55 protein-coding genes (1 of these 55 only partly in view) are annotated in these 55,835 nt (G+C 72.7%); 26 read left to right on the top strand and 29 right to left on the bottom strand.

The genetic code is table 11. From position 1 onward, the window contains the following. A protein-coding gene (locus ACZ6RT_RS09060; protein WP_399187857.1) for an alpha/beta fold hydrolase crosses the window boundary here: on the bottom strand, positions 1–591 show its 5' portion. 321 nt of this gene lie to the left of the window's left edge; only the first 591 of its 912 coding nucleotides appear in the window; the start codon lies at positions 589–591; the stop codon falls past the left edge of the window. Positions 592–1,090: 499 nt separating this feature from the next. On the opposite strand from ACZ6RT_RS09060, the gene ACZ6RT_RS09055 reads away from it, so the two are divergent. From ACZ6RT_RS09055 to ACZ6RT_RS09040, 4 genes are all read left to right on the top strand, one after another. Then, the gene (locus tag ACZ6RT_RS09055; RefSeq protein WP_470152716.1) at positions 1,091–1,411 is read left to right on the top strand and encodes a hypothetical protein; all 321 of its coding nucleotides are present in this window, start codon (positions 1,091–1,093) and stop codon (positions 1,409–1,411) included. 498 nt (positions 1,412–1,909) lie between these two features. Then, the gene (locus ACZ6RT_RS09050) at positions 1,910–2,212 is read left to right on the top strand and encodes a hypothetical protein (protein WP_399187861.1); all 303 of its coding nucleotides are present in this window, start codon (positions 1,910–1,912) and stop codon (positions 2,210–2,212) included. 61 nt (positions 2,213–2,273) lie between these two features. After that, on the top strand, positions 2,274–2,903 hold the full coding sequence (locus tag ACZ6RT_RS09045; protein ID WP_344902306.1) for a TetR/AcrR family transcriptional regulator: 630 nt from the start codon (positions 2,274–2,276) through the stop codon (positions 2,901–2,903). Between the two features lie 255 nt (positions 2,904–3,158). Further along, positions 3,159–3,389, top strand: coding sequence for a DUF3107 domain-containing protein (locus ACZ6RT_RS09040; RefSeq protein ID WP_344902309.1), 231 nt, complete (start codon positions 3,159–3,161; stop codon positions 3,387–3,389). A 73-nt stretch (positions 3,390–3,462) separates the two neighbouring features. Here ACZ6RT_RS09040 and ACZ6RT_RS09035 read toward each other — a convergent pair whose 3' ends face one another. Then, complete coding sequence (locus tag ACZ6RT_RS09035; protein ID WP_399187865.1) at positions 3,463–3,621, bottom strand: hypothetical protein; 159 nt, start codon at positions 3,619–3,621, stop codon at positions 3,463–3,465. Between the two features lie 186 nt (positions 3,622–3,807). Then, positions 3,808–4,473 carry a ferritin-like fold-containing protein gene (locus ACZ6RT_RS09030; protein ID WP_470152715.1) on the bottom strand — a complete coding sequence of 222 codons (666 nt, stop codon included), beginning with the start codon at positions 4,471–4,473 and terminating at the stop codon, positions 3,808–3,810. Positions 4,474–4,736: 263 nt separating this feature from the next. Here ACZ6RT_RS09030 and ACZ6RT_RS09025 point away from each other — a divergent pair, with 263 nt between their 5' ends. Then, positions 4,737–6,803 carry a DEAD/DEAH box helicase gene (locus ACZ6RT_RS09025; protein WP_470152714.1) on the top strand — a complete coding sequence of 689 codons (2,067 nt, stop codon included), beginning with the start codon at positions 4,737–4,739 and terminating at the stop codon, positions 6,801–6,803. 102 nt (positions 6,804–6,905) lie between these two features. Beyond that, the gene (locus tag ACZ6RT_RS09020; protein WP_399187871.1) at positions 6,906–7,778 is read left to right on the top strand and encodes an alpha/beta fold hydrolase; all 873 of its coding nucleotides are present in this window, start codon (positions 6,906–6,908) and stop codon (positions 7,776–7,778) included. A gap of 121 nt (positions 7,779–7,899) precedes the next feature. Here the strand turns inward: ACZ6RT_RS09020 and ACZ6RT_RS09015 are convergent, their stop codons facing one another. The 3 genes from ACZ6RT_RS09015 to ACZ6RT_RS09005 are packed head-to-tail and all read right to left on the bottom strand — an operon-like array spanning position 7,900 to position 10,430. Beyond that, complete coding sequence (locus ACZ6RT_RS09015) at positions 7,900–8,808, bottom strand: RecB family exonuclease (RefSeq protein WP_470152713.1); 909 nt, start codon at positions 8,806–8,808, stop codon at positions 7,900–7,902. Positions 8,809–8,814: 6 nt separating this feature from the next. After that, positions 8,815–9,531 (bottom strand): MBL fold metallo-hydrolase, encoded by a 717-nt coding sequence (locus ACZ6RT_RS09010; RefSeq protein WP_399187875.1) that lies wholly within the window; start codon positions 9,529–9,531, stop codon positions 8,815–8,817. A gap of 11 nt (positions 9,532–9,542) precedes the next feature. Further along, the gene (locus ACZ6RT_RS09005; RefSeq protein ID WP_470152712.1) at positions 9,543–10,430 is read right to left on the bottom strand and encodes a TetR/AcrR family transcriptional regulator; all 888 of its coding nucleotides are present in this window, start codon (positions 10,428–10,430) and stop codon (positions 9,543–9,545) included. Positions 10,431–10,510: 80 nt separating this feature from the next. Here ACZ6RT_RS09005 and ACZ6RT_RS09000 point away from each other — a divergent pair, with 80 nt between their 5' ends. Further along, entirely contained in the window at positions 10,511–12,313 is a 1,803-nt protein-coding gene (locus ACZ6RT_RS09000; protein WP_470152711.1) for a right-handed parallel beta-helix repeat-containing protein, read from the top strand. Between the two features lie 106 nt (positions 12,314–12,419). Here the strand turns inward: ACZ6RT_RS09000 and ACZ6RT_RS08995 are convergent, their stop codons facing one another. Further along, positions 12,420–13,070, bottom strand: a complete 651-nt coding sequence (locus tag ACZ6RT_RS08995) for a DUF6758 family protein (RefSeq protein ID WP_399187881.1) — start codon at positions 13,068–13,070, stop codon at positions 12,420–12,422. Positions 13,071–13,143: 73 nt separating this feature from the next. On the opposite strand from ACZ6RT_RS08995, the gene ACZ6RT_RS08990 reads away from it, so the two are divergent. Next, entirely contained in the window at positions 13,144–13,542 is a 399-nt protein-coding gene (locus ACZ6RT_RS08990) for an NUDIX hydrolase (RefSeq protein ID WP_399187883.1), read from the top strand. Here ACZ6RT_RS08990 and ACZ6RT_RS08985 read toward each other — a convergent pair. Then, the gene (locus tag ACZ6RT_RS08985; protein ID WP_470152710.1) at positions 13,526–17,209 is read right to left on the bottom strand and encodes a WD40/YVTN/BNR-like repeat-containing protein; all 3,684 of its coding nucleotides are present in this window, start codon (positions 17,207–17,209) and stop codon (positions 13,526–13,528) included. The two genes, ACZ6RT_RS08990 and ACZ6RT_RS08985, sit on opposite strands and share 17 nt — an antisense overlap. A 375-nt stretch (positions 17,210–17,584) precedes the next feature. On the opposite strand from ACZ6RT_RS08985, the gene ACZ6RT_RS08980 reads away from it, so the two are divergent. Next, on the top strand, positions 17,585–18,253 hold the full coding sequence (locus ACZ6RT_RS08980) for a hypothetical protein (protein ID WP_470152709.1): 669 nt from the start codon (positions 17,585–17,587) through the stop codon (positions 18,251–18,253). Continuing rightward, a complete protein-coding gene (locus tag ACZ6RT_RS08975) occupies positions 18,253–18,813 on the top strand; it encodes a DUF6529 family protein (RefSeq protein WP_470152708.1) in 561 nt (186 codons plus the stop codon). The genes ACZ6RT_RS08980 and ACZ6RT_RS08975 overlap by 1 nt, the downstream gene beginning before the upstream one ends. Here the strand turns inward: ACZ6RT_RS08975 and ACZ6RT_RS08970 are convergent. Beyond that, on the bottom strand, positions 18,803–19,744 hold the full coding sequence (locus ACZ6RT_RS08970; RefSeq protein ID WP_470152707.1) for an HpcH/HpaI aldolase/citrate lyase family protein: 942 nt from the start codon (positions 19,742–19,744) through the stop codon (positions 18,803–18,805). The two genes, ACZ6RT_RS08975 and ACZ6RT_RS08970, sit on opposite strands and share 11 nt — an antisense overlap. Positions 19,745–19,944: 200 nt before the next feature. Here ACZ6RT_RS08970 and ACZ6RT_RS08965 point away from each other — a divergent pair, with 200 nt between their 5' ends. Both ACZ6RT_RS08965 and ACZ6RT_RS08960 read left to right on the top strand, forming a co-directional pair. Next, positions 19,945–20,520 carry a biotin transporter BioY gene (locus ACZ6RT_RS08965; protein WP_399187891.1) on the top strand — a complete coding sequence of 192 codons (576 nt, stop codon included), beginning with the start codon at positions 19,945–19,947 and terminating at the stop codon, positions 20,518–20,520. Between the two features lie 60 nt (positions 20,521–20,580). Continuing rightward, positions 20,581–20,949: a hypothetical protein gene (locus tag ACZ6RT_RS08960; protein ID WP_344902352.1), complete on the top strand. Its 369-nt coding sequence runs from the start codon at positions 20,581–20,583 to the stop codon at positions 20,947–20,949. 104 nt (positions 20,950–21,053) lie between these two features. Here the strand turns inward: ACZ6RT_RS08960 and ACZ6RT_RS08955 are convergent, their stop codons facing one another. Next, entirely contained in the window at positions 21,054–22,058 is a 1,005-nt protein-coding gene (locus tag ACZ6RT_RS08955; RefSeq protein ID WP_399187894.1) for an EamA family transporter, read from the bottom strand. Between the two features lie 139 nt (positions 22,059–22,197). Between ACZ6RT_RS08955 and ACZ6RT_RS08950 the strand changes: the two genes are divergently transcribed. Together ACZ6RT_RS08950 and ACZ6RT_RS08945 are read left to right on the top strand one after the other, a co-directional pair. Next, on the top strand, positions 22,198–23,442 hold the full coding sequence (locus ACZ6RT_RS08950) for a magnesium transporter MgtE N-terminal domain-containing protein (protein ID WP_399187897.1): 1,245 nt from the start codon (positions 22,198–22,200) through the stop codon (positions 23,440–23,442). After that, a complete protein-coding gene (locus ACZ6RT_RS08945; protein ID WP_399187899.1) occupies positions 23,435–23,926 on the top strand; it encodes a DUF1003 domain-containing protein in 492 nt (163 codons plus the stop codon). The genes ACZ6RT_RS08950 and ACZ6RT_RS08945 overlap by 8 nt, the downstream gene beginning before the upstream one ends. Before the next feature lie 84 nt (positions 23,927–24,010). Here ACZ6RT_RS08945 and ACZ6RT_RS08940 read toward each other — a convergent pair whose 3' ends face one another. The 3 genes from ACZ6RT_RS08940 to ACZ6RT_RS08930 all read right to left on the bottom strand — a co-directional run bounded on the left by ACZ6RT_RS08940 (position 24,011) and on the right by ACZ6RT_RS08930 (position 26,684). Then, on the bottom strand, positions 24,011–25,933 hold the full coding sequence (locus ACZ6RT_RS08940; protein WP_470152706.1) for a Xaa-Pro dipeptidyl-peptidase: 1,923 nt from the start codon (positions 25,931–25,933) through the stop codon (positions 24,011–24,013). A gap of 83 nt (positions 25,934–26,016) precedes the next feature. Beyond that, on the bottom strand, positions 26,017–26,493 hold the full coding sequence (locus ACZ6RT_RS08935) for a MarR family winged helix-turn-helix transcriptional regulator (protein ID WP_470152705.1): 477 nt from the start codon (positions 26,491–26,493) through the stop codon (positions 26,017–26,019). 2 nt (positions 26,494–26,495) lie between these two features. Beyond that, on the bottom strand, positions 26,496–26,684 hold the full coding sequence (locus ACZ6RT_RS08930) for a hypothetical protein (protein ID WP_470152704.1): 189 nt from the start codon (positions 26,682–26,684) through the stop codon (positions 26,496–26,498). 263 nt (positions 26,685–26,947) lie between these two features. On the opposite strand from ACZ6RT_RS08930, the gene ACZ6RT_RS08925 reads away from it, so the two are divergent. Then, positions 26,948–28,090, top strand: coding sequence for an Mrp/NBP35 family ATP-binding protein (locus tag ACZ6RT_RS08925; RefSeq protein WP_399187905.1), 1,143 nt, complete (start codon positions 26,948–26,950; stop codon positions 28,088–28,090). Positions 28,091–28,215: 125 nt separating this feature from the next. On the opposite strand, the gene ACZ6RT_RS08920 is transcribed toward ACZ6RT_RS08925, so the two are convergent. The 5 genes from ACZ6RT_RS08920 to sigE all read right to left on the bottom strand — a co-directional run bounded on the left by ACZ6RT_RS08920 (position 28,216) and on the right by sigE (position 32,711). Beyond that, entirely contained in the window at positions 28,216–28,569 is a 354-nt protein-coding gene (locus ACZ6RT_RS08920) for a sec-independent translocase (RefSeq protein WP_344902368.1), read from the bottom strand. A 114-nt stretch (positions 28,570–28,683) separates the two neighbouring features. Beyond that, the gene (locus ACZ6RT_RS08915) at positions 28,684–30,363 is read right to left on the bottom strand and encodes a S1C family serine protease (RefSeq protein ID WP_470152703.1); all 1,680 of its coding nucleotides are present in this window, start codon (positions 30,361–30,363) and stop codon (positions 28,684–28,686) included. Positions 30,364–30,458: 95 nt separating this feature from the next. Then, complete coding sequence (locus ACZ6RT_RS08910) at positions 30,459–31,496, bottom strand: sigma-E factor regulatory protein RseB domain-containing protein (RefSeq protein WP_399187910.1); 1,038 nt, start codon at positions 31,494–31,496, stop codon at positions 30,459–30,461. Then, entirely contained in the window at positions 31,493–32,026 is a 534-nt protein-coding gene (locus ACZ6RT_RS08905) for an anti-sigma factor family protein (protein ID WP_399187912.1), read from the bottom strand. Before ACZ6RT_RS08905 ends, ACZ6RT_RS08910 begins: the two co-directional genes overlap by 4 nt. Positions 32,027–32,078: 52 nt before the next feature. Further along, a complete protein-coding gene (gene sigE / locus ACZ6RT_RS08900; protein ID WP_344902381.1) occupies positions 32,079–32,711 on the bottom strand; it encodes an RNA polymerase sigma factor SigE in 633 nt (210 codons plus the stop codon). Positions 32,712–32,882: 171 nt separating this feature from the next. Here sigE and ACZ6RT_RS08895 point away from each other — a divergent pair, with 171 nt between their 5' ends. Further along, positions 32,883–33,533, top strand: coding sequence for an O-methyltransferase (locus tag ACZ6RT_RS08895; RefSeq protein WP_399187914.1), 651 nt, complete (start codon positions 32,883–32,885; stop codon positions 33,531–33,533). Between the two features lie 99 nt (positions 33,534–33,632). On the opposite strand, the gene ACZ6RT_RS08890 is transcribed toward ACZ6RT_RS08895, so the two are convergent. Together ACZ6RT_RS08890 and ACZ6RT_RS08885 are read right to left on the bottom strand one after the other, a co-directional pair. Continuing rightward, positions 33,633–35,132, bottom strand: a complete 1,500-nt coding sequence (locus ACZ6RT_RS08890) for a leucyl aminopeptidase (RefSeq protein WP_470152702.1) — start codon at positions 35,130–35,132, stop codon at positions 33,633–33,635. 261 nt (positions 35,133–35,393) lie between these two features. Beyond that, a complete protein-coding gene (locus ACZ6RT_RS08885; protein ID WP_084195322.1) occupies positions 35,394–35,561 on the bottom strand; it encodes a DUF3117 domain-containing protein in 168 nt (55 codons plus the stop codon). A 189-nt stretch (positions 35,562–35,750) separates the two neighbouring features. On the opposite strand from ACZ6RT_RS08885, the gene ACZ6RT_RS08880 reads away from it, so the two are divergent. Together ACZ6RT_RS08880 and ACZ6RT_RS08875 are read left to right on the top strand one after the other, a co-directional pair. After that, positions 35,751–36,596 carry a PaaX family transcriptional regulator gene (locus ACZ6RT_RS08880; RefSeq protein WP_470152701.1) on the top strand — a complete coding sequence of 282 codons (846 nt, stop codon included), beginning with the start codon at positions 35,751–35,753 and terminating at the stop codon, positions 36,594–36,596. 155 nt (positions 36,597–36,751) lie between these two features. Beyond that, positions 36,752–37,534, top strand: coding sequence for an enoyl-CoA hydratase-related protein (locus ACZ6RT_RS08875; RefSeq protein ID WP_470152700.1), 783 nt, complete (start codon positions 36,752–36,754; stop codon positions 37,532–37,534). 142 nt (positions 37,535–37,676) lie between these two features. On the opposite strand, the gene ACZ6RT_RS08870 is transcribed toward ACZ6RT_RS08875, so the two are convergent. Next, a complete protein-coding gene (locus ACZ6RT_RS08870) occupies positions 37,677–38,282 on the bottom strand; it encodes a DNA-3-methyladenine glycosylase I (RefSeq protein WP_470152699.1) in 606 nt (201 codons plus the stop codon). Continuing rightward, a complete protein-coding gene (locus tag ACZ6RT_RS08865; RefSeq protein WP_470152698.1) occupies positions 38,279–39,220 on the bottom strand; it encodes a hypothetical protein in 942 nt (313 codons plus the stop codon). The genes ACZ6RT_RS08870 and ACZ6RT_RS08865 overlap by 4 nt, the downstream gene beginning before the upstream one ends. Positions 39,221–39,348: 128 nt before the next feature. On the opposite strand from ACZ6RT_RS08865, the gene ACZ6RT_RS08860 reads away from it, so the two are divergent. After that, entirely contained in the window at positions 39,349–39,651 is a 303-nt protein-coding gene (locus ACZ6RT_RS08860) for a hypothetical protein (RefSeq protein WP_470152697.1), read from the top strand. Here ACZ6RT_RS08860 and ACZ6RT_RS08855 read toward each other — a convergent pair. From ACZ6RT_RS08855 to ACZ6RT_RS08840, 4 genes are all read right to left on the bottom strand, one after another. Then, entirely contained in the window at positions 39,628–40,215 is a 588-nt protein-coding gene (locus ACZ6RT_RS08855; protein WP_470152696.1) for an LOG family protein, read from the bottom strand. The two genes, ACZ6RT_RS08860 and ACZ6RT_RS08855, sit on opposite strands and share 24 nt — an antisense overlap. Before the next feature lie 9 nt (positions 40,216–40,224). Then, a complete protein-coding gene (locus ACZ6RT_RS08850; protein ID WP_399187930.1) occupies positions 40,225–41,019 on the bottom strand; it encodes an LOG family protein in 795 nt (264 codons plus the stop codon). Between the two features lie 323 nt (positions 41,020–41,342). Then, positions 41,343–42,404: a succinyl-diaminopimelate desuccinylase gene (dapE, locus tag ACZ6RT_RS08845; protein WP_470152695.1), complete on the bottom strand. Its 1,062-nt coding sequence runs from the start codon at positions 42,402–42,404 to the stop codon at positions 41,343–41,345. 10 nt (positions 42,405–42,414) lie between these two features. Then, positions 42,415–43,281 (bottom strand): 2,3,4,5-tetrahydropyridine-2,6-dicarboxylate N-succinyltransferase, encoded by an 867-nt coding sequence (locus tag ACZ6RT_RS08840; RefSeq protein WP_399187934.1) that lies wholly within the window; start codon positions 43,279–43,281, stop codon positions 42,415–42,417. 70 nt (positions 43,282–43,351) lie between these two features. Between ACZ6RT_RS08840 and ACZ6RT_RS08835 the strand changes: the two genes are divergently transcribed. Continuing rightward, positions 43,352–44,176 (top strand): hypothetical protein, encoded by an 825-nt coding sequence (locus ACZ6RT_RS08835; protein WP_470152694.1) that lies wholly within the window; start codon positions 43,352–43,354, stop codon positions 44,174–44,176. A gap of 73 nt (positions 44,177–44,249) precedes the next feature. On the opposite strand, the gene ACZ6RT_RS08830 is transcribed toward ACZ6RT_RS08835, so the two are convergent. The 3 genes from ACZ6RT_RS08830 to fdxA all read right to left on the bottom strand — a co-directional run bounded on the left by ACZ6RT_RS08830 (position 44,250) and on the right by fdxA (position 46,565). Continuing rightward, positions 44,250–44,924 (bottom strand): DUF4178 domain-containing protein, encoded by a 675-nt coding sequence (locus ACZ6RT_RS08830; RefSeq protein ID WP_399187938.1) that lies wholly within the window; start codon positions 44,922–44,924, stop codon positions 44,250–44,252. Positions 44,925–44,935: 11 nt separating this feature from the next. After that, complete coding sequence (gene dapC, locus ACZ6RT_RS08825) at positions 44,936–46,015, bottom strand: succinyldiaminopimelate transaminase (RefSeq protein WP_470152693.1); 1,080 nt, start codon at positions 46,013–46,015, stop codon at positions 44,936–44,938. A gap of 223 nt (positions 46,016–46,238) precedes the next feature. Further along, positions 46,239–46,565 carry a ferredoxin gene (gene fdxA, locus ACZ6RT_RS08820; protein WP_344902423.1) on the bottom strand — a complete coding sequence of 109 codons (327 nt, stop codon included), beginning with the start codon at positions 46,563–46,565 and terminating at the stop codon, positions 46,239–46,241. Between the two features lie 160 nt (positions 46,566–46,725). Here fdxA and ACZ6RT_RS08815 point away from each other — a divergent pair, with 160 nt between their 5' ends. From ACZ6RT_RS08815 to ACZ6RT_RS08790, 6 genes are all read left to right on the top strand, one after another. Then, on the top strand, positions 46,726–46,929 hold the full coding sequence (locus ACZ6RT_RS08815; RefSeq protein WP_344902426.1) for a putative acetyltransferase: 204 nt from the start codon (positions 46,726–46,728) through the stop codon (positions 46,927–46,929). An 87-nt stretch (positions 46,930–47,016) separates the two neighbouring features. Beyond that, positions 47,017–48,084 carry an ABC transporter substrate-binding protein gene (locus tag ACZ6RT_RS08810; RefSeq protein ID WP_399187942.1) on the top strand — a complete coding sequence of 356 codons (1,068 nt, stop codon included), beginning with the start codon at positions 47,017–47,019 and terminating at the stop codon, positions 48,082–48,084. Between the two features lie 127 nt (positions 48,085–48,211). Next, positions 48,212–48,964 (top strand): class I SAM-dependent methyltransferase, encoded by a 753-nt coding sequence (locus ACZ6RT_RS08805; protein ID WP_399187944.1) that lies wholly within the window; start codon positions 48,212–48,214, stop codon positions 48,962–48,964. Between the two features lie 111 nt (positions 48,965–49,075). Beyond that, complete coding sequence (locus ACZ6RT_RS08800; protein WP_470152692.1) at positions 49,076–51,736, top strand: hypothetical protein; 2,661 nt, start codon at positions 49,076–49,078, stop codon at positions 51,734–51,736. Positions 51,737–51,739: 3 nt separating this feature from the next. Beyond that, entirely contained in the window at positions 51,740–53,797 is a 2,058-nt protein-coding gene (locus tag ACZ6RT_RS08795) for a UvrD-helicase domain-containing protein (RefSeq protein WP_399187948.1), read from the top strand. A gap of 51 nt (positions 53,798–53,848) precedes the next feature. Then, entirely contained in the window at positions 53,849–55,690 is a 1,842-nt protein-coding gene (locus ACZ6RT_RS08790) for a sigma factor-like helix-turn-helix DNA-binding protein (protein WP_470152691.1), read from the top strand. The last annotated feature ends 145 nt before the right edge of the window (positions 55,691–55,835 follow it).

Raw genomic sequence — 55,835 nt, 5'->3', positions numbered from 1 at the left:
CCGCAGTTCCTCGGCCGCCTCCCGCAGGCGGTCCGGGTGGATCCGCCCGACGTCGGCGTAGCACATGGCCATGGTGGCGCCGAGCCTGCGCTCGGCGGGCAGCATGGTCAGCCGGTCCGCGGCCCACTCGCCGAGCCGGGGCACCGTGGTCAGCGCCACCCGCGCCGGCCCGTACCGGGGGACGAGGTCGGGCATGGCCGGTGAGATCAGGGTGAGCGAGCGGACCAGGTCGGGCCGGGTGGCGGCGACCCGGACCGAGACGGCCCCGCCCAGGGAGTTGCCGAACAGGTGGACGGGCGCGGCCGAGACCCGCTCGATCAGCGCGACGACGATCCGGGCGTGGGCGTCGACGGAGTAGTCGCCGTCCGGCGGCTCCGGCGAGTACCCGGCGCCGGGCAGGTCGAGGGCGTGGCCGGTCACCAGGTCGGAGAGCTCGCCCATCAGGTCGGTCCAGTTGGTCGCCGAACCCGCCAGCCCGTGCACGTAGACGGCGGTCTCCGCCGCGTCCCGGGGCGTGGACCGTACGTGGACCCGCTGCTCGCCGAGGTCGACCATCTCCCCCGGCCAGTGGGGGATCGGGATACGCGCCACTGTTCCTCCTACTCGTCCGGCCTCCTTCCACGATAGTTCGGCCCGCGGCGGTTCGGCCGGGGAGCCGCCGGAAGTCCGCGCTCACGGCCGGACCGAGACGCCTTCCCGCGGCCCGCGAGAGCGCCCCCCGGGACCGACAAAAGCCACATAAGGCCATTTTCATCTAATGCCTTTTATTACAGCATCTATCGCCATTAGGTGGACGGCCTCCCCGGATTCTCGCCCGGACGGCGGACGGTCGACAACCTCCTTCTCACGCCAGAACCCCAGAACAAATGCGACATTAAAGACATTTCATAATATAAGTTACGTTTATTATCTAAGTTCGATAATAGCCAGCCAAGGAAAGGGCAAAAGGCCGCGATCTTCGTTTGTCGTAAGAGATGCGAGGAAACCATGACAAGCAGGGATGGCTGATTGCTGGTCGTCTCCGACAATTTCTGGCTTGACCAGAAAATGCCGAAAATCGGGTAACCGAACCTTTCAAGGGGGAAACGCAATGCCCAAGTTCAACAGTGTCATCGCAGGGCTCGCGATCAGCACGGCGCTGACCGGTGGAGTCGTCGGTATGGGCGCAGCGACCACCGTCACGTCCGCCGCCGCCTCGGTCACCACGGTGACCGCCGCCGCCTTCCCGACCCACGGCTGCGGCTACGGCTGGGGTCACCGTCGCCACTGCTGTGGTGACCGGTACCGTCACCACCACAAGCGCTTCAAGCTGATCATCAACAACAACAACGACAACAACAACGAGCTGGAGAACCGCACCGACCGCGTGGTGCCGCTCGTCGCCACCGACCCGGTCGTGCCGGTTCGCTAGTCGCCGAATCGCGGCCACATCCTGATCCGGTGTGACGCGACCTCGGAACGTCGTGAAAATCACGGAAGGATCCGCGGCTCTCCGCGATCCGGACCGTGACGGAGGGACAGGAATTCCGCATCCGCCCAGATCGCTTTCTTCCAGAGGGACGCGACCCGGACGGTGAAGGCGGGAATCCGGGAGCGACTTTCCCGGAGTCCTGACTCTCGACACAGTGCGAGTTCTCATTTCTCACGAACACGGGCGGGGGCAGCGCGGTTCTCGGACCGCGGTGTCCTCGCCCCGCGCCGTCCGCCTTCTTCTCCCGCTTCCCCTTCTTCACGGCCGCCCCCCGCCCCCGTCCCCTTCACGACCCCCGCCACCCCGCCGCTCCGGTGCCGCGTCCTTCCCGGCGTGCGGCACCGGAGGTCGTACGCTGGGCCGTGTCCGACGTTTGCGGGAACCGGCACGGGAGATGGAAGGTGCCGTAGCCCGGATGACGACAGGGGATGTCAGATCATGGACGTGCACGGCAAGACCCAGCGCGACGGAACGGCCGATCACCGTGCCGAGGAGCTGCCGGTCGAGACGCCCGAGGCCGACGCCGCCGAGCAGCACCGGCCGGTGCGCGAAGGCGGTTCCGCCTCGCCCCTGAGCCCGTCCGCCGACGGTGAGGCCGACCCCTCCGACGTCGTGGAGCAGAGCCGCGCGCCGCGCGAGGACGACCCGGAGTGGCCCGAGGTCATCCCCCTGGAGGCCGACCCGGCCGACGCCTTCGAGCAGCGCCGCACGGTCGAACTCGACGAGGACGACTATCGCTGACGCGCATTACCCACGCGTAGGATGACCCCAGACGCCAGGAGCATCACCCGAGGAGACCCACGTGACCGCTACCCCGGACGCCAAGCCCCGGGGCACCCGGCTGCCCCGGACGGCCCGCCGCCGCCAGCTGCTCAGCGCGGCGCAGGAGGTGTTCGTGGAGAACGGTTACCACGCGGCCGCGATGGACGAGATCGCCGAGCGGGCCGGGGTCAGCAAGCCGGTCCTGTACCAGCACTTCCCCGGCAAGCAGGAGCTCTACCTGGCCCTGCTCGACCTGCACGTGGACGACATGATCACCCGCTGCCGGGACGCGCTCGCCTCCACCACGGACAACAAGCAGCGCGTCCAGGCCGCGATCGGCGCCTTCTTCGACTTCGTCTCCAGCCAGGGTGAGGCGTTCCGGCTGGTGTTCGAGTCCGACCTGCGCAACGTCGCCCCGGTCCGCCAGCGGATGGAGCGCAACCTCCGCGAGAGCGCCGAGATGATCAGCCAGGTCATCCAGGAGGACACCGGCTGCTCCAGCGACGAGGCGCGCCTGCTGGGGGTCGGCCTCGTCGGCATGGCCGAGGTCAGCGCCCGCTACTGGATCACCAGCAACGGCTCCATCCCCAAGGACGCGGCCACCCATCTCATCGCGCGGCTGTCCTGGCGCGGCATCTCCGGCTTCCCCCGCACCGTCGCCGACCACTGAGGAACGGCCCCGCGTCCTTTCGAGGGCGCCGTCGTGCCGTCCTGAAGCGTCCCGGAGCGACGGAACCGTCCCTCACCGGCGCGATCTCTCCTACGACCGTCCGCCCCCCGAAGCCCCCGAAGCCCCCGGACCCCCGGGACCGGCCCGTCCCCGTTCACCCGCCGCGATCACTGTTCGCTTGACGCGATCAGACGGCGCGTCGGATCCCCGATGGGGCGACCATGGGACGAGCAACCCTCATCGAAAGGGAGCAGGATGGAAATCAAGATCGGCGTACGTTCCGTGCACCGTGAACTCGTGGTGGAGACCGACCTCACGGCCGAACAGGTCGAGAACGAGCTGAGCGCGGCCCTCGCGTCCAGCGGCGGCGTTTTCACCATCACCGACGTCAACGGCCGCAAGGTCATCGTCCCCGTCGCCTCGCTCGGCTTCATCGAGATCGGCGAGGAGGAGGCGCGTCCCGTCGGTTTCGGCGGCACGCTCTGACGGATCCCGGGCTCGCGCCAGGTCGTCGCCCCTCACCGGCGTGGCGCGGTCCGCGGATCCGGCACGACGGCCCTCAGGTGCCCGGGCACTCGTCCCGTTCGCCGAACCCGCAGCAGCGCGGGCGCCGGACGCGGCGCAGATGCTCCCGGCCCCGGCCGACGGCCGGGCAGGTCGCGCCCTCCCTGCGCAGCACCGGACGCGAGGTCCAGCGGTTCGGTCCACATCTCGTCAAGGAACTGCCATAGCGGCGCGAGGCCCTCATGCCTGGCACGCTACAGCGGTTCGTCGCCGGACGCTCCCCGATCCACGGACCGGCCCGCCGGTCCGCCTCTCGCGGTCCGCCGACGGCCCTGAGGCCCCCGGCCCACGACGCCCTCGCGCGGCTCCCACGAGGCCCTGAGGGCTCCCGGGGCGGTGCTCAGGGACCCGGGGTCAGGCCCAGGGCGGCCATCCGCTCGCCGTGCTCCTCGGTCAGCCGGGTGACCATCTTGCCGATCTCCCCTCCGGCCGCCTCGGCCAGCAGCTCCGCCAGCGCGGGCCTGGCCTCGGCCACGTACCGGCCCTGGCTGAGCGCCTCCCCCACCAGCCGCCGGGACCACAGCGCCAGCCGCCCGGCCAGCTTCGGGTCCTCCTCCAGCGCCGCGCGGACCCGCTCGACCGCGAACTGCGAGCGCTCCTCGTCGGCGAGGACCTCGTCGACCAGGCTGCGCGTCTCCTCGCCCATCCCGGCCGCGGCCTCGCGGTAGAACGCCTCGCGGTAGAAGTCGAGCGCGATGCCGGTGCCCACGTACGCCTTGACCAGGGCCTCCAGCCAGTCGCCCGGCGTGGTCCTGGCGTGCCAGGCGTCCAGCGGCCCGACGAACGGCGCCATCGCCTCCTCCGGGTCCACGCCCAGGGAGGAGATCCGGTCGCGCAGAAGCTCGAAGTGCGCGTACTCGACCGCGGCGAGGCCGCCGAGGGCGGCCCGATCCGTCAGCGAGGGGGCGTGGCGGGTGGCGTCCTCGGCGAGTCTGAGGAAGGCTGTCAGCTCGGCGTACGCGAGGACACCGAGCAGGTGGGCGATGCCCGGAGGGGAGTCACTCATGAGGGCAGCCTACGAGCTCTCCGACCTCACGATTCACCGGGAATACGAAGAAATCGGTTCTCCGTTGTGGTATCGAGTACACTGCTCTTGAAAGTGCGACCGCACCGTGTTAATCCGGGATATCCACTCCCGTACGCCCCCAACAGTCGGCGTGACGCCGCAGCGGTCGCTGATGACATGAGAGGGCTGGACCTTCCGCGAGGACCCGGCACGGGGAACACGTTTTCTGCCCGTGGTCCCGGCAGGCCTGCCTTCAACGGAGAATGAGGCAGGCCAAGCTGACGACGTTCCGAGACCTCGGAGTCACCCCAGAGATCGCCGATGCCCTTGAGACCGAGGGCATCATCGCGCCGTTCCCTATCCAGGAGATGGCACTCCCCCTGGCCCTCAACGGCCAGGACATCATCGGCCAGGCGCGTACCGGCACCGGCAAGACCTACGCCTTCGGCGTGGCCATGCTGCAGCGTGTCGGCAAGCCCAGGAAGAACCGCAAGAAGCCCCGCGGGCTGGTCGTCGTGCCGACCCGCGAGCTCGCCGTCCAGGTCACCGAGGACCTCGTGACGGCGGCCGGCAAGCTCGGCTCGCGGATCCTGACCGTCTACGGCGGGCGGGCCTACGAACCCCAGATCGAGGCGCTCAAGCAGGGCGTCGACGTCATCGTCGGCACCCCGGGCCGTCTGCTCGACCTGGTCAAGCAGAAGCACCTCGACCTCAGCCAGATCGGGACCCTCGTCCTGGACGAGGCCGACCGGATGCTCGACCTGGGCTTCCTGCCCGACATCGAGCGGATCATCAAGCTGATCCCGGCGGAGCGGCAGACGATGCTGTTCTCCGCGACCCTGCCGGGCGAGATCGTCGCCCTGTCCCGGCGTTACCTCACCCGTCCCACCCACGTGCGGGCCGAGAACAACGACATCGAGGCCGAGGCGACCCCGCAGACGACCCAGTTCGTCTGGCGCACGCACCGGATGGACAAGATCGAGATCGTCGGCCGCCTGCTGCAGTGCGAGGGCCGCGGGCTGACGATGATCTTCTGTGAGACCAAGCGCGCCTGCGACATGGTCGTCGAGCAGCTCAAGGAGCGCGGCTTCGCGGCCGCGGCCGTCCACGGCGACCTCGGGCAGGGCCAGCGCGAGCAGGCCCTGCGGGCCTTCCGCAACGGGAAGATCGACGTGCTGGTCGCGACCGACGTGGCCGCGCGCGGCATCGACGTCGACGACGTCACCCACGTCGTCAACTACGACTGCCCGCAGGACGAGAAGGCGTACGTCCACCGGATCGGCCGCACCGGCCGGGCCGGCAAGACGGGCATCGCGGTGACCTTCGTCGAGTGGGAGGACATGACCCGCTGGAAGGTCATCAACAACGCGCTGTCGCTCTCCTTCCCGGAGCCGGTCGAGACCTACTCGACCTCCCCGCACGTCTTCAGCGACCTGAACATCCCCCCGGGCACCAAGGGCGTGCTGCCGCGCGCCAACCGGTCCCGCGCGGGCCTGGCCGCCGAGGAGGTCGAGGACCTCGGCGAGACCGGGCGGATCCGTTCCCGCTCCCCCCGCAAGGGACGCGAGGACGACTCCCCCCGGGGACGCGACGACTCCCGCAGGGGACGCGACGACGAGCGTGAGGAGCGCCGCGAGCGCCCCGCGCGCACGTCCCGCGAGCGCCGTCGTACCCGTGGCGGCCGGACCGGCGAGGAGACCCCCGCGCCGATCACGTCCGAGGAGCCCCGGCAGGTCCGGGACGTCCAGCCGGTGCAGGACGCCCTGCCGGCCCAGGACGTCCTGGCGGTCCGTGAGGTTCAGCCCCCTGTCGTCGAGATCGCCGAGGTGGAGACGGACGTGGCACGCCGCAAGGACATCCGTGACGACATCCGTGACGACCGGCACGCCGAGTCCGGGCCCCGCCGGGGCCGGGCCCGCAAGGCCGGCCTGAACCCGGAGGTGAGCCTCGTCGGCACACCCGAGACGCAGGCCCACGCCGAGCCGGCCGAGGACGAGACGGCCCCGCGCCGGCGCCGCGGCAGGCGCGAGCAGGTGGCCGAGACGGCCCAGGCCCCCTCGTGGGCCGAGGAGCCGGTGACGGATCTGAGAGAGGACGACGACACCATGGCCGAGCGCTGGGACGACGAGCCCGTGGCGGAGGCCCCCGCGCCCCGGCCGCAGCCCGAGAAGATCATTCCCCCGAGCCCGTTCTCGGTGATCTTCAAGTCGCCCGACCTGGCCTCGGAGGACGACGAGATCGCCCCTTCGGCGGCCTCCGAGCGTGTGCAGAGCCGTCGCCGGCCGCAGGTGCGCGGCCAGCAGCAGCGGGGACCGCGCCGTCCGAGCTGACGGTGCCGGTGCCGGAAAGGGGCGCGACCGTACCGGTGGCGCCCCTTTTCGCGTTCCCGCACGCACGGAGCGATCCCAACAAGAGAGGTATCGTGGGGCCACGTGAGTACGCCGCGTTTTCTGACCCTGCCTCCAGGCGTCCGCTCCCGCCGGATCGAGACGGCCGTCGGCGCCTTCGCCGCGCTTGAGGCCGTACCCGTCAGCGGCATCCCCGAGCGCCGGCCCGCACTCCTGGTCCCCGGCCTGACGGGCAGCAAGGAGGACTTCATCGCGGTCCTGCAGACGCTCGCCCAGTCGGGGCGCCAGGTCGTCGCGATCGACATGCGGGGCCAGTTCGAGACCGGCGGCCCTGACGACCGGTCCGCCTACACCTGCGCCGCGCTCGGCAACGACGTGGACGTGCTGGCCCAGGTGATCGGTCACGGCGCCCCCGTCCATCTGGTCGGCCACTCCTTCGGCGGCCTGGTCACCCGGGAGGCGGTCATCGACGGCCGTACCCGCTTCGCCTCCTACACGCTGATGAGCTCCGGGCCCGCCGCGATCGTCGGTCCCCGGGCGCGGGCGGGCCGTTTCATGATCTCCGAGCTGCCCGAGCAGGGCCTGGAGCACATGTGGCACACCCGGATGGAGCCCGAGGCGATGGCGGCCGGCGTGTCGGAGGAGATCGTCGCCTTCCTGCGCAAGCGGCTGTTCGCCAACTCCGTCACCGGCATGTTCGCGATGACCGAGGAGGTGCTCTCCGCGGTGGACCGCTGCGACGAGCTCACCCAGGTCGAGGTCCCCACCCTGGTGCTGTACGGCGAGCACGACGACGGCTGGCCCCCGCACATGCAGGCGGAGATGGCCCACCGGCTGGACGCCGACTGCGTGGTCGTCCCCGGGGCGGCCCACTCCCCCGCGGTGGAGGCCCCGGAGACCACCGCCGCCGCCCTCATCCGCTTCTGGAACGCCGCCGAGAACCCGCTGAGGAGCTGATCCGGCACGGGACGACGTGTCCCGCCGGGCGCGGTGCGGCGGTTCCCCCACCGCGCCTGCCCGCCGGGTGCACGGACGTCTCGGCCCGCACCGCGTGTGCGGGGGCCGGACGGGCGCGTCCCTAGTCCGCCAGCGCGGCCCAGGGCTCGCGGTCCTCGCCCGCGGCCTGCCCCTCGGGACAGTGACGGCGGAAGTCGCACCACGAGCAGAGCGGTCCGGTACGGGGCGGGAAGATCGCGTCGATCTCGGGGGGCACGGCGGGCGGGGTCCGGTCGGCGCCCGCGGCCCGCGCGGAGGTCCGCCCGCTGGCGGGGCGGGCCTCGGCGGCCCAGGCCCGGTAGCTGTCGTCGGCCCGCGACGCCTCCTCGGCGATCTCCTCGGCGTGGCCGAGGTGGCGGGCCAGGGACTCGTCGGTGTGCTCCCACTCCACGATCGAGGCGGTCGGCAGGTGGTGGAGCTCGACGCGGTGGCAGGGCCGGTGCAGCATCCGCGAGGAGGCGATGGCGTAGACCGCCAGGGCGAGCGAGGAGCGGGCGTCGTCGGTGTCCAGCGGGCGGCGACCGGTCTTGTAGTCGACCACGACCAGTTCCTCGCCGCGCAGGTCGAGCCGGTCGATCCTGCCGGACAGGGCCAGGGTCGCGGTCCGCGTGGCCACCGTGCGCTCGACGCCGACCGGTTCGGCGGCGGGGTCCAGGCTCGCCACGTACCCGGAGACCATCTCCCGGGCCCTGTCCCGCCAGGTGGCCGACTGCTCGGCGTCACGGAACCCCTCGCCGATCCACCCCCGGTCGAGCAGCAGTCCGGCGACCTCGGGCGTGCGCCGCTCGGGCGGCTCCCGCCACCAGGCGGCCAGGGCGTTGTGCACGCTGGCGCCCACGCTGTTGTGCGCCCAGGGCCGGCCCCTCTGCGGCGCCGGCCGGTCCATGTAGGTGAACCGGTAGCGCCGGGGGCAGTCGAGCCAGGTGTTCAGCCGCGACGGCGTGCAGGAGTACAACCGCCGCGGCATGCCCTCCAGGGGAAGCTGGTCCATCGAGGACTATTCGTCCCGCAGGTTCAGCCGGATTCCCGCCGCGCGCGTGCCGTCGGTCAGCGGACCCTCCTCCTCGGGGGCCTCCGCGCCACGGGTCAGCGAACCGGAGAGCCAGGCGTCGAACTGGGGCTCCAGGTCGCCGACGGTGCTCTCCTCGCCGTGCGCGGGCAGCACCCGGGTGCGGTGCGGGAGGGTGAACAGCCGTCCGCCGATGGCGGTCAGCTGGTCGGCCAGGGCGGGGTACTCTCCGCCGATCCGTCCCGGGCCGTCGGCCTGGAGGGTCTTGCCGGTGAAGACCGCGTCCAGGCCCTCGCAGTAGAGCGAGACACCGCCCTGGGAGATGCCCGGGGTGGACATGACCTCCAGCTGAACGCCGGCGACCTCGAACAGGCCGTCGTCCTCCATGTCGATGTCGGGCCAGGTGTCGGGCCAGGTCAGCCGCCACAGCGGCCGGTCCTTGGGATGAAGGGCGATCACCGCCTCGTCCCTGGCCGCCACCTCGATGGCCGCGCCCACGTGGTCGGGCAGGCCGTGGGTGCAGATGACCGCCAGCACCTCACGCTCCCCGACCTTCTCCAGGATCTTCTCCGCGTCGCGCGCGGGGTCGATGACGATGGCGTCCTCGTCGTCGCCCAGGATCCACGTGTTGTTCTCGACCTTGTGCTCGACGCCGTCGACATCGACGACGCCCTCGGTCACCACTCGCTCGATACGCGCTGTCACGCTTCCGAACTTTACTGCCTGATCCCGCCCCGCGGTCCGGAGCGGCGTCCGCGATACGCGCGCTGCTGGCAACCCCTGGAGCAGTACGCCCGCGGGCGCCCCGTCCCGCCGCGTTCCATGGCGGTGCCGCACACCACGCACGAGAGGCTTTCATCACGTCTTTCGTCACGTTGACGGACCAGCACCTCGACGCCGTCCAGCACCCGCCGCAGGCCGAACTCGAAGGGGTCCTCGGGCTCGTCGTAGCCGCCCGCCTCCCACACGGCGGTCAGCGTCGGATAGCGGGACAGCTCCGCGTACAGGGACTCCCTGGCCCCCCACCAGTCCTGTTCGGAGACGCCCGTCCGCCGCTCGACCCTGGCGACCTCCGCCTCCCTGACGGCCTCGCCCTCCACGAAACGGCCGACCAGGCCCACCACGGCGACCATCTCGGCGGGGCCGAGGCCGATCCCCGCCACGGTGGCGAGCGCGTGCTCGAAGCCGGCGACCGCGTTCGGCCCGGGGACGGTCCGCGTGCCGCGCACCCCGGCCAGCCAGGGATGGCGGTGGCACAGCGCCCGGTGGCGCCGTGCCCACGCCTCCAGGGCCTCGCGCCACCCGTCCCGATCGCCCGCACCGGCCGGCGGTTCCGCCTCGGTCACGGTCTCGCCCAGCACCGCGTCGCACATCAGGTCGACGAGCTGCGTCTTGCCCGGAACGTGCCGGTAGAGCGACATGCCGGTGAAACCGAGCCGCTCGCCGACCCGGCGCATGGACAGCGCCTCGATCCCCTCGGCGTCCGCGATCTCGACGGCGGCGCGCACGATCGCGCCGACGCTCAGCCCCTGCCTGGACGCGGCGTCCCGCGGCTCCCGCCACAGCAGCTCGACGGTCCGGTCCGGATCCTCCTGGGCGGCCACCGTCCTCCTCCCTTGACGCTCGGCCCCGACATCTGTTTATAGTGTATAGGTTTGTTTACAGCATAAACAAGGAGCCCTTCTTGGACGAACTCTACGTGTCCCCCTCCGGTGACGACGCCGGGCCCGGCACCTCCGGGCGGCCGCTGGCGACCCTCGCCCGCGCCCGCGACCTGGCACGCGACCTGGCAAGAGATCGGGCGGGTGATCGAGCGGAGGATCGAGCGGGGGATCGGACGCGGGACCCGGCACGTGACGCGCCCGTCGTGGTGCACCTGCTCCCCGGCGTCCACCGGCTCACCGAGACCCTGGAGCTCACCGAGGCCGACTCCGGTGTGACCTACCGGGGCGGGGACGGTGGCGAGACCGTCGTCAGCGGCGGCAGGCGGATCACCGTCCGGGACGGGCTGGACGGCGTCTGGACGGCCGAGGTCGGCGACCTGGAGACCCGCGGCCTGCACGTCGGCGGACGCAGGGTGGAACGGGCCTGGATCGACGGCCTCCCCGGCAACGCCGTCAGGACCGCCACCGGGTACGTCACCGACAGCGCGGAGCCGCTGAGCTGGGGCAATCCCGCCGACGTGGAGTTCGTGCTGCGCGGCGTCTACCCGTGGACCGAGGCCCGCCTCGGCGTCGCCGCCGTCGAGGCCGACGGGGACTCGACCGTCGTCACCATGGCCGAGCCCGCCTTCGGCTGGGCCGTCGAGCTCTACAACTCGGTGGTGCCCTGGGAGGGCGGGGGCGAGTCCTACGGTCCCGGCCTGCCGACCCGGGTGGAGAACGGCACGGGGTTCCTGACCGAGCCGGGCACCTTCGTCCTGGACACCTCCCTGCCGGGAGGGCACGTACTGCGCTACCGGCCCCGCCCCGGCGAGGATCCGGGGCGGACCGAGGTCGTCGCGTCCGCCCTGGAGACCCTGGTGAGGGTCACGGGCGCGCGCGACGTCGCCTTCGAGGGCATCACCTTCGCCGACGCCACCTGGCTGCGGCCGAACCGCCCCGAGGGCTTCCTGCACTACCACGGCACCGGCTACTACGACGGGGGCCCGATCGAGAAGGTGTCGTTCGCCGAGGGGGCGTGGGTGACGGTCCCGGCGGAGTCCCTGACGATCCCCGCCAACGTCGTGTTCGAGGACGCCGTACGGGTGACGGTCGAGGGGTGCCGCTTCACCCGGCTGGGCGCCACGGCGCTGCGGTTCTCCGGCGGCGCGGACGTCCTGGTCCGCGGCAACGTGTTCGAGGAGGTCTGCGGCGGAGGGCTCACCGTCACCGGGAGCCGGGCGGTCACGATCGAGAACAACCTGGTCCGCGACACGGGGCTGGAGTACTCCGGCTCGCCCGGTATCGCGGTGGCCGGGGGCGAGGACTGCGTGATCGCCTGCAACCAGGTGAACGACGTCCCGCACTGCGGCATCGTGGCCGGTCCAGGCCGGGGCACCCACATCCTGCGCAACCTCGTCTTCAACACGCTGAAGGTGCTGGCCGACGGCGGCGGGATCTACCTGTCCGGCCCGCAGGGCGGCTCCCACGACGACGGCGCGCTGATCCGCGGCAACGTCGTGCGGGACACGCTCACGCCGTACAACTTCGCGCTCTACACCGACTACGGCGCCGCCTGGGTCACCGTCGAGGGCAACGCCGTCCAGCGCGCCGACAACACCGCGACCCTGCAGGTGTGGCCGCCGCTGGAGAACGTCGTCCTGCGCGGCAACGTCTGGGACGCCGCCCCGGTGGGCTGGGACGAGCCCCCGCCGGGCGTGACCGTCGAGGGCGACGTGGTGGCCGCCGACGAGGCCGACTTCGCCTCTCGCGCGGCCGGCGTCGTCGCCCTGGCGGGCCTGGAGGCCGGTCACGCCCATCTGAGGGAGCGGCGACCGGTCTCCTGACCGCACCGGGAGCCGGCGCCGGCCTTCCGCCCGGGAAGCCCGCGACCGGCCCCGGCCGTCCGGGAGCCGGTGACACCGGCCTTGGCCGTCGGGAGGAACCGTTCCGCTAGCCTTCCGGGGTGCCGAGGGCCGCCAGGCGCGGGGAGAACGCCCCGAAGGGGAGGTCGAGGGCCTGGTCGCGCTCGCGCAGGTCGCGCAGGGACAGCTCGGCCAGGGTGATCAGATGGCCCGCCTCGACCGGCCACACGATCGCCCAGAGCCAGTTCCCCAGGGCCTCCCCGGCGTAGACGGCCCGGTCGGGGGCCGCGGTGACGCACCACAGGGCGGTCGGGTGTCCTCTGACGTCGACCTTGGCGTGCGGCGGGCCCTTGTCGAACCCGGTCCCCGGATCGGTGCCCTCCAGCCCGGCGAGGGCCGCGCCCAGCCCCACACCGGGCTCCTCGGCGACGATCAGCAGGTCGGCGGGCCCGTGGGTCAGCGAGGGGCCGGAGAGCGCGGTCACGGTCGCCCGCGCGCCGTCGCGCTCGTCGCCCACGTCGGCGAACCCCGTGACCAGCCAGCCCGCGGGCAGCGGCCAGGGGACCCAGACGGGGACCTGGGACAGGCGGGTGACGGCCTCCACCGAGGCCGCGGAGGGGGATCTGGGCGGCCGGAGCGGGAGGACGTCGCCGTGCGGACCGCAGCTCCATGCACTCGACCAGGCACCCGGCGGGCGGAGCGGACCGAAACACCGTGGGCACGTAGGGGCGGCTTTCACGCCTACCCACGCTGCTTCTTCCGGCGCCCGTCGTCAAGAGGTCTGTCCGTTATCACACTGTAATGTTGTTCAGGTGCGCGTAAATTGTGTCGGGGCGATCGTCGTCGACGCCTCCGGACGAATGCTCCTGGTCCGTCGCGGCCGTCCCCCCGGCGAGGGGCTGTGGTCGATCCCCGGTGGCCGGGTCGAGCCCGGGGAGTCCGATCCCGAGGCGGTGGCCAGGGAGGTCCTGGAGGAGACCGGCCTGACCGTCGCGCCCGGCCCCCTCGCCGGGACCGTCGACCGTCCCGGCGTCGACGGGGCCGTGTACGAGATCCGTGACTACCTGGCCGAGGTCACCGGCGGCGCGCTCACCCCCGGGGACGACGCCGTGGACGCCCGGTGGGTCGCCCCGGCCGAGTTCGGCTCGCTCCCCCTCGTCCCCGGCCTGCTGGACGCGCTGACCGGGTGGGGCGTCATCGGGCCGAGGTGAGCGTGGAGCGCCACAGGATGAGGTGGTCGGCGCTGTAGGTCGTGGAACGCCCCAGGGCCAGCACCTGCCCTGCGGAGACCGCCACCGCGCCGAGCCACTGGGCCCCATCGCCGTCCAGGCCGTCCGGCCCGCCCCGGCCCGGGGTGTGCCGCTTCCAGGTCAGCCCGTCCTCGGAGATCCAGGCCACGCTGTCACCGGAGCCGGGGACCCCCTGCCAGCCGACCGCGATCACACCCTCCGGTGTCGCGGCGAGGTCGTGGACCGCCGACGCCCGGTCGGCGGGGAGCCAGGAGAACTCCCAGCTCATCCCGTTGTCGGTGGAGACGGCGCCGAAGGCCCGGACGCCGTCCTCGGTACGGGCGGTGCCGCCGACGACGACGTACCCGCCGAACAGGACCACGTGCCGCAGTCCCGCGGAGGTCGCCCCCGGGGGCAGGACCGGCTTGCGCGCGTTCCAGGTGACCCCGTCGGCCGAGACCCAGACCACCCCGGTCTCGCGCTCGGCCGTGCCGGTGCCGCCGACGGCCACGTACCCGGACGAGGTCGCGGAGACGTCGTGGAGCCGCACCCCCGTGCCGCCCGCGGGGAGCCTGGCCGCGCGGGTGTAGCGCTTGAGGTCGGGGGTGAACCACAGCACGGGCACGGTCGCGGCCGGGCCACGGTCCTCGCCCGCCATGACGTAGCCGGACGCGCCCGCCGCCACCGCGTGCGGGGCGAGGAAGTCGTGGTCGGCCGCGGGCGCCAGCGGGCCCAGCAGCGGCACCCTGCGCCAGCTCTCGCCGTCCGTCGAGGTGACCAGCAGCGGCTCGGTGGAGGAGGCGTCGGTCATCGTGCCGCCCACGGCCAGCCATCCCCGCTCGCCGTGCGCGACGTCGGCGAGCGCCTGCCGCCACGGGCCGCCCAGCAGCCGTGCCGGGCCGCCCGACGTCCAGTTCTGGCGGCCGGTCCCCATGCTCCAGATGCCGGCGTCGCCGGAGACGGAGCCGACCGCGACGAACCGGCCGTCCCCGGCGGCGACCCTGGCCGTCTCCCTGGCGGCCCTGGTCAGGCCCTCGATCCCGTCCAGGGTGACCGGCCGCGGCTCGCCGCCCTTGGGCGCGGTGATCAGGACCACCCGGTTGTCCACGTCGGCGGCGCGCTCGTCGCCTCCGACGACGAGCGTGCCGGCGTCGGACAGGGCCAGGGCCCGCAGCGAGCCCGGCACCGTGCCGAGGTCGGTGGCCCTGCGCCAGTCACGGCCGTCGATGCTGGTGTGGACGGTGTAGCGCTCGAAACCCGACTCGACGACCGCGGCCACCCCGGCCGAGGAGGAGGCCAGGCGCTTGACGCCCGAGCCGTCGGGTCCCAGGCCGGTGATGGTCCCGCAGGCCTTCCAGTCGGCGCCCTCGGGCGAGCAGTGGACGCGCACCTCGCCCTTGTCGTCGCGCTGCTGGGTCGGGACGAGCACGAACCCGTTCCCGGCCACGGCCAGCGCGCCCGGCTCGGGGACGACGCCGTCGAGGGCGGCACCGGTCCGCTGCCACGTCCTGCCCCCGTCGGTCGAGCGCAGGACGACCGAGGTGGACTGTCCCTGCGCGGGATCGGCCAGCGCGACGACGGTGTCCCCGGCGGCGACGACCGCCTTGATGCCCCGGACCTTGTCCGGCGTGCCGATCTCCCGGGTCTCCACCCGGTCCCAGGTCCGCCCGTCCGGGGAGACCCAGGCGACGGCGCCGGTACCGCCGTCCTGCAGCACCGTCGCGCCGACCGCGACGAAACCGGACCGGGTCCTGGCCAGGTCCATGATCTTGTCGCCGCGTGAGAAGGCGTCCGCCAGCCCGGCCGGGTCGACGAGGGTCCACTCCTCGCCGTCGGTGCTGGTCCACAGGCCGTGCCCGGAGCCGAGGGGGTCGTTGCCCGCGGCCAGCCAGCGGCCGTCGCCGCCCGCCACCCGGCCCACCGTGGTCGGCCCGGTCTCCTGCCCCGCCGGGCCGGTGACCTTGCCGAGCCGCCAGGTCGCGCCGGAGTCGGAGGAGACCAGGAACAGCGGCCGGGGAACCGGGCTGGTGGTGTCGCTGCCGACCGCGACCATGACCGATCCCACCGCGCTCACCGCGTTGAGCACCTGGTTGGAGCCGTTGCCGCCGACACCGGCCTGCGGCACGAAGTCGTCGTCGCCCGTCCCGACCTCGTCGCCGACGAGCTGGAGCCCGGTGGCGAACGGGCTGTTCACCCAGCCCCAGTAGACCAGGCCGCCGCCGACGGTGACCGCGAGGACCACGACCATCAGGAACGGGAGCACCAGGCCCCGGCCGCGCCTGCGCCTGGTCGGGCTGGAGCGCCGGACGGCCGAGGGCGCGGCGGCCGGCCGGTGGTGCCGTCCGCCGTTGGGGCCGCGCCTGCCCGGCGGGCCCTGCGCGACGAGCAGGTCGGGCCTGGCGGGCCTTCCTCCCGGCGGGCGGCCCACCCGGCGTACCGGCTCGAAGTCGTCCTCGACCGGCTCGGCGTGCCGTTCAGGCTCGGCGTGCCGTTCGGGCTCGGCGTGCCGTTCCGGTCCGGCGTGCCGTTCCGGCTCGGGTACGGACGCGGCGGGCCGCTCGGGGGCGGGCGGCGGTTCCGGTACGGCCGCGGCGGGCCGCTCCGGCTCCGGTGCGGGTTCGGGGGTCGCCGGGATGCTCGGTCCCCCCCTGATCCCCTCCCGGGGCGGGACGGGCGGCGGGGCCGCGCCTTCCTTCCCGGCCCGCTCCCGGGCCGCGTCTTCCTTCCCGGCCCGCTCACGGGGAGGGCCGGAGGCCACCAGGAGGTCGGGCCGCTCCGCCCGTCTCCTGCCCCTGCGCTCGGACGCAGGGCCGGAGGCGACCAGCAGGTCGGGACGGTCCACCAGGCGCGGGCGGCCGCCCTCGGGCACGGCGTGACGTCCCGGCCCCGGCGGCCGGTCACCGGAGGGCCCACCCTCGGCGGAGGCCGGGGCAGGAGGGCCGGAGGCCCGGTCAGAGGGGCCGGAGGCCGGGCCAGGGGGGCCGGAGGCCGGCAGAGGGGTCGGGGACACGGGCGGGGGTGCCTGCGGGGACGCGGGCGGTGGCGTCGGCGGGGTGGCGGGGGGTGGCTCGGACGGCGTCCCGGAGGCCGAGGGCCCGGCCGGGCCGGGAGCGGGCGCGTAGGGCCTGCTGTAGGGACGGCGGCGCTCGCCACCGAGCCCTTCGGGACGGGCCCGGGGCGGCTCGTCGTCGTCCGGGGTCGGCGCCGAGAACGGCGGGAGCATCCACGGGGAGGCCAGCGGCACCCCTCGCGGGTCCTCGCCGGAGGGGCCGGGCGGGGAGTGCTGGAGGGTGGGCGGGGAGTCGTACGAGCCGGGCGCGTGGGGGTCCGGGGTGTGGGGGTGGTCCGGGGCGTGAGGGCTGGAGGTGTGAGGGTCCGGGGTGTGGGGGTGCCGCCGTCCCGCCTGGTTCGTGGCGTCGTCGCGGTCGCCGTGCCGGTGCGCGCCGGGGTCGCGGACGTCGTCGCCGTACGCATCGTCGTGGACGCCGTCGTGGACGCCGTGGCCGTGCGCGCCGTCGCCGTGGACGCCGCCGTCGCCCTCCGGCCACTCTCTCGAGCGCGGGTCGTGGGAGCCCGAGGCCACGCTCAGCACCTCCTCGTAGGAAGCCCGTTTCGGCCCGGGGTCACCACCCCGGATCGTTCCAGTCATCTCCGCGCCGGTAGGCCGCAACCCCTACGGATGCGGCAAATCGAACGCGACCCTACTCCTACCCCGTTCCCCGTAAACGATCACCTCCCGCGATCCGCCGCCTGAGGCCGGTCGCCCACAGTCCAGAGCAACACGTCCGGGCCGCGATGACGAGACCTCTCTAGTCAGATTTATCGAGTGAGCGTCGGACTTGCGGTGGTTTGTCCGCATAATTTTGGGTTCACCGGTCGGCCAAGAACCCGTACGAAAGATTTCGGCCATCTTTTCCGGACGCTGGGGTTCGCTTCGTGCCACCCTGTGCGCATTAGTTCACAGACTGCCGGGGGCGGCGGCATGTAGACCTGAGCCTGAAACCCACCACCCCAGGGAGCAGACATGAAACGGCTGGGGCCCGTATACACACTGGCCGCCGGAGCGGCGATGGCCGTCGCCCTCGGCACGATCAGCGCCACCACCACACCCACCGCCCAGAACGCCGCAGCTCAGGGCGACACGGCCGCGGCGGTGATCGAGGCCACCTCCGAGGCCACGCCCACGGCCACCCCCGATGCCGCCAAGACCGTCAAGCCCACCCCCGTCAAGGCCGACTACGCCGGGCGGGTCACCGGCAACGGCGGGCTGATCGCCATCTCCATCCGGAACGGCAAGGCCGTCGCGTACTTCTGCGACGGCAGGATCGAGGCCTGGCTCAAGGGCAAGGCCGCCGACGGCAAGGTCACCCTGTCCGGCCGGAACGACGCCTCGATCACCGCGAAGCTCGGCGGCGGCAAGGCCGCCGGAACCCTTGCGTTCAACGGCAAGAAGTGGACCTTCAACGCCCCGGTCGTGAAGAAGCCCTCCGGCCTCTACCGGGCCACCGCGGTCGTCCGCGGCGCGAACGTCCGCGCCGGATGGATCTACCTGGACGACGGCACCCGCGTCGGCCTGACCGTGGTGAACGACGAGGTCGCCGACGTGGCGATCCCCGAGCCGGGCCAGAACGCCGTCGTCGACGGTGTCGAGGTCGACCCCCAGGACGTCGACGAGTTCATCGAGGGCTTCTGATGAGTGACACACAGATCACACCGGTCCCGCAGCGTCAGAACCTCACCCCGCTCCTGGTCCCGCTCGTCGTGGGCGGGCTGGTCGCGGTCGGCCTGGGCGTCTACGGACGCCTCCACGCGCCCACCGGGTACGCGATCGGCGTGGCGGGCTTCTCCGGTGCGCTGGCCATGAAGTCCTGGCTCACCACCGGCGCGTTCCTGCTCGCGCTGGTCCAGCTGTTCTCGGCCCTGGTCATGTGGGGCCGGATCAAACTGGACGTACCGTGGATCGGGACCCTGCACCGCTGGTCGGGACGGCTGGCGTTCGTGCTGACGATCCCGGTGGCGGTGCACTGCCTGTACGCGCTGGGCAGCCAGTTCGACGTGCCGCGGGTGATGATCCACTCGCTGCTCGGCTGCTTCTTCTACGGCATCTTCACCGCGAAGATGCTCTCCCTGCCCAAGCGGGGGCTGCCCGGCTGGACCCTCCCGGTGCTGGGCGGGCTGACCTTCGTCGCCCTGACCGGGCTCTGGCTGACCTCCTCGTTCTGGTTCTTCACCACCATCGGGGTCAAGCTGTAGGCGGCGTGAAGGCGGTGGTCCGCTCCAGACCGGCGGCCCTGCCCTTCGCGGCCACCACCAGCGCCATCTTCCGGGACGCCTCGTCGATCATCTCGTCGCCGAGCATGACCGCGCCGCGCATCTCGACCGTCGTGTGGTACTCGTACGCGTCGAGGATCAGCTCGGCGTGGTCGTAGTCCTGCTGCGTGGGTGAGAACACCTCGTTCGCGGCCTCGATCTGGGAGGGGTGGAGCACCCACTTGCCGTCGAAGCCGAGCGCGGCGGCCCGGCCGGCCACCCGGCGGAAGCCGTCCAGGTCCTTGATCGCCAGGTAGGGTCCGTCGATGGCCTGGAGGTCGTGCATGCGGGCGGCCATCAGGATGCGCATCAGGACGTAGTGGTAGGCGTCGCCCTCGGTGTAGCCGGGCGGCTGCTCGCCGACCACCAGGGTCCGCATGTTGATCGAGGCCATGAAGTCGGCCGGGCCGAAGACCAGCGTCTCCAGGCGCGGGGACGCGCCGCCGATGGCGTCCACGTTGACCAGGCCCCTGGCGTTCTCGATCTGGGCCTCGATGCCGATCCGGCCCACCGGCAGGCCGTTGGCCTTCTCGATCTGGGTGAGCAGCGTGTCCAGCCACATCACCTGGGCGGCGTCCTGCACCTTGGGCAGCATCAGGCAGTCGACGAACTCCCCCGCGCCCTCCACGACCTCGATGACGTCGCGGTAGGTCCACCGGGTGCCCAGGTCGTTGACCCGGACCACCCTCGTCCTGCCCGACCAGTCGCCCTCCCGCAGGGCCGCCACGACGTTCTTGCGCGCCCCCTCCTTGGCCGACGGCGCGACCGAGTCCTCCAGGTCGAGGAAGACCTCGTCGGCGGGAAGGCCCTGGGCCTTCTCCAGGAAGCGGGGGTTACTACCGGGGACCGCGAGACAGGAACGTCGGGAACGCATGAGTAGAGCTTATGGCGGCTGTTTCATGGCGTGGTCTTCATGAGGGGGTCCCCGAGAGGTGGTCGTCGTGGGGCGCGTCCCGGGTGGAGCTATGGCGTTCGTACAAAGACCCCGGTCTGTTCTTGGTGGGGGTCTCGTAGGACCCTTACCGGAGGTGTCAGGAGAATGGCATCAAGAATCGGCTAAGGGAGACACGCACGATGGCAAACGCTTCTTCGATGGCCAGGCCCGCCGTCCTGTCCGATCTCATCCCGGGCTCCCGCGTCCGCGACGCCGCACTGGTGGTGGGAGGCGCGGCCCTGACGGGCCTGGCCGCGCAGCTCAGCTTTCCGCTGCCCGGTTCGCCCGTTCCGGTCAGTGGCCAGACCTTCGCGGTCGTTCTCGTCGGCGCCGCCCTGGGCATGAACCGCGCCGTGCTGAGCATGCTGCTCTACCTGATGGCCGGCGTCGCGGGCGTGCCGTGGTTCGCCGACGGCGCCTCCGGCTTCGGCGGGGCGTCCTTCGGGTACGTGATCGGCTTCATCGCCGCCGCGGCCGTGGTCGGCAGGCTCGCCGAGCGCGGCGGGGACCGCACCGTCGCGCGTACGGTCGGCACGATGGTCCTGGGCAACCTCGTCATCTACGCCTTCGGCCTGCCGGTCCTGATCGCGGTCGCCCAGGTGGACCTCGTCAAGGGCCTGGCCCTGGGAGTGCTGCCCTTCCTGCTCGGTGACGCCCTGAAGATCGCCGTCGCGGCCGGGCTGCTCCCCGCGGCCTGGAGGCTCGCGCGGCACTGACCTCGCGGCGCGTACGGCCTGTGCCCTCGCCATGGGCGGCACAGGCCGTACATTCGTCTCATGGGCGTGATCGAGGAGGGCGCGAAGAAGTCGAGCGTTCTGTGGCTGTCGCTGGACCGGCCCCGGCTGGCCTGGCACACCTGGCACGACGACGCGATCTACCTGGTCACCGGCGGGGGCGAGCAGTCGCTGCCGGGGCTGGCCGAGGCCGGCGAGGTCCGGGTGACGCTGCGCAGCAAGGACAACGGCGGGCGCCTGGTGGCCTTCGACGCCCTGGTGGAGGTGGTCGACCAGGCCGAGGCACCCGGTGCGGTGGCCGCGCTGGCCAAGGAGCGGCTCAACGCCCCCGACGCCGGGCGGCTGGTGGAGCGCTGGGCCGCCGGTTCCCGGGTGATCCGCCTGGTGCCGCGCGAACCGGTCCCCTCCTGACCGGCGGTGCCCCGCGAGCCGGTCCCCTGACGCCACCGGAGCCATGCGAGCCGGTCCCCCGACGCCGGGCCGGTCTCCTGACCACCGCGTGGCGCGGGGGCGCCCTACGGGGTCGGGGACGAGTACCGGGGGCGCGGAGCCCGGGGCTCGGGAGCCGTGTCTGGCACCGGGAGGCCCCGGGGCACGACGGCCGCGTCCGGTGCCGGTACGGGAGCCGCGGTGGCCCGCTGCGCCAGGTAGGCGCCGACCAGCACGATCGCGCCGCCCGCCATCTGGAAGGGGCCGAGCGCCTCACCGAGCAGGATCCAGGCGGCCACGGCCCCGGCGATGACCTCCAGTGAGGCGACCGTGGAGCCGATCGCGGCCGACAGGCGGCGCACCGCCAGGACGCCGAGGATGTAGGCGATCACCGTGGCGACCACGATCAGGCAGACCAGCGCCACGACCGCGGGAAGGGTGTGACCCGGGACCGGGGTGGCCGTACCGCCGAGCACCCCCCAGGGGATGTCCCACGGCCGGGAGATCGGCGTGAGCACCACGGCGGCGCCCAGCAGGCCCCAGGCGACCAGGCCGAGCGGGTCGATGTCGGCGCCGGAGCTCTCGCTGAGCAGGAAGTACCCGGTGCAGCAGGCCGCCGCGCTCACCGCGAGGAGCAGGCCGAGCGGGTCGAGGGTGAGACCGGACCAGATCTCCACCACCACGCCGAGACCGAGCACGGCGACGACCGCGCCGACGTAGGCCGTCCGCGGCGGGCGGGCCCTGCGGACGAACCGCACCCACAGGACCACCAGCACCGGGGAGGTGAACTCGATCAGCAGGGTGACGCCGACCGGGAGACGGGTGATCGCCGCGAAGAAGAGCGCCTGCACCCCGGCGACCGCGATCACCGCGTACGCCGCGAAGAACGGCAGCCGCGAGCGCGGGATGCGCAGGGCCGCGGGCCGGGCGACGGCGAGGATGCCTGCGAGCAGCAGGCCGGCGCCCGCCATCCGGATCCACGCCGCCTCCAGCGGGACCAGCCCGGCCGCGCCCAGGTACTTGGCCATGGGGCCGGAGAAGGCGAAGCACAGCGAGGAGGAGAGCGCGATCAGCACTCCGGCACGTCTCATGGGCCACCGTTTTCTGTAATTACCGTCGAGCCGTTTTGATGCTGTCATGCTGGTGAGCGGGCTGGCAACCCGGATTCGGTGAACCCGCCGGGAGCGTGCCGACCACGAGCTCTCTCCGGGGGCCGCCTACGCTTCGGATGTGAGGATCTTCATCGCGCGGCTCGCCGGCACCCCGGTCTTCGACCCCGCCGGGGACCAGATCGGCCGGGTGCGTGACGTGGTGGTGGCCATCGCCGGCAGCACGCCACCGCACGTGCACGGCCTGGTCGTCGAGGTACAGCCCCGGCGGCGGGTCTTCCTGCCGATCACCCGGGTGCGTTCGGCCAAGGCCGGGGCGGTCGTCTTCAGCGGCACGCTCAACATGCGCAGGTTCGAGCAGCGGGCGACCGAGACCCTGGCCATCGCCGAGCTGCTCGACCTGAGGGTCGAGGTGGACGGCAGCCGGGCGACGGTCCTGGACCTGGCCATGGAGGAGACCCGGCGCGCCGAGTGGCTGATCACCAAGGTGGCGGTGCTGGGCAGCCCGCCCGGCATCGGGCTGCGCCGGCGCGGCGAGACCAGGATCGTCGACTGGGCCGAGGTCCGCGGCTTCGGCGCGGTCCAGCAGGACCAGGGCGCGGCCAACCTGCTGGTCGCGTTCGAGTCGATGCGCGCCGCCGACCTGGCCGGGGCCCTGCACGAGCTGCCCGACAAGCGCCGCACCGAGGTGGCCGCGGCCCTGGACGACGTACGGCTCGCCGACGTGCTGGAGGAGCTCCCCGAACGCGACCAGATCGGCATCCTGAGCAGGCTCGCCCCGGAGCGGGCGGCGCACGTGCTGGAGGAGATGGACCCCGACGACGCGGCCGACCTGCTGCAGGACCTCCCGATCGAGCAGGCCGAGGCGCTGATGGCGCTGATGGAGCCCGAGGAGGCCGCGCCGGTCAGGCGGCTGCTGGTCTACCCGGAGAACACCGCGGGCGGGATCATGACGAGCGAGCCGGTGGTGCTGCCGCCGAACGCGACGGTCGCCGAGGCGCTGGCCCACATCCGCCAGACCGACCTCACCCCGGCGGTGGCCGCGCAGATCTACGTGGCCCGGCCGCCGGTCGAGACGCCCACCGGCCGCTTCCTCGGCCTGGCGCACTTCCAGCGGCTGCTGCGCGAGCCCCCGTCCACGCTGCTCGGCAGCATCCTGGACACCTCCCTGGACCCGATCAGGCCCTCCTACACCCTGAACCAGGTCACCTTCTACCTGGCCACCTACAACCTGGTGGCGGTACCCGTGGTGAACGAGGCCGGCCGCCTGGTCGGCGCCGTCACCGTGGACGACGTGCTCGATCACCTGCTGCCGGCCGACTGGCGCGAGCGGGACGACCGGCCGGAGAGGGACGAGAATGCCTGACCGCCTCGACCAGCCCAGGCAGCCCGGCCTGCGGCTGCGCCCCCACTACGACCCCGAGGCGTTCGGGCGGCTGTCGGAGAAGATCGCCCGGTTCCTGGGCACCGCCAGGTTCCTGGTGTACATGACGGGGTTCGTCGCCCTGTGGGTGCTGTGGAATGTCTTCGCCCCGGCCTCGGTGCGGTTCGACCCCTACCCGTTCATCTTCCTGACGCTGATCCTGTCGCTGCAGGCCTCGTACGCGGCGCCGCTGATCCTGCTCGCCCAGAACCGGCAGGACGACCGGGACCGGGTCCAGAACGAGCACGACCGCAGGGCCGCCGAGCGCAACCAGGCCGACCTGGAGTACCTCACCCGGGAGATCGCCGCCCTGCGGATGGCGCTCGGCGAGGTGGCCACCCGCGACTACATCCGCTCGGAGCTGCAACGGCTCCAGGAGGACCTTCAGGAGGACCTCCAGGAGCCGCAGGCGCCCGCGGAGAGGTGAGCCGGGCCGCGGGCCCTCCGGCCTCGACCCGTACCGCCCGGGACCCCTGTGGGCCCCGGGCGGTCATCGGTCGGCAGGGATCGATCAGTAGAAGAGGTTCTCCGGCTCCGGCAGGTCGACCAGTGCCGGGCCGCGCCAGCGGGCGGCGTCGGAGGGCACGTCGCGGGCGCTCAGGGTGCTGAGCGTCAGCGGGACCAGCACCTTGCTGGCGGCCAGGTCCACCGTGACGTTCGCGCCGGTGGCGGCCTCGTCGCTGTAGGTGGCGTCGGTTCCGGCGATCACCAGGGCGAGCCGGTGTCCCTTCCTGAAGACGTACTCCTGCGGCAGGGTCTCCCAGGCGATCCTGGCGTAGGCGCCCGGGGTCATCGGCGAGGGGTCGCTGAGCGAGCCGCGGTTCTGCGCGTCGATCCAGCCGCGGGCGACGATCTCCAGCGGCCGGGTGGCCCGGTTGGTGACGACCTTGCGGTAGCAGGCGTCGTCGGCGGCGGTGCTCTCGCCGTGGCAGCTCTCCTCGGTGACCGTGCTGATGCCCTGGCCGCGCCTCCAGTCGATGCGGCTGTCCTCGCCGAAGTCGACGAGCAGCGCGGTCAGGTTCGCGGTGGGCGCGTCCAGGGCGACGCGCAGGTCCACCACGGGGGTGCCGGACATGCGCAGGTCCAGCGGGAGCGCGCCGGTGGTGAAGGCCACCCTGCCCGGCTTGGCCGTGCCGACGTCGGCCACCATCTCGTCCTCGGACAGGCGCAGGTCGGCGAAGGCGGCGGTCTGGCCCTTCCGGGCCGGGACCAGGCCGAAGGAGCCGTTCGCGGCCGGGCGGAAGGGGATCTTCACCGAGAGCGGCGCGGGCCAGTCGCGCTGGGTGATCCAGCGGTCGAGGCTGGTCTGCACGTCGGCGCGGGGCTCGCGCATGATGCCGTTGTCCACGCCGTGCAGCCAGCGGTCGAACCAGCGGTGCAGCGTGTCGACCCAGGCGTCACGGCGTCCCTCGAAGTCGAAGGGGTCCACGTGCTGGTACTGCCCGACCCAGATCTTGCGGGGGACGTTCCGGTCGCCCAGGGCCTTCCACCACTTGGAGAAGTTGTCGGGCTTGACGTTGAGGTCGTTGACCGTGTGCACCGCGAAGACGCTGGCGCGCACCTTGGAGACGTCGGCCATCGAACCGGCGATGTAGTCGCGCTCGGCCCAGAAGGGGTTGTGGTTCCCGGTGTCGTCACCGTCCTCGGCGTCCAGCCGCGACCAGGTGGCGGCGCACTTGGCCGGAGGGTCGGTGTCCACGTAGTTCCCCAGCCACGACATGTAGTCGTAGTTGTAGACCACCCCGTTGGAGCGCTGGTACCGGTACCAGGAGCTGATCGCCGAGATCGGCACGATCGTCTCCAGCCCCTGCACGCCGGTCGCGGCCACCGCGTTGGCCAGCGTGCCGTCGTAGGACTTGCCGATCATCCCGGCCTTGCCGGTGGTCCAGTCCGCGGCCGCGGGCGTGCCGTCGGCGCGGTAGGCGGTGGCGCGGCCGTTCAGCCAGTCGATGACGGCCTTGCCGCCCATCACGTCGGCCCGTCCCCCGACGTCGGGGCAGCCGTCGGACCGGGTGGTGCCGATCATGTCGACGTGCAGGACCGCGTAGCCGCGCGGCACGAAGTAGTTGTCGTAGTACAGCGGGAACTTCGTCACGTTCCCCGCGTCGTCGTAGACCTTCCGCTCGGACTCGTTGCCCCGGCCCGAGTTGTCGTAGTACGGGCTCTCGTCGATGATCACCGGGACCCGGAGGCCGGGGCCGGACTCCCGCGGCCTGATGATGTCGACGCGGACCCGGTCGAGACGGCCGTCGGCGTCGCTGTCGAGGCTCGACTCGACGTAGACGTGCTCGCGGACGGCGTCGGCGTAGGAGAAGACCGGCTGGGTCCTCCCCTGTTCGACGGTGATCGAGGACCGTGCGGCCGCGTGGGCCGGGGGGGTGACGCCCGCCGCCAGCACGGCGAAGGCGATGAGGGCTGCTCGTGACTTCCGCAAGCGGAGCCTCCAGGAAATTGGGGAAACACCCGCAATCTCCATGAATGTCCATATATTCGGAAGATCTCTTTATACCTTTGACATCACCCTGGGTCTGGCATGTGACACTGCCCCCGCCTTCTTTGACCGCCGGACGTCACAGGGCGGAGGGCCGGTGAATACCGGAAAAGAACATCCGGGGGTACGCGGGGCCCCCAGGGCGTGGATCCGCACCGGGGCCGGATCCGGGGACGACACGGGCCGGGCTGCGGGGTAAGGCCGCCCTCGACGGGGCCGGCCTCCGGGGCGCGGGCGGCGGAGAGGAGCTTGGCCAGCACGGCCTCGCACTGTCGCAGCTCACCGGGGTCGAGCAGGTCGAGGAACTGGGCGCGGACCCCGCGCAGGTAGGTGGGACCGGCCTCGGCCAGCCGGGCCTCGCCCGCGTCGGTGAGGACCGCGAACAGTCCTTGCGCGTCGCTGGCGCAGGCCTCGCGCTCGACCAGCCCGTCACGCTGGAGACGGTCGACGAGACGGGTCAGGCCGCTGCGCGAGAGCAGCACCCGCTCGGCCAGGTCGTTCATCCTCAGCCGCCGCTCGGACGCCCGGAGAGCCGCAGGAGCACGTCGTAGGAGGCCAGGGCCAGGTCGTGCCCGACGAGCAGGTCGGCCTCCAGGCCGCGGGTGATGCGGACCTGGGCCTGCTGGAGCATGCGCCAGACCGCAAGCCCCTGTGAGCCGACACTCTCTCCGGGCTCGCCCGCCGTCAGGGTCACGGAGTAACCTTAGAACGTTGCACGCGCATCTACACGTGAATTGTCCGGATCCGGAGACCATCGTCGGAACCGGAATTACCTCCGCCGTTCCCGGGTTCTTACCATGGATCCACAACGTCGGCCTTTTCCGACCGGATCAGCCTCTCGCACGCCATGACGGCACCGCGTCGGGCGGTCCCGCCCGCCGCACGCCTCTTCGATAACAGACAAGGAGGGACGGCATCCCCGTCGCCTCAAGGTGGCGGTGTATTGCCGACACTTCGATGGCACCTACCCCGGAACTGGTGATGGCCGCCCTGGCGACCGTCAACGATCCTGAGATCCGTCGGCCGATCACCGAACTCGACATGGTCAAGAGCGTCGACATCTCCCCCGAGGGAGCGGTACGTGTCGCGATCTTCCTGACCGTGTCGGGCTGTCCCATGAAGGACACCATCACCCGGGACGTCACCGGCGCCGTCTCCAAGGTCGGCGGAGTGACCGGCGTCTCGGTCGAGATGGACGTCATGAGCCCCGAGCAGCGCAAGACGCTGCAGACCAAGCTGCGCGGCGGCAAGGGACCCGAGAAGGAGATCCCCTTCGCCCAGCCCGGCTCGCTGACCCGCGTCTTCGCGGTCGCCTCGGGCAAGGGCGGCGTCGGCAAGTCCTCGGTCACCGTCAACCTGGCCGCGGCGATGGCCGCGAGCGGCCTCAAGGTCGGCGTGGTCGACGCCGACATCTACGGCCACAGCATCCCCCGCATGCTCGGGGTCTCCGAGCGGCCCACCAAGGTCGAGGACATGATCATGCCGCCGGTGGCGCATGACATCAAGGTCATCTCGGTCGGGATGTTCAAGCCCGAGGGCAACACCCCGGTCGTCTGGCGCGGCCCGATGCTCGACCGCGCCCTGCACCAGTTCCTCGCGGACGTCTACTGGGGCGACCTCGACGTGCTGCTGATGGACCTGCCCCCGGGCACCGGCGACATCGCCATCTCCGTCGCGCAGCGGATGCCGTCCGCGGAGCTCCTGGTGGTGACCACCCCGCAGCAGGCCGCCGCCGAGGTCGCCGAGCGGGCCGGGTCCATCGCCGTCCAGACCCACCAGCAGATCGCCGGCGTCATCGAGAACATGTCGTGGCTGCCCTGCCCGCACTGCGACGAGCGGATCTCGGTCTTCGGCGAGGGCGGCGGCCAGACCGTGGCCGACGCGCTCACCCGTACCCTCGGCGCCCGCGTCCCGCTGCTCGGCCAGGTGCCGATCGACATGCGCCTGCGCGAGGGCGGCGACGAGGGCAAGCCGCTGGTGCTGACCGACCCGGACGCCCCGGCCGCGGCCGAGCTGGGCCGCATCGCCGCCGCCCTCGGCAAGAAGTCGGGAAGCCTCAGGGGCATGCAGCTCGGCATCTCGCCGACCCGGCGCGGCTGACCGCCCCGCGGTCGGCGGAACGGCGTCCCGCCCCGGTGGTCCAGCGGCCCGGCCGCGCACCGGGGCCACCGGCCTCGGCGACCCGAAGGCCCGGGTGGCCCGGGAGCCTGGGTGGCCCGGCCGGTCTAGGTGGCCTCGGAGTCGTACGGGGGGATCTCCCCGTAGCCCAGCTCACCGGCCGGGTAGGACGTGGCGGGTTCGGCCGTGGCCGTCGCCGTCGTGCTCTTCCAGTCGTCCTCCAGGTCCGCGGTCAGGTGCTTGCGGACGAAGTTCTTGGGATTGAGGTCGGCCGGGTCGAAGTCGGCGAACTCCGGCCCCAGGCCGGTCCGCAGGTCGTCCCTGGCGTTGTTCGCCATCCGGCGCAGGTTGCGCAGCGTCCTGGCCGCCTGTGAGGCGGCCTGGGGCAGTTTCTCCGGCCCGAAGACGAGAAGCGCGATGACCACCAGCGCAACGATCTCAGGCCAGCCGAGTCCGAACACGGTGATCTCCTACCGGGACGATGCCATGAGCACCTCTCCGGCGGCACGCCGGAGAGGTCCCACACTAATACCCCGGCCAGGGGCACGCGCCCGCGGCCGGGGGGCGACGAGGGCTCAGGAGGGCTCGGGCGTCGGCTGGTCCGGCGCCGCGCCGACGGTCACGGTCGCGGTCTTCTCCTGACCGCCCCGCTGGTACTTGACCGTCAGCTTCTCGCCGGGCGCCCTGTTGCGGATCATCGCGATCAGCTCGTTGCCGTCCTGCAGGACGACGCCCTCGACCTCCAGGATGACGTCGCCGGGCTTGAGACCGGCCTGGGCGGCCGGGCCGTTCGGCTCGATCGGCTGGGTGCCCCGCGTGACCTCGGTGGCGATCCGCACCCCGACGCCCTGGTAGCTCGGGTCGATGGCGACGCCGATCCGCGACTTCCTGGCCTTGCCGGTGGTGATCAGCTCCTGGGCGACCCGGCGGGCGTGGTTCACCGGGATGGCGAATCCCAGGCCGATGCTGCCGCTCTGGCCCCCGACCGACCTGCCCAGCGTGGCGATCGCCGAGTTGACGCCGATGACCTCGCCGTTGGTGTTGACCAGCGGCCCGCCCGAGTTGCCGGGGTTGATGGCCGCGTCGGTCTGGACGGCGCTGAGCCAGGTGGTGTCGGAGCTGTTCTCCTCGCCCGCCTGGACGGGACGGTTGAGCGAGCTGACGATGCCGGAGGTGACCGTGCCGGTCAGGCCCAGCGGGGAGCCGATGGCGATGACCGGGTCGCCCACGACCACGTTGTCGGAGTTGCCGAGGGTGATCTCCGGCGCGCCGAAGGTCTCGTTCGGCTTGACCACGGCCAGGTCGGACTCGGGGTCACGGCCGACGATGACGGCGGAGGTGGACCTGCGGTTGTTGAACTGGATCTGGATCTGGCCGTTCGGGGCCGCCGCGGCGACCACGTGGTTGTTGGTCACCACGTACCCGCCCTTGATCAGGAAGCCCGAGCCGGTGCTGGAGCTCGCCCCGCCCTCGACGGCCAGCGAGACCACGCTGGGCAGGACCTTCGACGCCACGCCCGCGACCGAGTCGGGAGGGCGGACGTTGGAGCCCGAGGGGGCCTTGTCCAGGCTGAAGGAGGGGTCGCGGCCCGAGTCCGTCGGCCGGGTGAGCAGGTAGGTGCCGACGCTGCCCAGCAGCGAGGCCAGCAACGCGATCACCACGGCGAGGATGACCAGCGTGGGGGTACGGGGTCCGCGCCGGGCCGCCGCGGGCGCCGTGCCGCCGAAGCCCGCGGGCAGGCCGGGACCTCCGGGGGGCGGCGCCCAGCCGGGACCCATGCCCGCGGCCTGGGCGGGCGGGGGCGGGCCGATCGGCGGGCCGAAGACCGCCGTCTCCTGCCGCGTCCTGCCGGAGGGGTCGCCCCAGCCCTCCCCGGCCGGTGAGGAGCCGTGGGCGGGGCCGGGCCCCTGGCCGAACCCCTGGACGGGCCGCCGGCCGGGGTCGGAGGAGGCGGGGTCACCCTCGCCCGGTGCCGTGGAGGCGTCGTGGCGGAGCAGCTCGGGCTGCCCGTGCCGCTCACGGTCCCACGTGCCGTGGCCGTAGGGGTCGTCGGACCGGTTCCAGACGTCGTCGCGGGGACGCTCCGTGCCGGCGGGGGCGGTCTCCCCGGCGGGCAGGAACTCCGGGCGGGAGAACTCGGGGCCGGAGGGGCCGGCGCGGCGGGACTGCTCGACGCCGTGTCCGCCGTCGGCGAATTCCGACGGCGTACGCCCCTCAGCATCGTGCGCCTCGTGGGTACGGGCCTCGTCGGTCATCGGATACTCACCACTCCTTGCCTCGCAGGCGGCCGCTCACCGAGTCGACCCGGCAATCTTCCCCCGAGCGGCATACGAGATGTGTAAAGCACGCGTCATTCGAAGGGATTGACCCAGGAGAGCACGCGTGCGGCACCGCGGCCGAGCCTCGCCCAGAGATCGGGGACGGGCTCGTGCGGCAACGCCGCGACGGCTGCGTCGGCCATGTCGGCCGGCGCGTCCGCAAAGACGGTGTAGACATGACCCCCACTCGCCCAGATCGTCTCCTGCCCCGCCGGGTCTCGAACCCAGATCGTATGCCCGTTACGCCGCTCGGCATGCCAATCACGGAGACGTTCCTCATCAAGCATCCCAGGCTGGATGAAAACCGACACGACCGACAGGCCGTCGGAGTACCCGAGATACACGTGACCGGCGGCGGCGCGGTGCGCGGCGAACAGCTCCAGGCGGCCCGGCAGGGCGGTGGGGAAGTGCCAGCCGGCGGCCCGCAGGCGGGGGATCTCCGCCAGGTCGAGGCCGCCCGCGGGCATCGCGGGCACCGTGCGCCGTGCCGGGGTGGCCGGTCGCACGGTCAGGTCGACGAAGGCGGCGGTGTGCACGATCCGGCCCCGCGCGTCCAGCAGGTCCCGGCGCAGCACCGGCCCGGCGGCGCGGTCGAGCCAGTAGCGGGCCGCGACGGTGCCGTCGGAGCGCAGCACGTGCACCAGGCGGGCGGGGCGCCCGCAGGCCCGGCCCTCGCCCGCGTCCACCACCCGGTAGTTGCGGGCCAGCACCTCCAGCATCGTCTCGGACGGGCTGGACATGCCTCCGGCGAGGGTGCCGGGATCGGCGCTCTGCGTGAGGCCCGAGGGCTCGGCGCGTACCGTCAGCCCCACCCCGGGGGCGTTGTGCACCTCCTGCACCACCGAGGCGGAGCCCGAGGCGCCCCAGACGGTCACGTACCGGGTGCCGGAGTATCCCCGGGTGCGGCCGGCGATCGCGGCGTCGCGCAGCAGGGCCAGGCCGGTGTCCTCGCTCTCCGCGTCGTCCGGCGGACCGGTCTGGGAGGAGCGGACGGCGTGCGCCGGACCACCCGTCACCAGCCCCAGCAGCATCAAGGCCGCCAGGAGCAGGGTGACGGGCAGCCGGATCACGGAGTGGGCGAGTAGGTCGGCGTCGCCGACCCGCCGTAGGGCGCGGTGTTCCTGTGCTGGTTGGCGAACATGTCGACCGGCGGCACCACGCGCGGGTTGGGGTCGGTGCCGCCTACCACGAACAGCGTCCCGATCGCCACGGCCGCCGAGGCGACGCCCACCGCGACGTACCCGGCTCGCCGGGCGCGGCGGGGACGGCCCCCGGCGCGGCCACGGGGCCGGTTGTCGGGGGGAGCGACGCTGTGCATGCTCGGGATGGGCGCCCCCGCGAAGGTGCGCGGGGGCGGAAAGGGGCGCTCGCGCGGGGGCAGCGGCCCACCCGGCTCGGCCATCCGCAGCAGGGACATCGTCAGGTCGGTCGGCATCGCGGGCCCGTCGAGGGACCGCAGCCGGCTCTTCAGCGCCCGCACGGCGTCGACCTCGGCCCGGCACGGGGCGCAGAAGGTCAGGTGCGACAGGGCACGGTCGCGCTCATGGTGATTGAGCTCACCGTCGACCAGTGCGGATACACGCTCTCCGAGATGACTCATGCGCACTCCTTGCCAAGAGGCTCGTCGTGACATTCGTCATGACTGTGGTTTCTCATGCGAACTCCTCCCCGTGAGTAACGCTCGGGGGGAGTTGGTCGTTCCGCGGCGCGCGGTGCTCCAGCGCGTCGCGCAGCTGCGCGCGCCCGCGGTGGATCCGGCTGCGGACCGTGCCGAGCTTCACGCCGAGCGTCGCGGCGATCTCCTCGTACGACAGGCCCTCGATGTCGCACAGCACGACGGCCGCGCGGAACTCGGGCGCGAGCGCGTCGAGCGCCGCCTGGATGTCGGGCTCCATGTGGGCGTCGTCGTACACCTGCGCCGGGGAGGGCTCGCGGCCGCGCAGCCGCTCCGCGGCGTCGTCGGCGAACCCCTCGAACCTGATGCGCTGCTTGCGCCGCGCCATGTCCAGGAACAGGTTCGTGGTGATGCGGTGCAACCAGCCCTCGAACGTGCCCGGCGTGTAGTTCGACAACGACCTGAAGACCCGGACGAAGACCTCCTGCGTGAGGTCCTCGGCGTCGTGCACGTTGCCGGTCAGCCGATAGGCCAGCCGGTACACCCGCGCCGAGTGCGTCCGGACCACTTCCTCCCACGTGGGAGGCGTCCAATCAGACACGGGAGCTCCTGACTGGTGGTCGGGCTCGTCCACCAGCACTCCTCTCTCCGGGACCACCGCTATCGCCATAGTGCCTGGTTTCGTCCCTCCGTGCGCACCGACTGTCTTCCGGACCGGCAAAGGCCGCTTAAACCGTGCAACGCACCGGGGGTCACATGAGTTCCCGATCGGGCCTGCCTCCCTTAGGCTGCGACCGAGCGTCTATATGACGGTGTACGGAGAAAGCGGGAGGAGAGGCCGATGGCAGAGACGCCGCCCAGTCCGTTGGAGGCCACTCTGGCCTATGCCGACGAGTTCCACCGGGAGGACGACATCCTCCGCGCCGCGCGCCTGCGCGGGGCCGAGGTGGGGGCTCCCCCGATCCTGCCCGGCGGCGGCGCCGCCCTCTGCTTCCTCGCCACCGCGGTCAACGCCCGCGCCGTCGTGGAGATCGGCACCGGCTGCGGGGTCTCCGGCCTGTGGCTGCTGCGCGGCATGCGCCCGGACGGCACGCTCACCAGCGTGGACGTCGAGCCCGAGCACCAGCGGCTGGCCAGGCAGAGCTTCGCCCAGGCCGGTTTCTCCGGCGGCCGGATCCGCCTGATCACCGGCCGCGCCCTGGACGTGCTCCCCCGCCTGTCCGACGGCGGCTACGACCTGGTCTTCTGCGACGGCGCCATGCACGAGTACGCCGACTACCTGGCCGAGTCGATCCGGCTGCTGAGGGTCGGCGGCGTCGTGGTCTTCGACAACGCCCTGTGGGGCAACCGGGTGGCCGACCCCGTGCAGCGCGACCCGGACACCGTCGCCATCAGGGAGCTGGGCAAGCTGGTCCGCTCCGACGAGCGGCTCCGCCCGCTGATGATACCCCTGGGCGACGGCATCCTGGCGGCCGTCAAGCTCGCCGACTGACCGCCGGCCCCGGGCCGGGAACCGGTAACGAGCCGGGCCGGCGCCGGGAGCCGCTTTCCGGGACCCCGAGGCCGGGGACACGCCGGTGGCGGCGTGCCCTCACCGTTCCGGCAGCCCCGCCAGCCACTCCAGCAGCAGGCGCACGCCGTACCCGGTGGCGCCCTTGCTCAGCAGGCCCTCGTCGGCGCCGCTGCGGCCGACGCCCGCGATGTCCAGGTGCGCCCACGGCCGTCCGCCGGTGAACTCTCGCAGGAACAGCGCCGCGGTCACCGAACCCGCGCCGTAGGTGGACCCGGTCTCGATGTTGGCCAGGTCGGCCACGGACGACTCCAGGGCCGGGACGTAGTCCTCGATCAGCGGCATCCGCCAGAGCGGCTCCCCACCGGCCTCCCCGGCCTCGGTCAGCGCCTCGGCCAGGGCGTCGTCGGAGGCGAAGACCGCGCCCAGGCCCTTGCCGAGCGCGATGCCGATCGCCCCGGTCAGCGTGGCCACGTCGACCATGACGTCCGGGTCCAGCTCGGCGTCGGCGTAGGCCAGCGCGTCGGCCAGCACCAGCCGGCCCTCCGCGTCGGTGTTCAGCACCTCCACGGTCCGGCCGCCGTACTGGGTGATCACGTCGGAGGGGCGCTGGGCCGAGCCGGAGAAGGCGTTCTCGGCGGCGGCGACCAGGCCGGTGACCCGGACCCGCACGCCGAGCGCGGCCAGCGCGCCCAGGACCGCGATGACCACGGCCCCGCCCGCCATGTCGGTCTTCATGAAGACCATGTTGCCGGTCGGCTTGAGGGAGATCCCGCCGGTGTCGTAGGTGATGCCCTTGCCGACCAGGACCACGTGGCCGCTCGCGCCCTCGGGCCGGTAGTCCAGCCGGATCAGCCGGGGCGGGCTCTGCGCCCCCTTGCCGACGGCGAGGATCCCGCCGAACCCGTCGTCGGCCAGCTCCCGCTCGTCCCACACCCGCACGGTCACGTCCCGGTCCGCGACGTGCTCGCCGGCGCGCTCGGCCAGCCAGGCCGGGGACTTCACCGAGGACGGCGTGTTGGCCAGGTCCCTGGCCAGGGCCACGGCCTCGGCGATCACCCGCGCGTCGTCGACCTCGGCCTCGGACTCGTCGCCGACGAACTCCAGCGTCACCCCCGGCGTCTGCTCCTCCCCGGCACGGAAGGCGTACGTGGCCAGCAGCGCGCCCTGCACGAAGGCGGCCACCGGACCGGCGGGCAGCACGATCCTGACGGCGTCCCTGCCCTTGCCGCGGCGTGCCACCGCCGCGCCGGCCTTGCGCAGGGCCGTCGCCGACCCGTCGCCGATCCCGTACAGGAGCACCCGGCCCACGGCGTCGCCGGTGGCGACGGGAACCTCGACGATCTCCCCGGCCTCGCCCTTGGACCTGTGGTGGGCGAGCAGCGCCGCCGCGGGCAGCGGCAGGTCGATCTCGGGGGCCAGGCCGGCGTCGAAGGGGACGGCCAGCAGCTCGGCGTCGCCGAAGGACGGGCCGGCGTCCCCGGAGGCGGTCTCGGGGTCGGCGTCGGCGTCGGGGGCGGTGACCCACAGCCCGCGGGCGTACGGCTCGCGGGGCAGGAGCAGGTGGGGGGAGATGGGCATGGGGCGACTCCAGTCATCGGGTCCGGCGGAAGGGAGAACGCCGGGGAAAACACCGGGAGGACACGGGGAGGACACTCGAACACCGTCGACGACGTCACGGAGGGGTCCGCGGAGAACACCGCGGCCCTGGCGCGAGCCGCCGTGAGGCGGTCCGACGGCCAGGGCCGTGTTCATCGTCGGTCGCGCGGGCCGTCGCAGGTGTCATGCTCCCCGAGCAAGCTCAAAACAGGGCCCGGCTCCACCACTGTCGTCAGATCGGGATCAACCGACGATCTTCTTCAATTCCTCACCAAGGGCGCTCGCCTCGTCCGCCGAGAGCTCGACGACGAGACGTCCGCCACCCTCCAGAGGAACCCGCATGACGATGCCCCTGCCTTCCTTGACGACCTCCAGCGGACCATCACCGGTCCTCGGCTTCATAGCCGCCATGCGTGTATCCCTTCCTGCTTCGGGCTCCGGATCTCCGACTGACCCGAGGGTGGCCGACGCATTCACGTCTTCTGTGATGTCCTATTATCCCGCCTCCGCACGGAGAATGGGAACGATCAGTATCAGCGTCGGCTCATCCGGCGATCAAGACCGTTGTCCGAGCCCCCTCGGACGACCAAACTTGTCCTCGTGAACGCCCGCGCCGCTCTCTTCGATCTGTACGGGGACCATCTCCGGTCCCGGGGCGGCCGTGCCTCCGTCGCCGCCCTCGTCCGGCTGCTCGCCCCCCTGGACATCGCCGCCCCGGCCGTGCGCACCGCCGTCTCGCGGATGGTGCGGCAGGGCTGGCTCTCGCCCACCCGGCTGCCCAGGGGGCCCGGGTACGAGGTCACGCCCAAGTGCGTGCGCCGCCTGGACGAGGCGGCCCTGAGAATTTACCGAGTCGGGACGATCACCTGGAACGGACGGTGGCACGTCCTGGTGGTGGACCCCGTGCGCGAGCGGTCCAGGCGGGAACGCCTGCGGGCCGAGCTCTCCTTCATCGGGTACGCGCCCATGTCCGAGACGACCTGGATCGGGCCGCGCCCCTCCCTGGAGCTGGACGCGATCCTGGGCGGCCAGGGCGTCCGCGCGGACCGGTTCGAGGCGGTGCTCGACGGCGACCCCGCCGCGCTGGTCGCCAGGACGTGGGACCTGGACGGCATCGGAGCGGCCTACGAGGAGTGGCTGGCCCGCGCGCGGGACCTGGTGGACGCCCTGCCCGCGGACGCGGGCTGCGACGAGGTCTTCGCCACCCGGAGCAGGCTGCTGCACGGCTGGCGCAACTTCCTCTTCCGCGATCCCGGGCTCCCCGCGGAGCTGCTGCCGCGGGGCTGGCCCGGGGAGAGGGCCAGGATCTACTTCGAGCGCGAGGCCGGGCGGCTGCTCCCGGCCGCCGCCACCTTCGTCGACCGCCACCTCGGCGAGCCGTGGGACGGCCCGCGGGAGGGGCCGCCCCAGGGGACACGGAGAGCGACAGCGCAGGATGTGTCGTAAAGGACAGGCCATAACCCCCCAGAACCCCCCAGAAGGCCGCACAGGGCTCTCAGGACGCATCCTGAGGGGCATCCTGGGAGAACGCGGACCCGGGCCGGCGTCGACGACGTCACGACCCGGACGAGCAGAGCCGAACCATCCGGAAGGAGCACACGTTGAGCGACGTTCTCTACTCCGTCGACGACGCCGTCGCCGTCATCGTCATCAACCGGCCGGAGGCGATGAACTCGCTGACGACCTCCGCGAAGGAGGCCCTGCTTGAGGCGGTGACCGAGGCGTCGCGGGCGGACACCGTACGGGCGGTGCTGCTGACCGGGGCGGGACGGGCCTTCTGCGCCGGGCAGGACCTGGGCGAGCACGCCGCGAACCTGGAGGCCGGCCGGGGCCTGGACGGCACCGTGCGCGCCCACTACAACCCGATCGTCCGGACGATCGCCGAGATGGACAAGCCCGTGGTGGCGGCGGTGAACGGCGTCGCCGCGGGAGCGGGGGCCTCCCTGGCCTTCGCCTGCGACCTGCGGATCGCCTCGGAGAAGGCCAGGTTCGCGATGGCCTTCTCCGGTATCGGGCTCGCCCCCGACTCGGGGGCCTCCTGGACCCTCCAGCGCCTGGTGGGGCAGGCGCGCGCCACCGAGCTGCTGCTGCTCGGCGAGCCGCTGGGCGCGGTCCGCGCGCTCGAACTCGGGGTGGTCTCCCAGGTCGTCCCCGCCGAGGAGCTCGACGCCGCGGCCCGGACGATGGCCGTACGGCTGGCGCAGGGTCCCACCTGCGCCTACGCGGCGACCAAGCGCGCCCTGCGGTCCGCGGCCACCGGCACCCTGGCCGAGGCACTGGAGGTGGAGGCCGACCTCCAGGACGCCTGCGCCAAGACCGGTGACCACCTGAACGCCACCCGTGCCTTCCTCGCCAAGGAACGGCCCGTCTTCCAGGGCCGCTGACCCGGGGCTTCCCAGGACCGCCGACCCGGGGCCGCCGGCTCCGGTGATCGCGGGGTCGCCGGGGACGGCCGGGACCGGGATCCGGCCCTTGGGAGCGGTGATCCCGGGCCGCGAGGGGTGACCGGGACCCAGGGTCCGGCCCTCAGCGGCCCCGGCGCGTCCAGCAGTCGGCGACGTGGTCGTTGACCAGGCCGATGGCCTGCATCAGCGCGTAGGCGGTGGTCGGGCCGATGAAGCGGAAGCCGCGCGACTTCAGCTCCTTGGCCAGCGCCTTGGAGCCGGGAGTCTGCGCGGGCACGTCCGCCAGGGTCGAGGGCACGGGCGAGCCGGGGTCGGCGTGGGACCAGACGAGGTCGGACAGGCCGATGCCGAGCGCGACCCGCGCGTTGGCGATCGTCGCCTCGATCTTCGCCCGGTTGCGGACGATGCCCGCGTCCGCGAGCAGCCGGTCGACGTCCGCCTCGCCGAAGGCGGCCACGGCCGGGATGGAGAACCCGGCGAAGGCCGCCCGGAAGTTCTCCCTCTTGCGCAGGATCGTGATCCACGACAGGCCGGACTGGAACGCCTCCAGCGCGATCCGCTCGAACACCCGGTCGTCACCGGTGACCGGACGGCCCCACTCGTGATCGTGGTAGTCGATGTAGTCCGGGGCCGAGGTGACCCAGCCGCAGCGTACGAGCTCCGTCCCGGCGGAGCCCCCGGCGCTCTGGAGGGGTGTGATCCCCCCGGGGCGCGAGGGCTCGCTCATCGGGCTCCCCCGGGCCCGCGCGGCTCGGGACGGTCGTCGTCGGGGTTCCCCGTCCCGGCGGGGTCCCGCGGGGCCGTGGAGCCGTGGGTCTCGACCGGTTCCGGGCTCCGAGGGGCCTGTGAGATCACGGCCGGTTCCTGGAGCGCGGTCGCCCTCTCCGGGATCGGTGTGACCCTGGACGCCGCGGCGGTTCCCGAGACCGGGGTGGGATCCGGGTCCCGCACGGGCTCCGGGTCCGGCGCGACGTCCCGGACGGGCTCCGGGACCGGCGCGACGTCCGGAACGGGCTCCAGGGCGGGCACGAGGCCCGGAGCGGGCGCCGGGTCGGGGGCAGGGTCCGGATCCGGAGCGGGCTCCAGGTCCGGGACGGGGTCCGGGACAAAGCTCGGGTCCGGAACAGGGCTCGGGTCCGGAACAGGGCTCGGGTCCGAGGCGGGCTCCGGGTCAAGGACGGACCGGGAGGGGTCTTCCCGCGCGAAGGGCGGCGCGTCCGGCCGCCACGGGTCCGCGGCCACCGGTCCGGAGGAGAGCTCCTCGACCTCCACCGGTCCGCCCGTACCGGGCAGGTCGTGGTACGGCGCCTCGCGCCCGGGGCGCTTCGAGGCCGGCAGGGCCGGATCGGGCTCGTGGCGCGCCTGGAGCCTGCCCGCGAGCAGCTCGGACACCCGCTGCTCCAGCACGGCGATCCTGGTGTCGCGCTCGCTCAGCGCGCCGGCGACCCGGTTCAGCGTCTCGTCGACGCTCTGCGTGTGATAGCCGACGAGGCTCACCGGCAGTTGCAGGGCCATGAAGTCGACCGCGCCGAGCCGGCCTGCCGCGGGCAGGTCCAGGGGGGGCACGTCGGGGGGGAATTCCTTGAGCTCACCTCCCCGCCCCATGGCGACCGCCGTGACACCGGCGATCACGGCTATGGCAGCGAGGGCTAAGACGACCAGCACATACGAATCGTGCCACAAGTCCGCTGGCCTAGGATCGGCTCGTGACCCCTCCGTTTCCCGAAGCGTTTCCCGAAGGGAGCCGCCGTCCGTCCCCGTCCGCCGAGCCGGCACCGGGGGCGCTCCCCGTCGTGCTCGGGCCCGGTGACGAGAACGATCCCGGCTGGGTCGAGGCAGCCTCGACCGAGGAGGTCGAGAAGCTCGTCCGCGCCGGGCACACCGTGGTGGTCACCCCCGCCCACCTGGCCGGGGTCCCCCACGGGGACGGGCCGGACGCCGAGGCCGCGGAGCTGGCCGCGGCCTCGATCTGCGCCTGGCTCGGTGCCCGCGTCTTCCGCACCGGCCGCCCCGAGCAGGTACGGCGGGCGGTGGAGATGACCGAGTCCCTCGCCGGGAGGCGCCCGCCCGCGCTAACCCGCCGTGGCCTCGCCTAGCTCCTCGGGACTCGGCTCCAGGTGCCTGGTCGTCTTCTCCAGCAGCTCGAACGCCTCCTCGACCGTGGTGGCCCAGGAGATGGCGTCGAAGACGTTCGGACGGGTGAAGCCCTCCTCCTGCATGTTCAGGACCAGCTCCCGCAACGGCGCGTACAGGCCCCAGGGGTCGAGCAGCACCAGCGGCTTGTCGTGCAGGCCCAGCGTGCGGGAGGTCCAGATCTCGAACAGCTCCTCCAGCGTCCCGATGCCGCCCGGCAGCACCAGGAAGGCGTCGGAGCGGGCGTCCATGACGCCCTTGCGCTCCCGCATGTCGGTGGTGACCACCAGCTCGCCGGACTCCTCGTCCGCGATCTCGATGTCCACCAGCGCCTGGGGGATCACCCCCACGGTGTGGGCGCCGCCCGCGCGGGCGGCGCGGGCCACCGCTCCCATGCAGGAGACCGTGGCCCCGCCGCTCACCAGGGCGTGCCCGCGCCTGGCGAGCTCGGTCCCCACCTGCTCGGCGAGCTCCAGGTACCTGTGGTCGATCCTCTGACTTGACGCGAGGAATACGCAGATGAACACCCGGCGATCCTATTCGGCGTCGCCGACCGTGGTCATGGCCGACCTCTCCTCGTCCCCCAGTCTCCCGCCCCGGTTCTGGTCGGCCTCCACGATGATGCGGACGGCCTCGTCCACGTCGTCGGTGACGTGGATCAGGTCCACGTCCGCCGGGGAGATCTTGCCGGTGTCCACCAGGGTCTTCTTCATCCAGTCGATCAGGCCGCCCCAGAACTCGGTCCCCATCAGCACCACGGGGAACGAGGTGACCTTCCTGGTCTGGACCAGGGTGAGGGCCTCGAAGAGCTCGTCCAGGGTGCCGAACCCGCCGGGCAGCGTGACGAACCCGCAGGAGTACTTCACGAACATGGTCTTGCGGACGAAGAAGTAGCGGAACTCGATGCCGAGGTCGACGTACTCGTTCATGCTCTGCTCGAACGGGAGCTCGATGCCCAGGCCGACCGAGACGCCGTCGGCCTCGACCGCACCCCTGTTCGCGGCCTCCATGCAGCCGGGGCCGCCACCGGTGATCACGGCGTAGCCCGCCTGGGAGAGTTTCCGGCCGAGCTCGACGCCCATCTCGTACTCGGGGGTGCCCGCGGGGGTGCGGGCGGAGCCGAAGACGGTCACCGCCTGGGGGAGTTCGGCGAGCTGGCCGAAGCCCTCCACGAACTCGGCCTGGATGCGCAGGACCCGCCACGGGTCCATGTGCAGCCAGTCGGCGGGGCCTCTCCTGTCGAGAAGCCGCTGGTCGTGGGTGGAATCGGAGACGAGGTCGCCACGGACCACGGCGGCCCCCTGACGGCGCTCGGGACGTTTTTTCTTCATGCCGGTCACCGTACTGCCGCCCCAGGTGCCACCCTTGGAAAAATCTTGAAAAATCTCCATGAAAACGTGGAACCGGATTTTGAGCGGTGCACGTCTAACTGCCGAGGGTGCTGCTCGGGACTGAAAGTGGCTTTCCCCGCCAAATGGCCGGCGAGGAAAGCCACTTTCATTGTGTCCGGGGCCTCTCCGCTCCCGCCCGGCGGGATCCCCTGCCGGGACGCCCAGCCCGGGACGGCCACCGGCCACCGGGACGGGCCGATCGGGATCACCCCCGGGACGACTACCGGGACCTGCCGCTCGGGACCGCCGCTCGGTGCCGTCGCTCAGGACAGCCAGTCGAGCATCCTGCGCTCGCAGTCGGCGATCTTCTCCAGCGCGACGAACTCTCCCCGCTGGTGGGCCAGGTTCGGGTCCCCGGGGCCGTAGTTGACCGCGGGCACGCCGAGGCCGGAGAAGAGCGAGACGTCGGTCCAGCCGAGCTTGGCCCTCGGCGTGCCGCCGACCGCGTCGACGAAGGCCGCCGCCACCGGGTGGGTCAGGCCGGGCCTGGCCGCGGCGGCACCGTCGGTGAAGCGGACCTCGAACCCGTCGAACACCTCGCTCACGTGCTCCCGGGCGGCCTCCAGCGACAGGTCGGGGGCGAACCGGTAGTTCACGGTCACCACGCACTCGTCGGGGATCACGTTGCCCGCGACGCCCCCGCCGATCCCCACCGCGTTCAGGCCCTCGTGGAACTCCAGCCCGTCGACCACCGGCCTCCTGACCCGGTACGCGTTCAGGACGGCCAGCACCGGCTCGGCGGCGTGGATCGCGTTGACCCCGAACCAGGACCTGGCGCTGTGCGCCCGCTTGCCCCGGGTGACGACCTGCGCCCGGAGCGTTCCCTGGCAGCCGCCCTCGATCATGCCGTCGGTGGGCTCCATGAGCACCGCGAAGTCACCGGCGAGCAGGTCCGGGCGCGTGCGGCTGAGCCGGAGCAGCCCGTTGCGCTCGGCCTCGATCTCCTCGCAGTCGTAGAAGACGTACGTCACGTCCCTGCACGGCTCCGGGAGCGCGGCGGCCAGCTTCAGCGCCACCGCGACGCCGGACTTCATGTCCGCGGTGCCGCACCCGTACAGCAGGCCGTCCTCCACCCGGGAGGGCAGGTTGCCCGCGACCGGGACGGTGTCCAGGTGCCCGGCGATCACCACCCGCTCGGTGCGGCCCAGGCCGGTGCGGGCCACGACCGACTCGCCGTCGCGCTCGACCGTCAGGTGCGGCAGCGGGCGCAGCGCCTCCTCCACGGCGTCGGCGAGCGCCTTCTCGTCGCCGCTGACCGACTCGACGTCCACGATCCGGGCGGTGAGCTCCCCGACATCCTGCGTGAGGTCCAGACGCGTACTCATGCCCGCGACCCTATCCGTGTCCGTGGCCGTGCAGGATCCGTCCCAGCTCGGCCCGGCCGGGCCTGTGGCCCTCCTCCAGGCGCTCCAGCAGCAGGACGCAGCGCAGGCCGAACGCGCCGCCGGTGAACTCGCGGCTCCGGATGCCCCCGGCCGCCACCCACCGGTCGGGAACGTGGCCCCGGTCCACCTCCTCGCCGGTGCGCACGTCCACGATCGGGGTCGAGCCCGACAGGATCGTCCCGGCCCCGATCACGGCGCCCCGGCCGACGCGGGCCCCCTCGGAGATCACCGCCCGGCCGCCGATCAGCGCCCCGTCCTCGACGACCACGGGCGCCACCGCGGGCCGCTCCGCGAGGACCTCGGGGTCCTCCGCGCCGTCCCGGCAGGCGGCCTCCCCCACGCCGACCCCCGCGGACAGGTGGACGTTCTTGCCGATCTGCGCGCACGAGCCGATCGAGACCCACGTCTCCACCGTGCTGCCCTCGTCCACGTGGGCGCCGATGTCGACGAACGAGGGCATCAGCACGACCCCCGGCGCCAGGTAGGCGCCCCAGCGGGCGATGGCCCCGGGCACCACGCGCACCCCGTCCACGGCGGTCTTGAGCGGGACCCGGTCGCGGTGGTGGAAGTCGCCCACCTGGGACCTGGCCAGGCCGAGGACCCGGAACGCCAGGGCGACGGCCCGCCGGGCACGCTCGTCCACGACCACCTCGCCGGTCCGGGAGACCGAGGCCACCCGGGCCTTTCCGCTGTCGAGCATGTCCACCGCTTCCACCACGACGGCGCGGGCCTGGCCGTCGGCCGGGCTGAGCTCGTCCCGGCGCCACCACAGCTCGTCGACGGCCGCGGGCAGCGGGCTGGCATCGCTCTGGGTCATGGCCCGGAGCCTAGTGTTCGTGACCTTGCGACAGACCGGGCAATCGCTGGGGGCCTGTAGGTTCTTGACCGTGCAACGGCCGTTCTCAAAAGGGGTCACCGCGATCGTCGTGATCGTCGTCGTGCTCGTGGTGATCGTCACCGCGGGCCTGTTCCTCCTGTTCAGGAGGACACCACTGGTCGATCTCGGTGAGGGGTGCAAGGTCACGACCCCGTCGGCCTCACTGGACCTGAACATCGAGCAGGCGCAGGTGGCGGCGGTCATCGCGGCCGTGGCGGCCCGCAGGAGGCTGCCCGAGCGGGCCGTCGTGATCGCGTACGCCACCGCGATCCAGGAGTCCAAGCTGCAGAACCTCTCGGGCGGCGACCGCGACTCGGTCGGGGCGTTCCAGCAGCGGCCCTCGCAGGGGTGGGGCAGGCCCGACCAGCTCATCGACCCCGTCTACTCCGCAGGGAAGTTCTTCTCCGCGCTGGTGAAGGTGAAGGGCTACCGGAAGATGCCGCTGCACGAGGCGGCCCAGGCGGTACAGCGCTCCGCCGACGGGTCGGCGTACGCCCAGCACGAGGAGGACGGGAAGATCCTGGCCGCGGCGTTCACCGGACGCGTCCCCGGGGCCGTGCACTGCTGGTTCCCGACCCCCGAGGGCAGGACGCCGCCACCTCCCGACACCAAGGAGGCGGCGCGCAGGCTCGGCCGGGCGCTCGGGCCCGGGACGGCGTTCGAGGCGCCCTCGCGCGGCCGTGGCTGGCTGATGGCCGGCTGGGCGGTCGCCCACGCCAAGGAGTTCGGGCTCGCCAGGGTCGGCTACGACGGCCGGACGTGGGTGTCGGCCGACGGGCACGACGGCTGGAAGGCCGACTCCCGGTTCACCGCCGGCAAGGTGCGGCTCTTCTGAGTCCGGGGCTCGTGAACTCTCCCGGGTTCGAACCCGGGAGACCTTCACGAGCCGGGCAGGCGCGGCAGGCCGGTCAGCCCTTCTGCCCCTTCTCGATGCTGATCGTGCCGGGGGCGAGCGGCTGGGCGTAGGAGGAGGTCCAGGGCTGGCCCTGGAGGCGCTCGAAGCTGAGCAGGCGGCCGTCGGCGGCCCGGTAGTCGGCGAAGTCCAGCAGGCCCCGCTCGGGCATCGACGTCACCCCCTCACCGCGGAAGGCCGCGGTCCCCCGGTCGACCGGGAAGAAGTCGACGCCCTCGACGCTCAGCGTGGCCTTGGCGGGGATCATCCCCTCGGCCGGCACCGGCGTCCACAGCAGCACCTCCAGGTGCGGAGGCTCGCCCGCGGTACCGGAGCGCATCTCGATCGAGAGCCACTGGTAGCGGCGGGTGCCGTCGTCGAGCAGGTACTCGGTCCACTGGTTTCCCTGCCAGGACAGGTACAGCGCGCCGAGGACGCGGCTGCGCACTCCCTGGCACTCGATGGTGTCGCCGACCTTGATCGTACGAGGGTCGGGGTAGTCGATGCCGACGCGGCCCGCGGTCGGCGCGGGCAGCGGCGGCGCGGTCTCGACCGGGGTGGGGGGTGTCTCGCCGGGAGCCTCCGGGGCATGACCGTTCCTGTCCTGGCGGGTCGTCGTGAAGAACGCGACGAGCAGCAGGACGATCGTGGCGACGCTCAGGCCGAGTATCACGGCGACCGCAGGGGTCATGCCGCGCGATCCTACTGGAGGCGGCGCACCGCCGCACTGATGCGTTCGTCACTCGCCGTCACGGCGATCCTGACGTGCCGCTCACCGGCACGGCCGTAGAAGTCACCCGGAGCCACCAGGATCCCCCGCCCGGCCAGGGCGCGGACCTGCTCCCAGCAGCCCGTCCCGTCGGAGGCCCACAGGTACAGGCCCGCGGTGGAGTGCTCGATCTTCCAGCCGGCCGACTCCAGGGCGGGACGGAGCGCGGCGCGACGGGCGGCGTAGCGGGACCGCTGCTCCTCGGCGTGCTCGTCGTCGTCGAGGGCGGCGGTCATGGCCGCCTGGACCGGCGCCGGCATGATCATGCCGGCGTGCTTGCGCACCTCCAGCAGCCGCGCGATCAGCGCGGGGTCCCCCGCGGCGAATCCGGCCCGGTAACCGGCCAGGTTGGAGCGCTTGGAGAGCGAGTGCACGGCGATCAGGCCCTCGTGCGAGCCGCCGCAGACGTCCGGGTGCAGGATCGAGACCGGCCGCTCCTCCCAGCCCAGCTCGATGTAGCACTCGTCGGAGGCCACGACCGCGCCGCGCTCGCGCGCCCACACGACGACCTTGCGCAGGTGCTCGGCGGGCAGGACCCTGCCGGTCGGGTTGGACGGGGAGTTCACCCAGACCAGCGGCACCCGCTCGGGCCCGAGGGCGAGCAGCCCGTCGGTGGCGTACGGCTCGGCGTGCGCCAGGCGCGCGCCCACGTCGTAGGTGGGGTACGCCAGCTCCGGGAAGATCACCCGCTCGCCCGGCCGGACGCCGAGAAGGGTCGGCAACCAGGCCACGAACTCCTTGGAGCCGATCAGCGGCAGCACGTTCGCCTGGTCCAGGAGCACGCCGTGCCTGCGGCGCAGCCATCCGGCCGCGGCCGAGCGCAGGCGCTCGGTGCCGTAGGTCAGCGGGTATCCGGGGCTGTCGGAGGCGTCCGCGAGGGCCTGGCGCACGACGGCGGGGACCGGGTCGACGGGGGTGCCGACCGACAGGTCGACGATTCCGCCGGGGTGCGCCGCCGCCTGCTCCTTGAACGGGACGAGCCGGTCCCAGGGGAAGTCCGGCAGGCCGGTCACCGCGACCTCACCGGGGTGCCCGGGGAGTCCAGGGCCTCCGGGGCCTCCGGGGCCTCCGGGGCCTCCGGGGCGGGGAACCGGTCGGGAATGGCGTACATCGGGATCAGCCGTCGTCTCTCGCTGGATCGGGTCGTGAGCGGTGGCGCGTGCGGGACCGGCCGGGAGGGCCGGACCGGTGGCGCGTGCCGGAGGGGAAGCGCGTTCACCCCCTCCGGCACGGCCACTAGTGGCTCTCGGCCTGCGGGGGCAGGGCCGCGACGACCGGGTGGTCCTTCTCGATCTTGCCGACCTTGGAGGCGCCGCCCGGCGATCCCAGGTCCTCGAAGAAGTCCACGTTCGCCTTGTAGAAGTCCTTCCACTGCTCGGGGAGGTCGTCCTCGTAGAAGATCGCCTCTACCGGGCAGACGGGCTCGCACGCGCCGCAGTCGACGCATTCGTCGGGGTGGATGTAGAGCATGCGCTCACCCTCGTAGATGCAATCGACGGGGCACTCCTCGATGCACGCCTTGTCCAGGACGTCCACGCAAGGCTGCGCGATGACGTAGGTCACCTCGGGCTCCTTCTTCTTTACGCACCTAGGCACGACTTCGACCGCGGGTTGCTAAGCCCTAGTATTGCCGTGCCTGCCACATGTCTGAAACGCGAGGGGGCAAAAGTCGATGGCCCCTGGTTTCAGTGCTCGCCTGAACGTCACCCTAACCTCATCCGACGTGGGCAAAAGGGTCACCACCCGCAGACGGGTGCCCGAGGGGTTCCGCGACGCCGTGGGTGAGCTGGAGTTCTGGCGGGACGGAGTGCTGGGCGTGCGCAAGCGTGACGGCACCCTGGTGGAGATCGCCGAGGAGACGCTCGCCGCGGCGAAGGTCGTCCCGGACCCGCCGCGCGGCCGGACCTCCGAAGGGCCCCCCGGGTAAGCCGCTCGCCAAGACACGTGTAAGCCGTGCGATGGGAAGGGCCGCGCCGCTCGACCTCACAGGTCGCGGACGGACAGTATTCGGCCCGTGACCCTACGTACCAGATGCACCGGCACCTCCGCCGTGATCCTCGTGACCGTGATCGCCGGATGTGGCGCCCCGGCCACCCAGAACGCCCAGCTCCCGCCGATCGACGCCCAGGCGGCCTCCATGCGGGAGGGGTTCTCCACGATGGAGCGCCTCGTGGAGGCGGCCAAGAAGGAGGGCACGCTCAGGGTGATCGCGCTGCCCCGCGACTGGGTGAACTACGGCGAGATCATCGACACCTTCGGCGACGAGTACGGGATCAAGGTCGAGCAGCTGGAGCCACAGGCGAACAGCGCCCGGGAGATCGAGGCCGCCGACCGGCTCAAGCCCGACGTCTTCGACCTCGGCATGGACGTCGCGGTGGCCAAGGCCGAGATGTTCGCCCCCTACCGGGTCCAGAACTGGCACGACATCCCCGACCACCTCAAGGACCACCGGGGGGCCTGGTACGCCGCTTACGGCGGCTACATGTCGATCGGGTACGACCCCGCCAAGGTTGCGACCCCGGCCTCCTTCACCGATCTGCTCAAGCCGGGGCTCAGCGTCTCGCTGCCCGGCGACCCCCGGGAGGTCTCGGCCGCCTTCAACGGGGTGATGGCCGCCTCGCTCCAGGACGGTGAGGCGCGGGCGGAGCGGGGCGTGGACTTCTTCCAGCGCCTCAAGAGCGCGGGCAACCTCTCGTCCGCCCCCAAGGCGGCCTCGGTCGTCGTCGACTGGGACTACCACAACGCCGAGCGGGCGGCCGCCGGGAAGGGGTGGAAGGTCGCGGTCCCCAAGGACGCCGTCCTCGGCGCGTACTACATCCAGGCCATCAACAAGAAGGCCCCGCACCCGGCCGCGGCCCGGCTCTGGCAGGAGTTCCTCTTCTCCGACCGGGGACAGAACCTCTTCCTCAAGGGCTACGCCCGCCCGGTGCGGATGGAGGCCCTGGAGATGCGCGGCACCCTGGACAGGGAGCTGGCCGCCAAGCTCCCGCCGGTCAAGGCCAGGCCCGTGGTCCTCACGGTTCCGGAGATCGACCGGGCCCGCGCCTATCTCCAGCGGGAGTGGGCCAAGAAGGTGAGATGAGCGGGGCTGGTGGGACTGATAGGTCAGGGTCGCCCAGAGGCTCTAAAGTGTCTGGAGAGTACCGATAAGAGGCCTTGACGTCTCAGAATGAGAGCTGATCGTCTTGCGATACGACACCCCGGGTTTGATGAGGTGGAACGCTCGCACCCACGACAACAGCTTCGGATACGTCTCGGCGCACGGCGCCCCCCTGGTGGACCTGCTCGACCCGCAGCCGGGGGAACGCATCGTGGATCTCGGCTGCGGCACGGGGACGCTGACGGCCGAGATCACCTCCCGGGGCGCGTACGTCCTGGGGGTCGACGGGTCACCGGCGATGATCGAGAAGGCCCGGGCGGAGTACCCGGGGCTGGACTTCGTCGTCGCCGACGGCGGTGACTTCACCGTCTCCCGGCCCTACGACGCGGTCTTCTCCGACGCCGCGCTGCACTGGATGGGGCGGGAGCCGGACGCGGTGATCGCGGGCGTCCGCGAGGCCCTGACGCCGGGAGGGCGGTTCGTGGCCGAGATGGGCGGCGCGGGCAACTGCGCGGCGCTGACGGCCGCGCTGTCCACCGCCTGGCGGGAGTACGGGCTGCGCGAGCCCGACCTGCCGTGGTACTTCCCCACGCCCGCCGAGTACGCCTCGCGGCTGGAGAAGGGCGGCTTCGTCGTCCGCCTCCTGGAATACTTCGACCGGCCGACCCGGCTCGACGAGTGCCCGGGCGGCGCCGCCGACTGGGTGCGGATGTTCGCGCGTTCGCTGCTGCAGGAGGTGCCCGCGGAGACGGTCGATCCGCTGCTCCGCCGGGTGAACGAGCTGGCCGCCCCCGCCCTGCGGCGGGAGACCGGCTGGATGGCCGACTACGTACGGCTGAGGTTCGCGGCCGTACGCCGCTGAACCGACTCTATGCGCCGGGGCGATTTGCCAGACTATGGTCTGTTCCATGAGTCTCGTTCCCCGGCCACACGGAGTGTCTCGGGCGGCTTGAGGGGCTGGTGAAGGGAACGGATGAACTTCTGTCTGAGTGACCTCGTGCCGCCGCTGCGCTGGAGCGACGCGGCCACGATCCCACTTCTGCGCGACCAGCCCGACCTACCGGACGCTTGGTGGCGGAGCCTGCCGGTCGCCCGGGTGCTCGCCGTGCTGGGCCCGGAGCGGCTGGCGGAGATCCTGACCGAGATCGCCCTCAAGCACTGGCCCGCCGCCGCCGTGGGCGACGTGCTCCCCGCCCTGCACGTGCTGGACCCCGAGGACGCGGACGAGCCGTGCACGGCCATCGCCCTCGACCGCGCCGGATCCTGGCCGGGACTGCTCGCGCTGACCGGCCACGACCTGCGCGACCAGCCGTTCATCCAGCCGGTCCCGCTGCTGCACACCCTCTTCGCGGCGGTCCTCACCCGCCTGGCGGCCTCCGCCCCCTCCGCGGACGTCGCGGTCCGGCCGGCTCCCGCCCGGGACGTCCAGGACGCCCCGGTGGTCCTGGAGGCCCCGGCGTCGCCGGAGGGTGTGGGGGACCGCGCGGCCTCTGACGTCTCACGGACCCCGGAGACCCGGACAGCCGTGGAGACCCGGGCCGTGGAGGGCCCGAAGGTCCAGGCGATCCCGGATGCCCCGGAGGCCCCGAAGGTCGCGGACACCCCGGACACCCCGGACGCTGCGGAGATCCCGAACACCCCCGACAGCGTGAACGCCCCGGAACCTCCGGACGCCCCGCAGGTTCCGGACGTTCCGCAGGTTCCGGACGCCCCGGAGACCCGGGCGGCCTCGGACGCCTCCGAGGCCCTCCCGCACGGTGCCGAGGTCGAGGCCGCGTCGGCCGCCGAGGCTCTCCGGGACCGCCGGGCGGAGGAGGCCGAGGAGGACGCCGCGCCCGGGTCCCTCTTCCGGCCCGCCGCGGCCAGAAGGAGCCGCTCCGAGGCCGGTTCCACGACGGGACACGGGCCCCGGACCGCTCCCGAGGACGCCCCCGAGACCGGTGTCACCGGTCCCGAACCGGGTGACGTCCCGGTGGCCGGGTCCCCCCTGACGACCGGACCTCCCGCCGGGCACGTGGCCGAGACCGGTGAACCCGCGAGCGGGACGGGAGCGCAGGACGAGCCCGAGGCGGAGCACGCGGATCCGGACGGAACGCGGGACGCCCCCGAGGACCGGCCCGAGGACCGGCCCGAGGACCGTCCGGAGGAGCAGGTCCGCGACCGGCTCGACGACCGCCCCCTGGACCAGGCCGACGACCGCCTCCAGGACCGTGCGGACGACCCGGCCCAGGACCGAGCGGACGATCAGGCCGGGGACGAGGCCGAGAGCCGGGCCCACGACCGGCACGGGGACCGGGCCGACGACGACCTCGTCCCCGATGCCGTGCCGCACCTCCCGCGGGACGCGTCCGAGCCCGGCGACGAGGCGTCCGGACCGGTCTCCGGCGACGAGCCCGGGACGCGGGCGACGGACCTGCACGCGCTGGTCGACGGTGTCTTCGCCGACGCCGAGGACAGGCGCTGGGCCGTGGCCCAGAACAGGCTGTTCAGCGACGTCCCGGCGACCGTGGAGGCGCTGGCCAAGCTGTTCGCCGTGTCGCCGGACGTGATCCGCGACCTGGAGACGGACCTCCGCCGCGAGCTGGCCGAGTGGATCGCCTCCGACGAGGCCGCCCCGTACCGGGAGCACCTGGAGAGCGTGAAGGACCTTCTCGGCAAGGCCGCGCCCCGGGAGCGGCTGATCAACGCCGCCGACTGGCACACCCGGGAGCTGCGCTCGCTCGACGTACCGGCCTGGCAGTTCGTGCTGGCCTCACTGCCCGAGTACCACGTGGTCGACGAGTGGCTGGTGGAGGGCGACATCACCGAGCTGCGGCACCGTACCCGCGACATGATCAGCGCCGCCACGCCGCCGCTGACCATCAACAAGGCCCTCGACATGGTCTCCTCCCTGGGCATCCACCCGGAGGTGTCCAAGGAGTGGCTGGAGAACGTCCCGCAGCTGCGCATCCTCGGCGCGGGCGAGCGGCCCCCGCAGCGCGGCGGCGCCCCCTCGCTGACCGCGGAGAAGCCCGGCGACGGCGCGGGCGACCGGCTCGGCGGCGACGGCGGTGCCGAGGGACGGAACGGCGGCGGTGCCGACGGGCACAAGGCCGGGGAACCGGCGAAGGCCCCGTTCCGCCCGCTGAAGGACGTCTCGCTGACCCGGCGCTGCTTCCGGCAGCCCGACGGCCGCTGGTGGCTGAGGATCGACGTCACCGCCGACCACCTGCGGGGAGCCGAGTGCCCGCTGCCCAGCGGGTTCGCCGCCTACCTCGGGATGGCGCCCGGTGTCGGCCGTACGGTCAGCAGCGCGGTCGGCGAGCTGGCCCTCAACTGGCAGGACAGACCCGTCCTGGAGTCGCTCGGCACGCTGCTCGCGGACGTGGGCGCCAAGGAGGGCAGCCACCTGTTCCTGACCCTGTCGGACGAGGGGGTCCTGCGCGCCAGGCACCTGCCGGCCGCGGGGGACGAGGTGGAGACGACCGCGCGGGCGTTGCGGCTGGTCGGCTACACCGCGGCCGGCGGGACCCCGGAGCAGGCCGTACGGGTCATCGCCACCCGGGTCGGCATGGGCGGTCCCGCGGCCCTGCCCGATCTCCTCACCCGGCTACGAGAACGCGGGGACCGCGATCTCCTGGCGCTCCTGGCCTGACCCGTGCCCCGCCTCGCCCTCTCCCCCGAGTTCCCGGCCGGACTCGCCGCCCTGGCCCAGCCGGTGCGGCGCGACGTCGTGGTGTCGGCGCGCAGGTTCCTGCAGAACGTGGCGGGCGCACCGCATCCCGAGCGGGTCAGGGGGGCCAGGGACCCCAGGGTGGCGACCCTGAGGCTGGCCGACCGGCACCGGGGCGTCGTGGTCAGGCAGCGGGACGTCTACTGGCTGCTGACCGTGCTCCCGGACGCCGAGGCGTGGGCGTACGCGCAGCGCCACCGGTTCGGCGTCAACACCGCGCTCGGCGTGGTGGAGATGTGGGACGCCGAGGCGCTGGACCGGGTCAGGCCCGCGGTGCGCAGGGCCGCCGAGGCGACCACGTCCCGGCTGTTCTCCGACATCTGCGACAGCGACCTGGCCGAGCTGGGCGTCGACGGCCGCTTCCTGCCGCTGGTGCGGCAGATCACCGACCAGCTCACCCTGGAGGCCCTGGAACCGCTGCTGCCCCCCACGCAGTACGAGCCGCTGGCCGCGCTCGCCCGGGGCGAGTCGATGGCCGGGGCCTGGCGGGAGCTGGAGAACTGCCGCGCGGTCGCCCCCGATCCCGAGCCGGTCAACCCCGAGGACTTCGGCGCCGCGCTGCTGCGCAGCCCGGACCGGGCCGTCTTCACCCCGCACCCGCGCGAGCTGAACCGGGTGCTGGAGGCGCCCGGCTGGTGCGTGTTCCTCTACCCGCCCCAGCACCGCATGGCCTACCGGGACTCCTACCCGCAGCCGACGCTGGTCACCGGGGGCGCGGGCACCGGCAAGACCCTCGTCGCCCTGCACCGGGCCGCCCACCTGGCCTCCCGCGCCACCGGACAGGTCCTGCTGGTCACCTTCTCCCAGGGGCTGAGCGCCGACCTCGCGGCCCGGCTGGACGTCCTGATCGAGGACGAGGTGATCCGCAAGCGGGTCGAGGTCGGCAACGTCGACCGGCTGGCGCACCGCATCGTGGCCGAGGCCGAGGGACGGCCGCCCTCGCTGGTCGGCGGCGCCGAGCTGACCGCGCTCTGGGAGGAGACCGCGACCGGTCACAGCCCGGCGTTCCTGCTGCGCGAGTGGGAGCAGGTGGTGCTGGCGCAGAACCTGCGGACCCTGGAGGAGTACCTGGAGGCCCCCCGCCCCGGGCGCAGCGTCGAGCTGTCGCGGCGGGAGCGGGCCGTCGTCTGGGACGCGGTCGGGCACGTCACCGAGCAGTTGCGGCTGCGTGGCAGGCGGACCCTGCTCCAGCTGGCCTCCGAGGCGTCGACGCTGCTCGGCCGGACGACCGGGGACCTGCTGGAGGAGACCGAGCCGGTGCGGGAGCCGTACCGGCACATCGTGGTGGACGAGGCGCAGGACCTGCACCCGGCGCAGTGGCGGCTGCTGCGGGCGGCGGTGCCGCACGCCCCCGACGACCTGTTCGTCGTGGGCGACCCGCACCAGCGCATCTTCGACACCCGGGTGACGCTCGGAGCCGTCGGCATCGACGCGATCCAGCAGCGGCTGCAGGTGTCGTACCGGCTCCCGCGAGAGATCCTGTCCTGGGGGGTCCGGCTGCGCGGGGGCGGTCCCGCCGACGGGCTCGTCAAGGGTGTGCAGGAGCTTTACGGGTTCCGGGGGGTCCGGTACGGGCCGCGGCCGACGGTCCGCGCCTACGATTCTCCACGGGATGAGCTGACGGGGCTGGTGGCACAGGTGGGACAGTGGGTGGACGAGGGTGTGCCTCCGGAGGAGATAGCGGTGGCCGCCAGGACCTCCGGCCTCGTGCGCGACGCACGGGCCGCCCTGCGCGAACTGGGAGTACGGGTGACGACACTGCACGGCATGAAGGGGCTGGAGTTCCGGCGGGTCGCGGTGATCGGCGTCAGCGACGGGACCGTGCCCGACCCCGGCGCCCTGACCCCCGTCGGCGAGGACCCGGCCGCCAGGGCGCACGACCTCCAGCGGGAACGCGGGCTGCTGTACGTGGCCTGCACCCGGGCCAGAGAACTTCTCTACGTATCCCACTCCGGACGGGCCAGTCCCTTCCTTCCTACCTGATCACATAGTCTCTGAACTGCGGATATATTCCCCTTTGCCGGTTGGACCTCAATGAACCTCAGCCTGAGCGACATCGCGCCACCCCTGCGCTGGACCTCCCCCGGCCAGGTAGCGCCGATCGCCACCGACCCCCGCCTCCCCGAGGCGTGGTGGCAGGCGCTTCCGCTCGACCGGGCCTGTTCCACCATCGGGACCTCCGAGGTCGCCGGACGCCTGACCGACCTCGCCCTGGCCTGCTGGGGCCACCTGATGCTCGGCGACGTCCTTCCGCTGCTCAGGTTCGCCGACCCGGCCGCCAGCGTCCGCACCCCCGAGGGGCTCGGCCGCGAGACCGTGCACAAGCTGTTCACCGGCGTGCTGGAGCGGTTGCTCGAACCGGTCAGCGAGGAGAGCGTCGCCAGGATCCGCCCGTCCCGGCCCGATCGTCCGCTGCCCGAGCTGATCGACGAGGTCTTCGCCACCCTGGACGAGCGGCAGCGGGCCATCGCCAGGGACCGGCTGTACGCCTCCCAGCGGGCCACGCTCGACGACCTGGCCCAGCGGTTCTCGGTCACCCGGGAGCGCATCCGGCAGATCGAGCGCGACCTGCGCGACCACGTCGAGGCCTGGCTCGCCAAGGAGGACGCGGCACCGCTGATCGGGCACGTCTCCTGGCTGCGGGGACGGCTGGGCTCGGCCGTGCCCGCCGACGACCTGGCCGCGGCGGTGCCCTGGCACCGCAGTGACCTCGCCACCCTGGGCATCCCCGCCTGGCGGTTCGTCCGCACCCTGCTGTCCGGCTACGAGCAGGTGGACGGCTGGCTGGTCGCCGGGGGCGCCGACGAGCTCAGGGAGAAGACCCGGCAGCTGTTCACCGACGGGCCCCGCCCGCTGGACGAGGCCGTCACGCTGGCCAGCCAGCTCGGCATCCGCGAGGACGTGGCCGAGCGCTGGCTCATCGCGGTCCCGCAGCTGCGGGTGCTGGACGGCCACGTGGTGCCCTGGCCGCGCAGCGTGAACGACAAGGCCGAGGCCGTGCTCGCGGTGGCGGGGGCCCCGCTGAGCCCCGAGGAGATCCAGGAGCGCATCGGCGAGGACTACAGCCTCGTCGGCATCCGCAACCAGCTCACCGCCGACGACCGGTTCCTGCGGGTCGACCGGAACAAGTACGGGCTGACGCGCTGGGGCGGCGAGCAGTACCTGGGCATCCGGGAGATGATCGTCAGGGAGATCGAGCGGTCCAACGGCGAGGCCTCGGTCAACACGATCGTCACCAGCCTCACCGGCCGCTACGACGTGAGCGAGAGCTCGGTCCGCGCGTACGCGGGCGGCCCCGGCTTCGAGCGCACGCAGCGGGGCTGGATCCGGGTGGCCGGGGCCGAGCAGGCCGAGTACCAGCCGCGCCGCGACGTCTCGGAGACCCGGCGCTGCTTCCGCAGCCGCGACGGGCGCTGGTGGCACCGGGTGGACGTCAACGCCGAGCACCTGCGCGGCTCGGGATCCCCGCTGCCGACCGGTTTCGCCGCCCACCTCGGCATGGCCCCCGGCGGCCAGCTGACCGCCTCCACCCCCTCGGGCGACGTGGTGATCAGCTGGCACAACCAGCCGACCATGGGCTCCATCCGGCCCGTCCTGGTCGCCGCCAACGCCTCCGAGGGCGACCACGTGTTCCTGACGGTCTCCGACGGCGGCGAGCTGCTGACCCGCTACCTGCCGGCCGCCTCGCCGACCCTGCCCGCCCTGAACCGGGGGCTGCACCTGATCGGCTACACCGCGCCGGTGGCCTCCGAGGCCGAGGGCCTGCGCCTGATCGGCGCCCGCATCGGCCTGCCGGACGGCTGCACCCGCGAGGAGGTCATCACCCGCCTCCGCGACCGCGGCGACCGGGACATCCTCACCTTCCTCGAGGGGTGAGCCGTGTTGATGGCGCCCGCTCCGCGAGCGCGGACCCGGGCGCCCGCAGGCCATGCCTTCCCTCGTCAGACGAAATCGCTCGTACCTCACGATCCCGCCCTCCTCGGTCCAGGCACGGCCGCGACATTGCTCACGGCGCCCGCTC

It is taken from the genome of Streptosporangium sp. NPDC050148 (assembly GCF_055586505.1).
This window is presented reverse-complemented; position numbering and strand designations above follow the sequence as displayed.

Bases quoted from the DNA above. Each gene is read 5' to 3' on its own strand.
- ACZ6RT_RS09055 (WP_470152716.1), top strand. From the start codon at position 1,091: ATGCCCAAGTTCAACAGTGTCATCGCAGGGCTCGCGATCAGCACGGCG.
- ACZ6RT_RS09050 (WP_399187861.1), top strand. From the start codon at position 1,910: ATGGACGTGCACGGCAAGACCCAGCGCGACGGAACGGCCGATCACCGT.
- ACZ6RT_RS09040 (WP_344902309.1), top strand. From the start codon at position 3,159: ATGGAAATCAAGATCGGCGTACGTTCCGTGCACCGTGAACTCGTGGTG.
- ACZ6RT_RS09030 (WP_470152715.1), bottom strand. From the start codon at position 4,473: ATGAGTGACTCCCCTCCGGGCATCGCCCACCTGCTCGGTGTCCTCGCG.
- ACZ6RT_RS09025 (WP_470152714.1), top strand. From the start codon at position 4,737: ATGAGGCAGGCCAAGCTGACGACGTTCCGAGACCTCGGAGTCACCCCA.
- ACZ6RT_RS09015 (WP_470152713.1), bottom strand. From the start codon at position 8,808: ATGGACCAGCTTCCCCTGGAGGGCATGCCGCGGCGGTTGTACTCCTGC.
- ACZ6RT_RS08985 (WP_470152710.1), bottom strand. From the start codon at position 17,209: ATGACTGGAACGATCCGGGGTGGTGACCCCGGGCCGAAACGGGCTTCC.
- ACZ6RT_RS08980 (WP_470152709.1), top strand. From the start codon at position 17,585: ATGAAACGGCTGGGGCCCGTATACACACTGGCCGCCGGAGCGGCGATG.
- ACZ6RT_RS08975 (WP_470152708.1), top strand. From the start codon at position 18,253: ATGAGTGACACACAGATCACACCGGTCCCGCAGCGTCAGAACCTCACC.
- ACZ6RT_RS08970 (WP_470152707.1), bottom strand. From the start codon at position 19,744: ATGCGTTCCCGACGTTCCTGTCTCGCGGTCCCCGGTAGTAACCCCCGC.
- ACZ6RT_RS08965 (WP_399187891.1), top strand. From the start codon at position 19,945: ATGGCAAACGCTTCTTCGATGGCCAGGCCCGCCGTCCTGTCCGATCTC.
- ACZ6RT_RS08960 (WP_344902352.1), top strand. From the start codon at position 20,581: ATGGGCGTGATCGAGGAGGGCGCGAAGAAGTCGAGCGTTCTGTGGCTG.
- ACZ6RT_RS08955 (WP_399187894.1), bottom strand. From the start codon at position 22,058: ATGAGACGTGCCGGAGTGCTGATCGCGCTCTCCTCCTCGCTGTGCTTC.
- ACZ6RT_RS08945 (WP_399187899.1), top strand. From the start codon at position 23,435: ATGCCTGACCGCCTCGACCAGCCCAGGCAGCCCGGCCTGCGGCTGCGC.
- ACZ6RT_RS08935 (WP_470152705.1), bottom strand. From the start codon at position 26,493: ATGAACGACCTGGCCGAGCGGGTGCTGCTCTCGCGCAGCGGCCTGACC.
- ACZ6RT_RS08925 (WP_399187905.1), top strand. From the start codon at position 26,948: ATGGCACCTACCCCGGAACTGGTGATGGCCGCCCTGGCGACCGTCAAC.
- ACZ6RT_RS08915 (WP_470152703.1), bottom strand. From the start codon at position 30,363: ATGACCGACGAGGCCCGTACCCACGAGGCGCACGATGCTGAGGGGCGT.
- ACZ6RT_RS08905 (WP_399187912.1), bottom strand. From the start codon at position 32,026: ATGAGTCATCTCGGAGAGCGTGTATCCGCACTGGTCGACGGTGAGCTC.
- sigE (WP_344902381.1), bottom strand. From the start codon at position 32,711: ATGGCGATAGCGGTGGTCCCGGAGAGAGGAGTGCTGGTGGACGAGCCC.
- ACZ6RT_RS08895 (WP_399187914.1), top strand. From the start codon at position 32,883: ATGGCAGAGACGCCGCCCAGTCCGTTGGAGGCCACTCTGGCCTATGCC.
- ACZ6RT_RS08890 (WP_470152702.1), bottom strand. From the start codon at position 35,132: ATGCCCATCTCCCCCCACCTGCTCCTGCCCCGCGAGCCGTACGCCCGC.
- ACZ6RT_RS08885 (WP_084195322.1), bottom strand. From the start codon at position 35,561: ATGGCGGCTATGAAGCCGAGGACCGGTGATGGTCCGCTGGAGGTCGTC.
- ACZ6RT_RS08870 (WP_470152699.1), bottom strand. From the start codon at position 38,282: ATGAGCGAGCCCTCGCGCCCCGGGGGGATCACACCCCTCCAGAGCGCC.
- ACZ6RT_RS08850 (WP_399187930.1), bottom strand. From the start codon at position 41,019: ATGAAGAAAAAACGTCCCGAGCGCCGTCAGGGGGCCGCCGTGGTCCGT.
- dapE (WP_470152695.1), bottom strand. From the start codon at position 42,404: ATGAGTACGCGTCTGGACCTCACGCAGGATGTCGGGGAGCTCACCGCC.
- ACZ6RT_RS08840 (WP_399187934.1), bottom strand. From the start codon at position 43,281: ATGACCCAGAGCGATGCCAGCCCGCTGCCCGCGGCCGTCGACGAGCTG.
- ACZ6RT_RS08830 (WP_399187938.1), bottom strand. From the start codon at position 44,924: ATGACCCCTGCGGTCGCCGTGATACTCGGCCTGAGCGTCGCCACGATC.
- ACZ6RT_RS08805 (WP_399187944.1), top strand. From the start codon at position 48,212: ATGAGGTGGAACGCTCGCACCCACGACAACAGCTTCGGATACGTCTCG.
- ACZ6RT_RS08800 (WP_470152692.1), top strand. From the start codon at position 49,076: ATGAACTTCTGTCTGAGTGACCTCGTGCCGCCGCTGCGCTGGAGCGAC.
- ACZ6RT_RS08790 (WP_470152691.1), top strand. From the start codon at position 53,849: ATGAACCTCAGCCTGAGCGACATCGCGCCACCCCTGCGCTGGACCTCC.